We start from the raw sequence: 44,226 nt of genomic DNA, 5'->3' as shown, positions 1-44,226 counted from the left end.
CTCAGTTCAATTTGTTCGTCTTCACTGAGCACGATGTCCTGAGAGTTCATGTGATCACTCCAAGTACTGACTGACCACAGAAGCATAGCTCAGGCTAGAAACTTATTTAAGAGACAGGACACTAGTGCACTGCCAAACGCTTGCTTACAAAAGGGCAGTGCACCCTGAACGGTTTCAGGCGGCTGGGTGTGATCCAGGCTCAATGGTTTACCGTATAAGCCAGCATGGCGGATAACTGACAGAGCGGCCGTCCGCTTTCACTATGCCAGAGGTTGAAAACCTCTTGAACCTTCGCTTGATCCCTCTTGCTGCTTGGAACTTTGTCGATGATGTTCTGGGCGTTCAGCGCAGCAACCACGTCAAATGTCGGAATGAACGTGTCTTTACCGATCATTCGCAGGAACCTCGGCGCCGAGAGACCGCCCAATTGGCTTCCATGCTTGGCAAGGTACTGCCAGAGGCCAACGATGTTGGTCGTGGGCCAGTCGGCGATGAAGGCTCCAAAGCTGCCATGTTCATGGGCAACATCGAGGATCATCTGGGCATTGCGCGGTACGCTTTTGAGCTTGCCTAAATGCCTGATGATGCGTGCGTCCTGCATCAGGCGTTCAAGGTGTTCAGCGCCCATCAGTACTACTTTTTCCGGGTCAAATCCAAAAAAAACCTGCTCGAATGCCGGCCATTTTGCATCCACCAGGCTGTGCTTCAATCCGGCACGGAAAACTCTGAGTGCCAAAGTCGATAAATAGCGATCGGCGCTGATTGTTCTCAATTGTTGTGCAGATTTAGGGGCGGGCAGTTGTGCCTCTAAGGCTGCCACTGAACCGAAGCGATTGAGGCAGTATTCGTTTAACCATTTGTAGTCGTGCATGCCCTCTCCAAACTGGATAGCAATTGCTGGAAACTCTCAGGCTTCGATTAAGTAGGGCTTGAGGGATGAGGTCGGGTCGCCGATGACAGTTTGTCAGGCGACCACCTATCAAGCCACCGCTTGACCTTCCCCCGCCAACTTGCGATTGAGCTGAAACCGCCAGCGCACATACAGCAGCGCGCTGCAGAACACGGCCAGGCTCGCGGCCATTTCCAGCAGGCCAAACATCTGTCGGTTGGGGTCGTAGGCGGCCAGTGCGCCTTTGATGAAATACAGGTTCACCACAAAACACATCCACGAATGCCCGCGCGCGCTGCCGCTGAGCATGCCCGGTGCCAGCAGAAGCAAAGGCACCAGCTCAATCAGCAGGATCACCCACGGTCTCGCCCCATGCAGGTCTGCGACGATCAGGTAGTACGCGCACAGCAGGCCGATCAAGCCGAGAAAGCACAGCAGGCTCAATACTCGAGCTACCCGTACGCGCGGTTCCAGCCACTCGATGGAAGGCAGGATCTTGGGCTTTTTAGCCACGGTTGCTCTCCAGTTGCTGAGCGGTTTTTGCCAGACGCAGGCCCAACGCCCGGCACAGGGCGACTTCGTGTTCGTTCAGCGGGCTTTTGCCATCGGCTCCAGCGTGATGACTGGCGCCGTAAGGCGTACCGCCACCGCGGGTTTCCAGCAGCGCCGATTCGCTGTAGGGCAGGCCAGTGATCAGCATGCCGTGGTGCAGCAGCGGCAGCATCATCGACAGCAAGGTGGTTTCCTGGCCGCCGTGCAAGCTGGCGGTGGAGGTGAAGACTCCGGCCGGTTTGCCAACCAGAGCACCGGTCAGCCACAGGTTGCTGGTGCCGTCGAGGAAATACTTCAACGGCGCGGCCATATTGCCAAAGCGGGTCGGGCTACCGAGGGCCAGGCCCGAGCAGTTTTTCAGGTCATCGAGGCTGGCGTACAAGGCGCCTTCCTCCGGGATGCTCGGGGCCACCGCTTCACATTCAGTGGAGATTGCCGGCACCGTGCGCAGACGTGCTTCCAGACCACCTTGCTCAATACCGCGGGCAATCTGCCGGGCCATCTCATTGGTCGAACCGCTGCGGCTGTAATACAGAACCAGAACGTACGGCGCACTCATGGAAGGATCTCCAGCACTTTCTCCGGTGGACGGCCGATGACGGCTTTGTCGCCGACCTGCAGAATCGGCCGTTCGATGAGTTTTGGATGCGCAGCCATGGCGGCGATCAACTGCGCTTCAGTCAGGCTGCTGTCTGCCAGGTTGAGGGTCTTGTACTCGTCTTCGCCAGTGCGCAGCAGCTGTCGGGCGTTGATGCCCAGTTTGCCCAGCAGGCTCTGCAATTGCGCAGCGTCCAGTGGGGTTTCCAGGTAGCGCACCACGGTCGGGGTCAGGCCGCGGGCTTCCAGCAGTTCCAGCGCACCGCGAGATTTCGAGCAGCGCGGGTTGTGATAAAGCGTCAGATCGGTCATGTGCGGGTCGCATCTTGCGTAAGGTGGCAGCTATTCTACCTGTGTGGCGAGCAGTCCTGAACCTTGGGAGGCGATGGGTCGCAGTCAAAGTGGATTCAGAACCAATTTTTTTAAAGGACCAAGACATGACTAGGCGACTGGTAGCGGCATTGGCAATCATCACAACCTTGCTGCTCGGTGGCTGTGGCAATGACTACGGCGTCGATCAGCAGGGGCAAAAGGTCGCGTCCGAGCGCCTGGACAAGCAATGGCTGGTGCTCAATTACTGGGCCGAATGGTGTAGCCCGTGCCGAACCGAGATTCCCGAGCTGAATGTCTTGGCTGAACAGTTGAAGGGTAAGTCGATCGGTGTGTTCGGGGTCAATTTCGACAATGTACAGGGCGATGAACTGAAGAAAGCCAGTGAAGCGCTGGGGATCAAGTTCACTGTATTGGCCCAGGACCCGGCCGATTATTTCGAGTTGCCGCGCAGTGAGGCATTGCCGGTGACCTACATCATCGATGACAAGGGCAAGATGCGTGAGCAGTTGATGGGTGAGCAAACAGCGGCGGGGGTGATGGCGAAGCTTACGGCGTTGCAGGCGAAAAACTGAAGAGTCTAATGCGAACAACATAGATCTCTGTAGGAGCGAGCTTGCTCGCGATGGTCGTTAACGATAACGCGTACTCATTGAAGAAACGCGTCAAGTTCATCGCGAGCAAGCTCGCTCCTACAGGTACAGGGATTGTTGTATCAGCCTTCTTCCAGCCACCAGCGCAACGGCTTGCCTTCGGCCGGCCAGAAACGTACTTGCTCGATCGGCGAGATGTCCCAGCGTTGCACGGTTTCCAGTGCCTGCAGGAAGCGTTTCTCTTGCTCCATCAGTGCCGGTGCGCACATTTTGCGGGTGCTGCCGACCTTGCCGAAGTTGAGCTTCTCACCGTCCAGCGCGTAAGGCGCGAACCAGTGATTGCAGCCGCCATTGCCATAGGCCCGACCGTCCTCACCGAGGATGATGGTCAGGTGGCTGTTGTCGATCAGCGGGCGTTCGCCGATCCACTCCAGAATGTAGCTGTGTTCTTGTTGCAGCTTCGCCGGTTCAGCGGCGCAACCCAACAGACTGGCACCGACCATCCCCATCATGGCCAGACGTTTCATCAGACGGGCCCCTGGCATTTACGGCACAGGTGCTTTTCGCCTTTGGTTACCCAGCCAAGTTCGGCAATGCGCGCTGTAGCGGCAGGCTTTTGCGCTTTGTTGCCGAGTTTTGCGTCGACCGCGAACTCGAAGTTCAGCTCGGTTGAACAGCTGTCGCAGTTGACCTTCCAGGTGTGAATCGCCAGTTCACCGAACACCGGGCCTCGGGCCACGGCGACCCATTGGCCAATCGGGTTGATCAGGTGACGGACTTTTTCTACGGTCAGGCGCATGGACAAGTCCTTGCTGCCTTTCAGGGTGACCACCAGGACGTCGTCGCTCTGTATCGAGCCGCCGTTACCGGTGACTTGATATCGACCCGGCACCAAGGCGCGGCATTCGATCAGGGTGTGTTGCGGGCTCATCAAGCTGTAGCGGAAATCGTGTTCGACCATGGGTCCTCCAAATATGGGCGGTATGCTAGCACGCGGATGGATCCAGCATGGCCCAGGCTTGTGACCTTCGATCAGGCAGACGCCCCGTGGTTTAGCCTTCTACCTGATTCTGTGGAGTGCCCGCCGCCCAGGCGGCAATGTTTTGCAAGGTGGTTGCGGCAATCGCAGCCAGGGCTTCGCGGGTCAAAAAAGCCTGGTGGGCGGTGACGATGACGTTAGGGAATGTCAGCAGGCGCGCCAGCACATCGTCTTGCAACGGCAGGTCTGAGCGGTCCTCGAAGAACAGTTGCGCTTCTTCCTCATACACATCCAGCCCCAGATAGCCCAATTGACCGCTTTTCAGTGCGTCGATCAGCGCCGGTGTGTCCACCAGGCCACCACGGCCGGTGTTGATCAGCATTGCGCCCGGTTGCATATGGGCCAGTGACTGGCTGTTGATCAGGTGTTTGCTTTCAGTCGTCAGGGGGCAATGCAGACTGATGATCTGCGCTTGCGCCAGCAGTTCTGGCAGGCTCAGGTATCGGGCGCCGAGGGCTTCTACCTGCGGGTTGGGGTGCGGATCGTACGCCAGTAGCTGGCAGCCAAACCCGGCCATGATTCTGGCGAAGGTGGCGCCGATCTGGCCGGTGCCGACCACGCCGACGGATTTGCCCGCCAGGTCGAAGCCGGTCAGGCCGTGCAGGCTGAAATCGCCTTCGCGGGTTCGGTTGTAGGCGCGATGCAGGCGTCGGTTCAGCGCCAGTATCAAGGCCACCGCATGTTCGGCCACCGCGTGGGGTGAGTAGGCTGGAACCCGGACGATGCTCAGCCCGAGGCGTTTGGCAGCAGGCAGGTCGACATGGTTGTAGCCAGCCGAACGCAGAGCGATCAACCGGGTACCGCCGGCCGTCAGTTGTTCGAGCACCGGCGCGCTGAGGTCGTCATTGATGAAGGCACAGACCACTTCGTGGCGATCAGCCAAAGCGACCGTGTCCAGGCTCAGTCGCGCCGATTGAAACTGCAACTCGACACCGGCCGGTAGCTCGGCACTGAGGAAACTGTCGCAATCATAGGTCTGGCTGCTGAAGAGAATCGTGCGCATGGCTTCATCCTTGTTTAGGGGGCGGTGAGCTTGACGCTCATCTGCGTCATCGGTATTGCCGTGGGTCAGGCACCGATGCGAGCTTCTGTGGCCAGGCGGTTAATGGCTCGGTCCAGTTCATCCAGCGCGGCAAAGGCCTTTTGGTCTTCTTGCTTGAGCAACGTTTCACTGCGCTGGCAGGCGGCACGTAGTTGCGGTACGCCGCAGTAGCGGGTGGCGCCGTGCAGGCGATGGACCCGTTCGATCAGCGCATTCTGGTCCTTGGCATCCCGGGCGACACGGATGGCTTCACGGTCAGCCTCCAGAGAGGCGAGCAACATCGCCAGCATATCGGCGGCCAGATCGGCTTTGCCGGCGGCCAGGCGCAGCCCCTCGTCATGATCGAGCACCTGCAACTCGGCGCTGTTGCCATAGGACTCGTTGGCGCGCTCCGGCCCATGGTTGCGCAGCGCAAGGCCGGTCCACTTCAACACCACTTGGGCCAGCTGGCGCTCACTGATGGGTTTGGTCAGGTAGTCGTCCATCCCGCTTTGCAACAGGGCGCGCTTTTCATTGGCCATGGCATGGGCGGTCAAGGCGACGATTGGCAGCGGGGTGCTGTGACGCTCGCTTTCCCACTGGCGAATCACTTCGGTGGTCTGGCGGCCGTCCATCCCGGGCATCTGCACGTCCATCAGGATCAGATCGAAGGCTTCCGTCTGTACAGCCTTGACCGCGGCATAGCCACTCTCGACCGCGAGCACCTTGGCCCCCATGTCCTCAAGCAGGGTTTGCGCCAGCAACAGATTGGCCGGGTTGTCATCAACGCAGAGCACTTTCGGCGCACGGCTGGATATGGGCTCGCCGGGCTCATTGCGCATCGGGCGCGGATTGACCAGGTCGGACAAGGCCCGGCGCAATTTGCGAGTGCAGGCAGGTTTAGCCTGCAATTGACTGTGGGGGTTGGGCACAGAGAGATGAAACAGTGTCTGTTCAGTGGTCGGGCAAAGCACCAGCACCTTGCAACCCAAATGTTCGAGGTCCCAAATGTGCTGGTTGAGGCGTTCGGGCGGCATGTCCTTGGTGGTGATGCCGAGCACCGCCAGGTCGATTGCCTGATCGGTCTGATGGGTGCTGGTGATGCCGTTGGTCAACGCTTCCAGGGTATTGAACGGGGTGACTTCCAGACCGCAGTCTTCCAGTTGATGCTGCAAGGCCTGGCGAGCCAGTTCGTGGTTCTCCAGCACCGCGACGCGGCGACCGAGCAGTGGCGCAGACGGCAGGTCTTCAGCGTCGTCGCGGGTTTTCGGCAGGCTCAGGCTGATCCAGAACTCGGACCCTTCGCCGGGCGTGCTGTCGACGCCGATCTCGCCACCCATTTGTTCGATCAGGCGCTTGGAAATGACCAGGCCCAGACCGGTGCCGCCGGGTTGCCGGGACAGCGAGTTGTCGGCCTGACTGAAGGCTTGAAACAAGGCGCGCACGTCCTGATTCGACAAGCCGATACCGGTGTCTTGAATGCTGATGCGCAGTTGCACGCTGTCTTCATGCTCTTCTTCGAGCATTGCGCGGGCGACGATGGTGCCTTCGCGGGTGAATTTGATCGCGTTGCTCACCAGGTTAGTGAGGATTTGTTTGAGGCGTAGCGGGTCGCCGACCAGAGACAACGGCGTATCGCGATAGACCAGGCTCACCAGTTCAAGCTCTTTGGCGTGGGCCGCCGGGGCGAGGATGGTCAGGGTGTCTTGCAGCAGATCACGCAGGTTGAAGGGAATGCTGTCGAGCACCAGCTTGCCGGCCTCGATTTTCGAGAAGTCGAGAATCTCATTGATAATCCCCAGCAGGCTGTCGGCAGACTTCTCGATGGTGCCCAGGTAATCCAGCTGACGAGGCGTCAGCTCACTTTTCTGCAGCAGATGCGTGAAGCCGAGGATGCCATTGAGGGGCGTGCGGATCTCGTGGCTCATGTTGGCCAGGAACTCGGATTTGATCCGGCTCGCTTCAAGCGCCTCTTTACGCGCCAGGTCCAGTTCGATGTTCTGGATTTCGATGGTCTCCAGGTTCTGCCGAACGTCTTCGGTGGCCTGGTCGATGCTGTGTTGCAACTCTTCCTGGGCGTTTTGCAGGGTGCCAGCCATGCGGTTGATGCCCGACGCCAGTTCATCCAGCTCCTGGCTGCCAAGCGCAGGCAAGCGGGTTTCGAGGTTACCGTCCTTGAGCTGTGCAACGGCGTGTTTGATCAGGCCGAGCGGCGTATTGATGGTGCGGCTTATGCGCAGTGCCAGCAGGGCCGTGCCGGCAAGGCCCGTGGCGATCAATAGCAGGCTGGCGAACAGGCTGCGGTAACCGCGCAACAGCATGCCATTGTGGGACAGTTCGAGCTCCACCCAACCCAACAAACGCTCGGACTCATCAGGGATCAGGTCACCCGCAAGGTTGCGGTGCCGGCCGAACACTGGCAGCAGGTAGCGAGTTGCATCGCTGCCGGTGCGTTGCAGCAGGTGGGTGCTGTTACCGATCGGCGGCTGATTAAGCATGCTCGGGCCGGCATGGGCCAGCAGCGTGCGATCAGGCGCGAGAAAGGACACGGCGCGAACATCCGTCTGTTCTAGGGATTGGGTCGCGATGCGTTCCAGTAAATCCGAATTGTTATGGCTCATGGCAGGAGCCACCAGCGGTGCCAGTTGTTCGGCGATCATCTCGCCACGTTGCAGGAGCTGGGTTTGCAGGTCGGACAGCTGCATCCATGTGAAATAGCCGCCGAGCACCAATGCCATCAAGCTGGTCGGCAACAAGGTCAGCAACAGCACGCGGCCTTTTATCCCCAGTTTTTTAAGCACGCAACTCTCCTGCTACCACACTGTTTTTTTGAATGATTGACGCGCACATCCGGTGCACGGCACCTGCGCAGTGTAGCCATTTGCTTGCAGGCAATCTTTGTAAATTACCGTCGCCGCCAGCCCGCTGATGCAAATGCCATACCTTTAATGAGGGGCTCGGGTTGCTCGACGGGGAGCAATCTTGAATAATCGGCAATTGAGAATTACTTGCAGAAGCTAATGACTCCCGTATCTATTGGTCACCCCCGTATTCTGGCGATTGAAGACGACCTCGTGTTGGGTGCTTATGTATACGAGCACCTGGACCGCTGTGGTTTTCAGGTGACTTGGTGCCAGAACGGCAAGGAGGGGTTGGCGATTGCCCGCAATCAAGCGTTTGACGTGGTGCTGATGGACATTCTTCTGCCAGGCATGGATGGCCTGACGGTACTGACACATCTGCGCCAGAGCCATTCTATTCCGGTGATTCTGATGTCGGCGTTGGGTGCCGAGGCGGATCGCATCAGCGGCTTTCGCTTGGGAGCTGATGATTATCTGCCCAAACCCTTCAGCATGGTCGAGTTGCGGGTGCGCATCGAAGCCATCTTGCGCCGGGTCGCGCTGGACCGCCGTCAAGTCACTGCGCCGCTCAACAGTGATACCCGGAGCCTTCGTTTCGACGATGAGCTGTGCGATGTCCGTCATGCCGGGCAATGGGCCGGTTTGACCCGTAGCGAGTACCGTCTGCTGGAGACGCTGAACCGCAATGCTGAGGAGGTGCTCAGTAAAGCCTTCCTTTATCAACATGCCTTGCAGCGCGGTTATGCCCCCCATGATCGTAGCCTCGACATGCATATCAGCCAGATTCGTCGCAAGCTCAAGGCCATCGGCTACAGCGAATGTGAAGTGCGCACGGTCTGGGGCAAGGGCTACATGCTGAGCGCGATCGATGAAATGGTCTGACCTGCCGGGCAAGCATTCGCTGTTCTGGAAGCTGGCCTTTCTGTTGGTGGCGTTCTGTCTGTTGATGATCTGGCTGAGCTGGTCGTGGGGACGTTTTATGGAGCAGAAGAATCTGTTCCTGTCCGGCGAGGCCCGGTCCACCCTTGTGGGTTACGCCGCCGAGGCGGAGTTGGCCTGGGCTCAAGACCAGCGCGCCGGTCTCGATGCCTGGTTGCAGACAATCGGGGCGCGTGAACGCGGTTGGGTAGGGGTCATCGGTCACGATTTGCAATCGCTCAGCAGCTACCCGCTAAAGGAGTCGGAGAGCCTGCGCCTGACCTTTTTGCGAGGCCTGGATTGGCCGGTCAGCCGTCATACCCATGGCTTGCCTTGGTTGAAAATTCCATTCCCCAACGATCCTGCTATCGGCAGCCTGGTGATCGAATTACCCCAGCGGTTTATGCCTGGGCGTTACCGGGTGTTCTGGCGGGTGGTGACCAATGGGGTGATTCCGGGGTTGTTCACGCTGCTGCTGTGCGTCGGTTTGTATCGCTTGCTGGTCGTGCCGTTGAACAACTTGCGTGAGCAGGCCAATGTCTGGCGCGCCGATCAACTGACGGCGCGCCTGTCCACCCAGACCACCAGCCGACCGGATGAGTTAGGCGAACTGGGGCGGGCTTTCGATCAAATGTCCGAGCGCCTGCAAAGCACGGTGGTGTTGCAGCAGCAATTGCTGCGCGACTTGTCCCATGAACTGCGAACACCTTTGAGTCGCCTGCGCGTGGCCAGTGAAAGCGAGCAGAGCCTGGGACAGTTGCGTGAGCGGCTGGGCAGGGAAGTCGACGGCATGCAGCGGCTGGTGGAGGACACCTTGCAACTGGCCTGGCTCGACACCGAGCGCGCGCCGTTACCTGAAGAGGGCATCCAGATTCAGGCGTTGTGGGAGATGCTGACGGAAAACGCCTGTTTCGAAAGCGGCTGGCCGTCGGAGCAATTGCACTGCGTCGTTGATTCATCGTGCTGGGTTCGTGGTCATCTCAACACACTGGCGCAGGCACTGGAAAACATACTGCGCAACGCCATCCGACATTCTCCGGCGGGCGGCATCGTGCGCCTTTATGGTCGTCGGGAGGGTGCTTACTGGCATCTTTGGCTGGAAGATCAGGGGGGTGGTGTAGCGGAGCAAGAGCTAGAACGAATTTTCGCACCGTTCACCCGTCTCGACGGTTCACGTCCAGGCGACGGTGGATTTGGTCTGGGACTGAGCATCGCCCGCAATGCCGTGCGGCGCCAGGGGGGCAGCTTGTGGGCGGAAAACACCGGGCAGGGGTTGCGGTTGAATATGCGGTTGTTGGCTCATCAGTCTGATAAAACCTGACTCGTCCAGTCCAGTAGTAGCTGAAAGATCGCGCGCGAGCCTCGCTCTTGGAGAATCCTGACTCGATAGAAAGCATTCAAGTGCGAGTTTCAATCAGTTATTGATTAAGGGTGTATTTTATTATCCCCAGCAAAATGATGGGGGTAACATGAAGTAGAAGAAGGGTTGTAAAGAGGCTTTCATATTTTCCCCAGCGCACGTGCAACAACTTGAAGACCAAATAGCCAAAAAATAAGAGAAGTAGCAGTAAAATGGGTAAAAAGTCCGATGCGGTGCCCGCTACAACGTGCACTCCCAAGATTTCCATATTCCATGCTTCGGGCGCGTCTGCAATATTTGAGTTGGTCAAGTAGTCTCTACACTCCATATTTTTTATATCGTCTAGCGGTCGTTTATTGGTTTTTTAATGGGCTAACAGGATCTGAGTTGTCGGTTCGTGTGAGGCGGATATTTCACCAAAGATGGACGTCTTTTTCAGAGTTCCCCTAAGGAAGGTCTGAAGTACCCGCCGATTTTTCATGCCCTCGCTACTTGAGGTTCAAAAAATCATGCGTCGGTCGAAAAACAGACCTTTCCTGCCCTTAATTCATGGTTCTTTCCTTTAATCGCGCTGTTTCAGAGCAATTAGCCCGCATTACAGGCGCACCTCTCCTGCATTCAACAATCGCTTTCGCACCATCCACAGGTTCGACAACGCAAACAACGTCGTCTGCTGAGCGATGTTTTTCGCCAGACCACGAAAGCGCACTTTCATATAGCCAAACTGACGCTTGATCACTCGGAATGGATGCTCAACCTTCGCCCGGACTTGTGCTTTCGCATATTCGATTTTGCGCCGCAGGCGCCCGATCAAACTCTTTTTCACGTGTTTTTTATAGCTGCTGGGCCGCGCAGCAATCGACCAGATCATCGTGCGATTCTGATGCTCAGGACGCTTGTCCACGCCGGTGTAACCGGCATCGCCAGACACGTATGATTCCTCGCCATGCAGCAACTGATCGACCTGCGTCACGTCCGCCACATTGGCCGCCGTGCCCACCAGGCTATGCACCAAACCCGTCTCGGCATCGACACCGATATGCGCTTTCATTCCGAAGAAATATTGATTTCCTTTCTTGGTCTGGTGCATTTCGGGATCGCGTTTGCCGTCCTTGTTCTTGGTCGAACTGGGCGCATGAATGATCGTGGCATCGACCACCGCGCCTTGGCGTAACAGCAAGCCGCGATCGCCGAGATAGCCATTGATGACCTGCAAAATCCCGCCGGCTAGCTCATGTTTTTCCAACAGGCGGCGGAAGTTGAGGATCGTGGTTTCATCGGGAATCCGATCCAGATGCAGCCCCGAAAACTGGCGCAGAATCGTCGTCTCGTAAAGTGCTTCTTCCATCGCCGGATCGCTGTAACCGAACCAGTTCTGCATCAGATGAACCCGCAACATGGCCAGCAACGGATACGCCGGACGACCGCCTTCACCCTTTGGATAATGCGGCTCGATCAAGGCAATCAACCCCTTCCAGGGCACGACCTGATCCATCTCGATCAGGAAACGCTCGCGACGGGTCTGCTTACGTTTGCCGGCATACTCGGCATCGGCGAAGGACATCTGTTTCATCGGGGCTCAATCGTTCGGTTCGTGTGAGGCGGGTATTTCACCAAATCTGGAAGTCTTTTTCAGAGTTTCCCTAAGCGTCTCCGATAGTTTTCAAGGGTTCCTGCATCACGCCACTGAATGTGCAGTGACACCCCCAAGACTATCGATGAAGCCCATCGCGCACCAGTTCATGCAGACCACCACAACTTGCGGAAAATCTCCTATGCCTTCGCCCAGAATTTTAGTCGTCTGACAGACCGCCTTCATCGCGGGCAAGCCTCGCACAAGGGAATGCAATCCAATGTAGGAGCGAGGCTTGCCCGCGATCGAACGCGCAGCGGTCGTAAAATCCGCGAGTACACTCCCGATCCAGTCATTTACCAAGTGGATTGATCTTCGAGACTGGCCTTATAAAGATCGTCCTTCCACTCTTCGCTTGCCAACCTATATATATCCTCAAAAAAACCACGAGGATCGTCTATTTCTGTTTCATCCCATGCAATAGTGCTGCACTCATCGTAATCACTTTCAAACTGTGTCGAAAAATCATAACCGCTATCAGTCAAGGCTTCTTCAAGCACCTTAAATAGAGCAAAACGATGCCTATAACTTAAATAATCCAAACCATGAAGCACGAATTTTTCAATTATTTCGCGCCGCTCCTCAAACACATTGGGATTATATTTTCGAAGAGCTTCACCTATTGTCTCCTCCCGATCATAAATTTCAAGTCCTGCCAAAACATATGAAAGCCGAGGCTCCCACGGTAAATTTACATTCTTAAATGGAGACTTCATGATCACTTATCACTTCTATCTAGTAAATGCCGTAAATGGTCGCTTGATATTTTTCTTATCAAACCTCACCTCTGCCTCATTCATAACTTCAACGTATTTCGGGTTGTTCAAATCCTTATCATTAGGCTTATATCCTCGCCCCACTCCGGGTATTTTTACCCTAACTACAGGGTTACCTTTTTTATCGTATCCGGTAGGCTCGGGTACATGCTTATCCATCTTTGAGATAGCGTAACCTATCGCCTGACATTGCAAAATCCAGCAAGTAAATTGCGAGCTCGAATTAATCCCTTCCTTTTTCCCCTTAATAGTTGGGTGAGAACCATCAATTGATCGCTGCTTCAGAGCCTCGTCCGGGATTTCGGGACCGTGTTTCGCAACACTATGCATGTTGTATTCTTTTTCCCAAGCTAACACTTGGCGTTTCGCCTCTTCTTTGGGCAACGGCTTAGGAAGCGTTGGAGCCCCATCATTGACGGAGGCTTTGCTAATGTCATCCGGTAACGCGCAACCACCCTTCTTGTTCCCCGGTGGGCAATTGGCGTTGAGCCCCAACGGATCCACCCACCCCGTCGGATTCGGGGTGTATTGGTAGCCGTTCAGCCCACCCGCCAGCTTGCTCGGGTCCGGGGTCAGGTAGCGGCCGATGTCCGGATTGTAGTAGCGATGGCGGTTGTAGTGCAGGCCGGTTTCGGCGTCGCAGTATTGGCCCTGGAAGCGCAGCGGTTGCTCGAGTGGTTCTTCGGGGTCCTGGCTGAGGCGGGTGAGTTTGCCGTAGGCGCTGTAGGTCGCCGACCAGACGATGTCGCCGCTGTAGTCGGTGAGTTCCTGGGGGGTGCCGAGGTGGTCGAGTTGGTAGTAGAACGGGCAGGCGTTGCGGGGGCCTTCGCCGTCGAGCAGCGCCAGGGGCCGGAAGCTGCCGGGTTCGTAGAGGTAGCTGCGGTAATGGCGACTGCCGCGTTCGGCGATGAGCTGCTCGCCTTGCCAGAAGAATTCGGTGGTCTGGTCGTCGACGGTTTTGCCGATGCGTCGGCCGAAGGCGTCGTACTTGTAAGTCGCCTGGCTGCCGTCCGGCAGGGTCACGCCGATGAGGCGGTGCAAGCAGTCGTAGCGGTATTCGGTGATCAGGCACTGGGCTTTGCCGCGGCGTTCGCGGATCAGGTTGCCGAAGGCGTCGTAGTCGTAATGGTGATCGCCTTGCATCAACAGGCGGTTGCCTTTGACCGTGGCCGGGCCGGGGCGGTCGTGGATCAGCAGGTTGCCGGCCGGGTCGTGGCTGAAGTGTTCCGGGCGTTCGCCGTGCGGATGGCGGACGCTGGTCAGCCGGTCCAGCGGGTCGTAGTGATAGCGGCGTTGGCCGTGGCGGCTGTCGCTGATGAGGGCCAGGTTGCCGTTGGCGCTGTAGGCGTAGTCGCGGCGGTAAAGCCGGTGTGCCTGCTGGCTCACGGCGTGGGCCTGCAGCCGGCCCTGTTCGTCGTACTGGTACTGGCTGAGCAACCGGCCTTGCTCGCGCTGCTGTTCACGACCGGCACGGAACTGGTGAGTGGTCAGCCGGGCGCCGTTGAGGTCGACGGCGCTGAGGGCGCCGCCCTGGGCGTGGTGATAGTCGAGTTGGCTGTGGTCCGGCAGGCGCAGGTGATTGAGCTGGCCGCAGGCGTCGTAGCGATAGCGCAGGGTGCCCCAGCCTTGGTGCTCGGTGATCAGCCGGTCGTGCAGGTCGTATTCATATTCCAGCGGCCAGTGGCCGTCGTCGACGCTGACCAGCCGACCGAGGCCGTCGTAGCGGTAATGAATCTGGCTGCCGTCGGCCAGGGTCTTGAGCAGCAAGCGGCCCGCCGAGTCGCGCTGGTAGGCGGTGAGCAGTTCACTGCCATCCTCGCCAAACTCGGTTTTCTCCAGCAGCTGGCCGTTGAGGTCATAGGCGTACGCGGTGCGCCGCCCATCGAACCCGGTCTCTTGCCGGATCAGCCCGTTGGGACCGTACTCGAGCTGGTAGCGCTCACCGGCTGCGTTTTCGATTTCGCTGAGCAACAGCCGCGCGTTGTCGTAGCGATAGCGCAGCTGGGTGCCGTCGGGGTTGATCCGGCGACTGACCAGGTGCAGGTCGTCGGCGTATTCGTAGCGGGTGATGCGCCCCAGTTCATCGCGCTCGGCGGTGACTTTGCCGTAGGCGTTGTAGCTGAAGGCGCGGGTGGCGCCACCGGGCAAGGTGGTGTGCAGCAACCGCCCCACGGCATCCCAGTGGTACTGGGTGAGCGCGCCGTGTTCGTCCTGTCGGCTGATCTGCCGGCCCAGCACGTCGTAGGCATAGCGGCGCTGGCCACCGTCCGGCAGCTGTTCTTCGATCAGTTGGCCGAGGCGGTTCCAGCCCAACATGTGGAGGCTGTGGTCCGGATGGCGGATCGACAGCAGCCGACCTTGGTTGTCGTAGTGGTAGTGGGTGACGTGGCCACTGGGATCGGTCTGTCGGGTGATGGCGCCCTGGGCATTACGCTGGTAGGTCCACTGCGCCGGGCCGCGCTGGCGCCGGTGGACGTAACCGTTGCGGTATTCGAACGCCGTCGGCTGGTCCTCGGCGGGCAATACCGCGCTGAGGCGCCCGGCCTCGTCATACCGGTATTCGGTAACGGCGCCGAGTGGGTCCTGCTCGGCCGTCAGCCGGCCTTGGTCGTCGTAGGCCTTGAGGTGTTCGGCGCCGTCCGGCTCGACCTTGCGCACCAGGCGCGCCTGCGGGTCGTGGGTGTAAAGCTCCTCAGTGCCGTCGGCATGCCGGACGCTGACGCGGCCCTGGTCGTCCCAGACGTAACGCGCATCCATCTGCGAAAAGCTCGCCCAGTGCCGGATGCAGCGCGCGGCTTTGCCCACGCGTTCCCACGCCCAGAAAAAACTCGCGCCACCGGCCAGTTGCCGCTGCAGGATGACCTGCTGATCGTCGTAGTCGTAACGTTCACGTTCACCGGCGGCGTTGGTCGCCTCGACCAGCCGCTGACGTTCGTCATAGCGGTAGCGGACCAGCGTCTGCTCGGTGTGCCAGGCCGCTTCGAGGGTGTCCGCCGGGTGCAAGCTCTGGTAGTCGACGGCGATGATATGCACGCGGTCATAGCGCAGGCGCAGGGCGCGGCCGGCGCCGTTGTCGAGACGAAGGATGCGTTCCTGGCGGTCGCGGGTGATCCGCAGCCGGTTGCCGTAGGCATCGCTGATGGCGCTCAGCCGACCCGCGCGAAAATGGTAGAACCGCACCTCGTCACCGGCCTGGGCGAGGATCAGTTCCTGCGGATCGTCGCCGAGATAAATCGCCGCCCGCGACAGGCTGTTGTGGATCGCGGGTCGCTCAAGGTTCGGCAGCGGGAACGTGGTGCGGCGATTCTCGTGATCGGTCCAGATCACCGAGTCGTCGCTGATCGCCAGCCGCTGCGCCAGCGCATGACTCCAGCCAAACCCGAGGCCGCAATCAATTTCCACCGCACTGCTGCGGTACAGCCGGGTCCAGCTAAACGGCAGCACCCCGTCCAGCTCACCGTCGCTGAGGGTCAGCAGTTCTTCGCCGGTGACCATGGATACCGGACAGCCGTGGGTGGCGGTGTTGCGGGCGGTGTCGGCACTGTCGCCGTTGGGGTTTTTCGCCTGGCTGGGGGCGTCGTCGTGGTGTTCCTGTTTCTTCAGTGTGGCGTTGCGGCGCGCGCCCCAGCGCATCTCCAATACGCCCTGTTTCTGGCCGCCGGTCAGCCCCCGGGCGGCGACCTTTTTGTAGCGGTCGACATAGCCGATAAAGCTGTCGATGATCTTGAATAGGGACTCGACGAAGCGCAGGACGGCGCCAAGGAATTGAGCACCATGGTCCGCCAGGCGCAGCGTCAAATAGGCGATGCCGACGCCGGGGCCGACCCCGATGCCTGAACCGGCAACAGTCAGCACAAGGCCAATCAGCAGGTCGATCAGGATCTGCACCACGACCGTGGAAATCACCTCAGCCGACTTGCCAGCGATCAAACTCGGCGGCAAGGCGTCCAGCCAAAGACTCGCGGTGCGCAGCAACAAGCACAGCGCCGCTTCATCGCTGGCCAGCAGCATGGCTTTTTCCATTACTTGCGGTGCGTCCTGCGCCGACTTGACCAGTTGCTGCGCGCTGCCGCCAAGACGTTCGAGGTGATCCCCCGGGTTCTTGAGGATGTCACTGATCAGGCTGATGTTGTCCCACACGCCCTCGATCGCCGCCCAACTGCCGGCCAGCATCCCATTGCCCGCCGCCCGCAACGAAGCTGACGCCGACTGCTGCGACCACTGCGGTTTAAAACCCTGCCACTCGCTACGCAGCCAGCCTTCCAGATCCTGAGTCAGCCCGTCGTAGGCAGCGAACAGCTCATCGACTTGCGCCGGGGTCACTTCACTGTGAACCCGGACCCGATAGAACTTGCCGGCCTCGCCCTTGAACTGCGCCTTGCCCTGTTCATCCAGAGTGATAGGCAAAGCGGGGCCACCACCTGCCGGTATGACTTCGACCTGAATATTGCCAAGCGGAATGTCGTAAACCGACTCGAACTTGCTCTCGATTTCGAGAATTCCGCTGGCCGGGCATTGGGCGACGCTGGAGATGAAATCGTCGTCGCGCATGCTGACCGAGGTGCTGGTGGTTCCGAGCTTGATCACCCGCTCCATGCCCAACAGCGACGGCAGATCGGCGGCGCGACTGCCCTTGTCCAGCGTCCTGCCGAACCAGCTGCTGACTTGTTTGCGATAGAGACCGAGGGTGTCTTTGAAGGTGTCGAGTTGATCTTCGATGTGAGCGATGTGGCCCGGTTGCTTGGCAGGAACGAGCATCCATGAAGTCTCTGCAGAGTGAAGGCGGCCGATTCTGCATGAGCGATGGAGGGCTTGGATGGGTGGCCTGAGAAATCAGATTTGGCCTACGACGTGGCGAAATTGTTCCCTCGAATCCGGACGCCAGAAGGCCACATGGCGGCTCAAAAGCTATCTGTAACCGGAAAGGATTCTGTCGTTACTGTGCGCAACGGCTGAAGTGGGCAGCGGACATTGTGCGTAGTGTTCGCAGGCTTATGCCTTTAAGCCATAAGCACCGCACTTTGCGTGATATGGACTCCAGACGTTTGCCGGTATGATAGGCGCCCCCGCAGTCTGGATTGCGAATACGCCATGACCTTGCAGTACCCAACCATCGCCGATTGCGTCGGCAACACCCCGCTGGTCCGTTTGCAGCGCCTGCCCGGCGCCACCAGCAACACCCTGCTGCTCAAGCTTGAGGGTAATAACCCCGCGGGCTCGGTCAAGGACCGCCCGGCGCTGTCGATGATCACCCGCGCCGAATTGCGCGGGCAGATCCATGTCGGCGATACGTTGATCGAAGCGACTTCGGGTAATACCGGGATCGCCCTGGCGATGGCCGCGGCGATCAAGGGTTACAAGATGATCCTGATCATGCCCGGCAACTCCAGTGCCGAGCGCAAGGCAGCGATGACCGCCTATGGCGCCGAGCTGATTCTGGTCACCCAGGAAGAGGGCATGGAAGGCGCTCGCGATCTCGCCGAACGGATGCAGGCAGAAGGCCGTGGCAAGGTGCTCGACCAGTTTGCCAACGTTGATAACCCTGAGGCGCACTACACCGGCACCGGCCCTGAAATCTGGCGTCAGACTCAAGGCAGCATCACCCACTTCATCAGCTCCATGGGTACCACTGGCACCATCATGGGCGTCTCGCGCTACCTGAAAGAGCAGAACCCGACGGTGCAGATTGTCGGTCTGCAACCGATGGAAGGTTCGGCCATTCCCGGTATCCGCCGCTGGCCTGAAGAGTATCTGCCGAAGATTTATCAAGCCGATCGGGTCGACCGGATCGTCGACATGGCCCAAAGCGAAGCCGAAGACGTGACCCGTCGTCTGGCCCGCGAAGAAGGCATTTTCTGTGGTGTGTCCTCCGGCGGTGCCGTGGCAGCGATGTTGCGCCTGTCCCAAGAAGTCGAAAACGCGGTGATGGTCGCGATCATTTGTGACCGTGGCGACCGTTACTTGTCGACCGGCATTTTCGACGCGCCCAACTGATGGCCAAGCAAGAGAGAGGCCTGCGCTTCCAGCCGAGTGGCGGCACTCGGGCCCCGCAAGTGCCCACCGGTAAAAAGCAGCGGTTGACGATCGAACGACTGGCCAACGACGGCCGTGGCATTGCCTTTATTGAAGGCCGTACCTGGTTCGTCGCCGGTGCTTTGGCCGGTGAGGAAGTCGAAGCGCGGGTCTTGGGTGCCCACGGTAAAGTCGTCGAAGCGCGTACCGAGCGGGTATTGGTGGCCAGTGATTTGCGCCGTCCGGCACCTTGCGCCCACGCCGGGCGCTGTGGCGGTTGCAGCGTTCAGCATTTGCCCCACAACGAACAGCTTGCCCTGAAACAGCGCATGCTCGCCGAGCAGTTGTCGCGGGTTGCGGGTGTCGAGCCTGAAGAGTGGGCAGCTCCCTTGAGTGGGCCAGAATTTGGCTACCGACGTCGCGCCCGGGTGGCGGTACGTTGGGATGCCAAGGCAAAAAAACTCGAAGTGGGTTTCCGTGCGGCAGCCAGCCAGGACATCGTCGGCATTAATGATTGCCCGGTGCTGGTACAGCCCTTGCAACCGATCATGCAGCGCTTGCCGGAGATGCTGCGGCGTTTGAGCAAACCTCAGGCGTTGGGTCATGTGGAGTTGTTCAGCGGTTCGGCCATCGCATTTTTGCTGCGGCACATGGCGCCGCTGTCTGAAGCTGATTTGACGATATTGAAAGAGTTCTGCGCATTCCATGGGGCCCAGTTGTGGCTGCACGGCGAAGGCGAGCCGCAACCGGTCGAGCCGGATCAGCAGCTAGGTTATCGATTGGAACAGTGGGATTTGAATCTGGCTTATCGGCCGGGAGACTTTATCCAGGTCAACGCCGGGGTCAATGAAGTGATGGTCGCTCAGGCTCTGGAATGGCTGGCACCGAAGGCCGATGACCGGGTTCTCGATTTGTTTTGTGGCTTGGGTAACTTTGCTCTGCCGCTGGCTCTTCAGGTTAAAGAAGTCGTCGCGGTGGAAGGCGTAGCGGCCATGGTCGAACGTGCCACCGACAATGCGGTTAGCAACAATGTGCATAACGCGAAGTTTTTTCACGCCGATTTATCCCAGCCTTTGGCTGATGCCAAATGGGCCGGCGAGGGCTTTTCTGCGGTACTCTTGGACCCACCCCGTGACGGTGCTTTCGAAGTGGTGCGCAAGCTCGCTACTCTGGGCGCAGGACGGTTGGTTTATGTGTCGTGCAACCCGGCAACTCTGGCTCGCGACACAGTCGAATTGATCAAGCAGGGCTACCGGTTAAAACGTGCCGGGATCCTCGATATGTTTCCTCAGACGGCACATGTCGAGGCCATGGCGTTATTTGAAGCGAGCTAGGATGCTCGTCTGGTCCGACTGACCCGCCAATGCATGACCCTCGCCAGCCCAGCGAGGGAGTATTGACAACGAAGGTCAGCGATTTTGATGCATTGAATGTGCGTCGTAGGGAAGGTAAGCAAGATGGTACAGGTGAGAGCACACCAGCCGATCAACACCGACGGCAGTATCAATCTCGAGGCATGGCTCGATCATGCGGTCAGTGTCGATCCGGCGCTGGACCGTGAAGCCTTGAAAGAAGCTTGCGAGTTCGCTCGCGAGGCTGAGCAACAAGACAATGCGGCGAAGAATCTCTGGGCCGAAGGGATGTCGAGTTTCCGTGCCGGTCTGGAAATCGCAGAAATTCTTGCTGACCTCAAACTGGATCAGGATTCGCTGGTGGCTGCGGTGCTTTACCGCGGCGTCCGTGAAGGTCAGATCCAGCTACCGATGGTCAGCCAGCGTTTTGGTCCGGTGGTGGCCAAGCTGATCGACGGCGTGCTGCGCATGGCGGCTATCAGCGCCAGTTTGAGTCCGCGGCAGTCGTTGGTGCTTGGCACTCAGGGGCAGGTCGAAAACCTTCGCAAGATGCTGGTGGCCATGGTCGACGACGTTCGCGTCGCGCTGATCAAGCTGGCCGAACGTACCTGCGCGATTCGTGCGGTGAAAACCGCCGATGACGAGAAGCGCAATCGGGTCGCCCGGGAAGTCTTCGACATCTACGCGCCCCTGGCTCACCGTCTCGGTATCGGGCATATCAAGTGGGAGCTGGAGGATTTGTCCTTCCGTTACCTGGAGCCCGATCAGTACAAGCAGATCGCCAAGTTACTGCATGAACGTCGCCTCGATCGCGAACGTTTCATCACCGATGTGATGAATCAATTGCAGACCGAACTGCAGGCTACTGGCGTCGACGCTGACATCAGCGGCCGGGCCAAGCACATCTATTCGATCTGGCGCAAAATGCAGCGCAAGGGTCTGGAATTCAGCCAGATCTACGACGTGCGTGCCGTTCGAGTGCTGGTGCCGGAAATACGCGACTGTTACACCGCACTAGGCATCGTCCATACCTTGTGGCGGCACATCCCGAAAGAGTTCGACGACTACATCGCCAACCCTAAAGAGAACGGCTACCGCTCGTTGCATACGGCGGTTATCGGTCCTGAAGGCAAGGTGCTGGAAGTCCAGATTCGTACCCACGCGATGCACGAAGAGGCCGAGCTGGGCGTTTGCGCTCACTGGCGTTACAAAGGCACCGACGTCAAATCCGGCTCCAATCACTACGAAGAGAAAATCTCCTGGCTGCGTCAGGTGCTCGAGTGGCACGAGGAATTGGGGGATATCGGTGGTCTGGCCGAACAGCTGCGCGTTGATATCGAGCCGGACCGGGTTTACATCTTCACCCCGGACGGCCATGCCATTGACTTGCCCAAAGGCGCGACGCCGCTGGACTTCGCCTACCGTGTGCACACCGAAATCGGTCACAACTGCCGCGGCGCCAAGATCAACGGGCGCATCGTTCCGCTCAACTACAGCCTGCAAACCGGTGAACAGGTCGAGATCATCACCAGTAAGCATGGCACGCCGAGCCGCGACTGGCTGAACCCGAACCTGGGTTACATCACCACCTCTCGAGCCCGGGCGAAGATCGTCCATTGGTTCAAGTTGCAGGCCCGTGATCAAAACGTGGCCGCCGGTAAAGCCTTGCTCGAACGTGAACTGGGTCGTCTTGGCTTGCCGCAGGTGGATTTCGACAAGCTGGCCGACAAGGCCAACATGAAAACCGCCGAGGATATGTTTGCCTCGTTGGGTGCCGGCGATTTGCGCCTGGCGCAGTTGGTCAATCTGGCCCAGCAACTGGTCGAGCCGGAACGCGGCAACGAACAGCTGGAACTGATTCCGCGCAAGGCAACCGGCTACAAGCCCGGCAAGCGCGGCGATATCCAGATTCAGGGTGTTGGCAACCTGATGACTCAGATGGCCGGCTGCTGCCAGCCGCTGCCGGGAGATGCGATCGTCGGCTACATCACCCAGGGCCGGGGCGTCAGCATTCACCGTCAGGACTGTGCGTCGGTGCTGCAGTTGGGTGGCCGTGAGCCGGAACGGATCATTCAGGTCAGTTGGGGGCCGGTGCCGGTGTTGACCTATCCGGTCGACATCGTCATTCGCGCCTATGATCGCTCTGGTTTGCTGCGCGACGTTTCGCAAGTGCTGCTCAATGAGCGGATCAACGTGCTGGCAGTCAATACCCGCTCGAACAAGGAGGACAACACAGCGTTGATGTCCTTGACCATCGAGATTCCGGGGCTGGATGCGTTGGGGCGGTTGCTCGGGAGAATTTCCCAGTTGCCAAACATTATCGAGACGCGCCGTAACAGAACGCCTTGAAATGCGATCCCCTGTAGGAGCCGAGCTTGCTCGCGATAGCGGTGTGTCAGGTAAAACGCTATCTCGAGCAAGCTCGGCTCCTACAGGTTGCGCAGAGAGTTATTGATGTACAACCTTGAAGACCTGTTGCACCTGATGAGTCGTCTGCGGGATCCGCAGTACGGCTGTCCGTGGGATATCAAACAGACTTACGCCACGATCGTGCCCCACACCCTGGAAGAGGCCTATGAGGTCGCTGACGCCATCGAGCGCGGCGACTTCGATCACCTCCAGGGCGAGTTGGGTGACTTGCTGTTCCAGGTGGTCTATTACAGCCAGTTGGCCCGGGAAGAGGGGCGCTTCGAATTCGACGGTGTTGTCGACAGCATTACCCGCAAACTGATTCGGCGTCATCCCCATGTGTTCCCGACCGGCGATCTGTATGCGCCGCTGGATATCCCGCGGCTCGACGAAGAGCAGGTCAAACAGCGCTGGGAAGAGATCAAAGCCGAGGAGCGGGCTGAAAAGTCTCGCGCTCCGGAGCAATTGTCCTTGCTCGATGATGTGCCCGGCACATTGCCTGCGCTGTCCCGGGCGGCGAAATTGCAGAAGCGTGCGGCTCAGGTTGGTTTCGACTGGCCCGATGCCTTGCCAGTGGTCGACAAGGTCCGTGAGGAGCTTGATGAAGTGCTCGAAGCCATGGCCGATAACGACCCTGCGGCCATCGCCGATGAAGTCGGTGATCTGCTGTTTGTCGTGGTGAATCTGGCTCGTCATCTCAAGGTCGATCCGGAAACCGCCTTGCGCGGCGCCAACGCCAAGTTCGAGCGACGTTTCCGATTTATCGAACAGGCATTGCGCGACACCCACCGTCCCATGGAAGATTGCACCCTCGAAGAGTTGGACGCCTTGTGGGGCGAAGCCAAACGTCAGGAAAAGAATTTGCCCAGCTGCGGCTGAGCCGTTGCCTAAGTGAGTAAGTACATGAGCCTTTCCCTTCGCGACCAGTTGCTCAAAGCAGGGCTGGTCAACCAAAAGCAGGCCAAACAGGTCGGCAAAGACAAACAGAAGCAGCAGCGTCTGGCCCATAAAGGTCAGATTGAAGTCGATGACTCGCAGCAGCGTGCAGCCCAGGAAGCGATGGCCGAAAAGGTCAAGCGCGACCAGGAGCTCAATCGTCAGCAGCAGGAAAAGGTCGAGCAGAAAGCCCTCGCCGCGCAGATCAAGCAATTGATCGAAGTCTCGCGCTTGCCGAAGCTGACCACCGAGGACTACTACAACTTCGTCGACGACAAAAAGGTCAAGCGCTTGTCGGTGAACACCTTGATGCGCAACAAGCTCAGCAACGGTTCGCTGGCGATCGTCCACCATGGCGGCGGTTACGAGGTGATCCCCCGTGAGGCGGCGCTGAAGATCCAGGAGCGCGATCCGCAACGTATCGTACAGCTCAACGTTGTGACCGAAGCGCCGGATGAAGATGATCCGTACGCGGCTTATCAGATCCCCGATGATCTGATGTGGTGATTGGCTAGAAACAACAAACCCCGCTGATGGCGGGGTTTGTCGTTGTAAGAGCTGTCGGAGATTGCAGGGTGCCCGAAGGGCATTCGCACTTGGCGGGGGTTCTGCTAAAAATTTTGTTGCTACTAAAAACCTGCTATTTCAGGAAACCTGTGCTTGGCGTTGACTCTCTAGATTTTCCAGCTCTGCCTTATAGCTGTGGGCGTCGATTTCGGAGTGAAACATTCCCACCAGCATGTCTTGTTGATGTACATCCCAGATTCGTATACCGGCGGCTACGCCTTCGTGGGACATATGTGAATCGTCGCGTTCAGTTACTTTTACAGTCATCTGCTAGCTCCAATTTCAATTGATCTGCAGCAAAGCGTGTGCAGGACTTAGTTATATATTTTGTTAGCTTGCTAAGTAAATGATCGGCTTTTGTAATGCACTTTTGTAGAAAATGCAAAAGTCCTGCAGGCCCCGAAATACGTGACATTTGGTCGCAGGTCTCTGACTTTTCTGACAAAAGCTTCATGTTCAAACAGGACTGACGATCTTTTAAGGCGTCATGCAGGTTTTTTCAGGCGAAAAAAAACCCCGCAATTGCGAGGCTTTTCATTTCGATCTGCTTAGCTGCCTTTGACCGCCTTGCCGTTGACCGTACCGTCCTGGAGCATGATGTTGTACTCCTTGCCGTCGGTCTCGACCTGGCGCAGGGCTACTAGGATGTAGCCCCAGTCCTTGGCGAACCACATTTCGGTGATGCGCTTGTTCTGTGTCGGGTCGCGGACACGTTCGACCTTGATTGCATCGACTGAACCAGCCTTGGTCTGGACTTTCTCCTGGCCGATCACGCGGAAGTCGTAGGTGTCCGTATCTTCACCTTCGACCACCTGATAACTCATGCTTTTTTTGCCGGCTGCCACATCACGCTGCAGGGCCAATTGATAGGTGGACTTGTCCAGGATGCCGCTGTTGAGTGGTACGTTGACCGGATCGCCGCGGTCGGTACCGGTGACTTTCTTGGCCGACCAATCGAAATCCAGGTCAATTTTCTTGGCTTTGCCCAGGCCGCCCCGTTCGAAGTGGTAGGTCTGTGGCAGCAGGGTATCCTTGTCGAGGCGCAGGGTGCTTTCCTCGGTCAGGCTAGCGACCAGCATGGAGGCCTTGAAATTCAAGGTCCAGGTGCCGTTGGCATTTTTCGACAGGCTGCGCTCGGCCGAGCCGCTCATGGGGAGCTGTTTCCAGTCGGCGGTATAGCTGGCGGAGAAAGGTTGAAGGTCTGCTGCATGCACAACCGGCAGGGCGAGCAGAGCACAAGCGAAGAGCAGGGCACGACGCATAAAATCTCCTAGGTTCGAATCAAGTGGCCGCTGGCCGCAAGTAACTGACCATCCAATAATGCACTATGCTCACCAAGCGTTAACCGACCTTCGGCAAACCAGCGCACAGCCATCGGGTAAATCTGGTGCTCCTGGACGTGGACTCGTTGCGCCAGACTCTGCGGCGAGTCGTCTAACTCTACCGGGATCACTGCCTGTACGACCAGTGGTCCGCCATCGAGTTCCTCTGTCACGAAGTGCACGCTGCAGCCGTGCTCAGTGTCACCAGCCTCCAGCGCTCGCTGATGAGTGTGTAACCCTTTGTATTTGGGTAGCAGCGATGGATGGATATTCAGCAGGCGGCCCTGGTAATGACGCACGAAATCCGCGCTGAGGATGCGCATGAATCCGGCAAGGACAACAAGCTTGGGTTGAAAGGCGTCGATCAGTTCGATCAAGGCGGCATCGAAGGCCTCACGGCCTTCGAAAGCCTTGTGATCGAGAGCGCGGGTTTCGATACCCGCGTCTCTGGCGCGTTGCAGGCCGTAGGCATCGGCGCGGTTGGAGATCACCGCGCGGATGCGAGCCGGGTTGTCCCCGGCCAGACTGTTGTCGATCAGAGCCTGCAAGTTACTGCCGGTGCCGGAAAGCAGCACCACTACATCACAGGTGGTCGGCGTCTGCTCGTGCATCAGTGAACCTTGAGGTTTTTCAGCTCGACCTGCGGTGCGCCTTCGGCGGCAGTAGCGATCTGGCCGATGACCCAAGGTTGCTCGCCCGCTTCACGCAGAACGTTCAGGGCAGTTTCAACGTGCTCCTGAGCCACGCAGATCACCATGCCAACGCCGCAGTTCAGCACGCGGTGCATTTCTACTTCTTCAACGTTGCCTTTTTCTTGCAGCCAGTCGAATACAGCCGGGCGCTGCCAGCTAGCGACATCAACTACGGCCTGAGCGCCTTTAGGCAGAACGCGCGGGATGTTGTCGAGCAGGCCGCCACCGGTGATGTGGGCCATGGCTTTGACTGCGCCAGTGTCTTTGATCAGCTTGAGCAGCGGCTTCACGTAGATACGAGTCGGGGCCATCAGCAGGTCGGTCAGCGGTTTGCCGTCGAGCTGGATGTTTTCGATGTCGGCACCGGAGACTTCGATGATCTTGCGGATCAGCGAGTAACCGTTGGAGTGCGGACCGGAAGAGGGCAGAGCGAGCAGGGCATCGCCAGCTGCGACTTTCGAACCGTCGATGATTTCGGATTTTTCCACGACGCCGACGCAGAAACCGGCCAGGTCGTAGTCTTCGCCTTCGTACATGCCTGGCATTTCAGCGGTTTCACCGCCGACCAGCGAGCAACCGGACAATTCGCAGCCAGCGCCGATACCGGTCACTACCTGGGTAGCGGTCTCGACGTTCAGTTTGCCGGTGGCGTAGTAGTCGAGGAAGAACAGCGGCTCTGCGCCGCACACCACCAGATCGTTGACGCACATGGCGACCAGGTCGATGCCGATGCTGTCGTGTTTATTCAGGTTCAACGCCAGGCGCAGCTTGGTGCCGACGCCGTCAGTGCCGGAGACCAGGACCGGTTGTTTGTAGCCGGCCGGGATTTCGCAGAGGGCGCCAAAACCGCCCAGTCCGCCCATGACTTCCGGGCGCGCAGTGCGCTTGGCGACGCTCTTGATGCGTTCGACCAATGCTTCACCGGCGTCGATGTCTACACCGGCGTCCTTGTAGCTCAGGGAGGGTTGCTTGCTCATGATCCAGGCCTTTAGGGGGGATTCAGGGGTATCGACCGAGTCCAGTGAGACCGCTGAAATACTAATGCGCGTTTACCGCGCGAGCATTTCAGGGTGCCCAGCTGTTGCCGGTCTGCGAAGGCGCGCGATTTTATCAGGCTTGAGGGGCAGCGGCCATCCTCGGGCCGACGGGTAGGGGCATATCGCGTTAAAAAAACCGTTATTGCTCGTGTTGGTAGCCTCGCCCGTGGCTGTATAAGGTATAGCCTTTAACCGGCTATCGTTATGACAGTACAAAAACTTCCATCGGTCGTGTGAATGTTTTGTCGGGCGTTGTGGTCACAGCCTTGCTCAATCGTGTTCATGCGGTCAGTTCCAGCCGCTTTTTTTGCCGTCGGGAATCTTCCATGCGTCTGTATAAATTTCTATTTGTTGGCTGTTTGTCATTTGTCAGCCTGGCGAGTCATGCCGAAACCCTCAATGGTTTGTATCAAGTGCGCGAACCGGTCAGCGGCCAGACCCCGCAAGAGCGTGATCTAGCCACGCAAAAAGCTTTGGAGACCCTGGTGTTACGCTTGACCGGTGATGCCAAAGCAGCGCAGAGCCCGGGGCTGGCGGCTATTCGCAAGGATCCGCAGCAGATCATTAGCCAATATGGTTATGACGCAGGGCCACCTGAAAGCCTGCAAGTTGATTTCGATCCGGCCAGCACTGATCGTGCGTTGCGTCAGGCGGGGCTGGCCTTATGGGGTAGCAATCGCCCATCGATCCTGGGCTGGTGGCTGAACGATTCGACCGAAGGCTCGAGTCTGGTCGGCGACGGTCAGGCCAGTGCAGTTCCGCTGCGTCGTGCAGCTCAGCACCGCGGCTTGCCGTTGCGTTTGCCGATGGGTGATCTGAATGAGCAGATTGTCGCCACCGCACCGAATCTTGAAGGAAGCGACCCGGCGCCGCTGCGTGCGGCTTCGCAACGTTACGCCGCTGACGCCTTGCTGGCGGTGCACGCCCGTGAGGAAGGTGGGCAGTGGCAGGCCAAATGGCGTCTGTGGCTAGGCGATCAGCGCGAGCAGGGCAGCGTGCAGGGTGCCGATACTGCAGCCCTCGCCGATGCGGTCTTGCTGGCGGTCAGTCAGAAGTTGGCGCCACGCTTCGTCGCCAAGCCTGGAGCGTCCACCGAGCAATTACTGGAGGTTCAAGGCATGACTCTGGAGCGCTACGCGGCACTGGGGCATTTGCTTGAGCCGTTTGGTGCGCAATTGCAGCGCGTTGAGGGTGACCGAATCATTTACCGGGTTAATGGCAGCGCCGAGCAGTTACGTGCGCAGTTGGGCCTGGCGAAGCTGCAAGAGCTTCCCGCGGGTAGCGCAGTGACGCCGGTAGCGTCCGCGCAGCCAGTGGTCGAAGGCACGGCACCGATTGTTGCACCCGCACCGACCGCGCAATTGCGTTTCCGTTGGTAAGTTTTTCTTTCCTTATATAGAAGCTGGAGCGGGTTATGGCTGATACGCGTCGTTGGGTGTGGTTGGGTGGGGTCGCCCTGCTGTGCGCGTTTGTGTACCTGTTGCATCCGATCCTCACGCCGTTCCTGGTGGCGCTGCTGCTGGCCTATCTGTTCGACCCGCTGGTGGATTGGCTGGAAAAGCTCGGACTCTCGCGAACCTGGGGGGTGGTGGCAGTGTTTGCGCTGTTCACCTTGATTGTCATGGCGCTGCTGCTGGTTCTTGTGCCGATGCTGGCCAAGCAGTTTTTCCGTTTGTATGAACTGGCACCGCAAATGCTCGATTGGTTGCAGCACACGGCGATGCCTTGGGCGCAGTCGAAGCTGGGCTTTGCAGAGGGCTTCTGGAAGTTCGACAAGGTCAAGGCTGCTATCAGCGAGCACATGGGCCAGACCACTGACATTGTCGGTGTGGTGCTGAGCCATGCAACGGCTTCCGGCCTCGCGTTGATCGGTTGGCTGGCCAACCTGGTGTTGATCCCGGTGGTGACTTTCTATCTGCTGCGGGACTGGGACCTGATGATGGCGAAGATCCGCAGCCTGCTGCCTCGCGATCGTGAAGAGCGCCTGGTTTCATTGGCTGGCGAGTGCCACGAGGTGCTGGGGGCGTTTGTCCGCGGTCAGTTGCTGGTGATGCTGGCGCTGGGTGTGATCTATGCGGCGGGCTTGATGTTGGTCGGGTTGGAGCTGGGGTTGTTGATCGGTCTCATTGCTGGCCTGGCGGCCATCGTTCCGTACATGGGCTTCGTCATCGGGATTGGCGCGGCCCTCGTGGCTGGCCTGTTCCAGTTTGGTGGCGACCTGTACCCCATGATCGGCATCGTTGTGGTGTTTATGGTCGGCCAGGCGCTGGAAGGTATGGTCTTGACCCCGTTACTGGTGGGGGACCGGATCGGTCTGCACCCGGTGGCGGTGATCTTCGCCATTCTGGCGGGCGGCGAGCTCTTTGGTTTCACCGGGGTTTTGCTGGCCTTGCCTGTGGCGGCGGTAATCATGGTGCTGGTGCGCCATGTGCACGATTTGTATAAAGACTCGGATATCTACAGCGGTGTGCAAGGTCCTGATTTATAAGACCCTCTAATTTGTCGTCGAAGACAGCCCGGCTCAGCGCCGGGTTTGCCTTGGGTGCTCTTCTGACTGTCACAAACGCCGCCAAACAAACCCCGCTGTTTCCTGCAAGTTAACGCAAACCTTTGATTTTGCTTATGGTCTGCTGCATTGTGCGCCCGGCGTCACGGGTATAAACTTTGCAAACTTTACACAGAGGCCACTAACGGTTCGTTTTGGAACTGTTCAGTCAGCATGAAACCGATTCAGCTGCCCCTAGGTGTGCGTCTGCGTGATGACGCCACCTTTATCAACTACTACCCAGGCGCCAATGCCGCTGCACTCGGCTATGTCGAGCGGCTCTGCGAAGCCGACGCCGGCTGGACCGAAAGCCTGATCTATCTCTGGGGCAAGGACGGCGTCGGGCGTACACACTTGCTGCAAGCCGCTTGCTTGCGGTTTGAGCAAATGGGCGAGCCGGCGGTGTACCTGCCGCTGGCAGAGCTGCTGGATCGCGGTATCGAAATCCTCGACAACCTTGAGCAATACGAGCTGGTCTGTCTGGATGATCTGCAGGCGGTAGCGGGGCGGGCGGACTGGGAAGAAGCGTTGTTCCATCTGTTCAACCGTTTGCGTGACAGTGGTCGACGTCTGCTGATCGCCGCTTCAACCTCTCCACGGGAGTTGCCAGTTAAACTGGCCGACTTGAAATCACGCCTGACCCTGGCGTTGATTTTCCAGATGCGTCCGTTGTCCGATGAAGACAAGCTTCGTGCACTGCAGTTGCGTGCTTCGCGTCGCGGTCTGCATCTGACCGATGAAGTCGGGCACTTTATCCTCACTCGCGGCACTCGCAGCATGAGTGCGTTGTTCGAGTTGCTAGAGCGTCTCGATCAGGCTTCGTTACAGGCGCAACGCAAGCTGACTATTCCTTTCCTTAAAGAAACCTTGGGCTGGTAAAACCGCGGCCTGCAGCGCTTTTCAGGCACTTTTCAGGCGCCAGAAAACTTGCCCCGAGGATGCTTCCAGGGTGCGTGAGCGTTTATATTGGGCTTAAGGCCTTAGATGTAAACGAGAAACCGATAAGTCACATTTGCATCGATTGAATTTGCAAATGAGGATGATAGAAGGCATAGTCCGGCTTCTTTACAACTTCAGCCACGGTCGTGCCCATGCTAAATCGCTTCGCACCCCTCGTGCCTCTCGCACTTGTCACCCTATTGTTTGGTTGCGCTGTTCACTCTCCGGTGTCTCAGCAAGAGCAACAACAACAGGTTAAAAACTCTGTTACTGCCCAGTCTTCCGCTATTTACCAGGAAGAACTGGCAACCGAAAAAGAACTGGCTGACTTCTCTGGTAACAAGCCTTATCAGCTGCCTGTTCTGGCCGACAGTATCCTCGAACGTGGCATGTCGCTGATCGGTACCCGCTACCGTTTCGGCGGCACCTCCGAAGCAGGCTTCGATTGCAGCGGTTTCATCGGTTATCTGTTTCGTGAAGAAGCCGGCATGAATTTGCCGCGCTCCACTCGCGAAATGATCAACGTGAACGCTCCGTTGGTCGCTCGTAATAATCTCAAACCCGGTGATCTGCTGTTCTTCAGCACCAATGGCCGTGGCCGCGTCAGCCACGCCGGGATCTACCTGGGTGATGACCAGTTCATCCACTCCAGCAGCCGCCGTAGCGGTGGTGTTCGAGTCGACAGCCTGGGCGACAGCTACTGGAGCAAAACCTTCATCGAAGCCAAGCGCGCACTCGCCATGGCCCCGACGACAGTCACTGCTCGCAAGTAATCAGGCTGTTTGTAAGGTTAAGTTAAAGTCTTACTTGAAGTTTGACGCGTAGACGCTAGAATCTTTGCATATTGTTGATCACCTAACCGCGTAAGCCCTGCTTACGCGGTTTTGTTTTCAGCCTCACGGCAGAGAAAGCCGCATCCAGATCAGGATTGTTCTGCATATGTCGACGTCGGCCCGCCTCGCACTTCTCGTGTTCGCTGCACTGCTCAGTGCTTGCGCCAGCCGTACTCCGCCACCTGCTCCGGTGGTTCGGGCTCCTGTTTTCGCTTCCTCCCAAACCTTTTCGCCTGCGGCTGAAGACGTGCTTATTCGTGCGCTGGGCCTGGTGGGTACGCCTTATCGTTGGGGGGGCAATACGCCGGATTCGGGTTTTGATTGCAGCGGTCTGATCGGCTATGTCTATCGCGATGCCGCTGGTATCACTCTGCCACGTTCGACCCGCGAGATGATTGGCATGCGTGCGCAGGATGTCGACCAAGACGGGCTGCAGACGGGTGATCTGATATTTTTTGCCACCAATGGCGGCTCGCAAGTCAGCCACGCCGGGATCTATGTCGGCGAAGGCCGATTTGTTCACGCGCCGGCCACCGGCGGAACGGTTAAGCTGGACAACCTGTCCAAAGCCTACTGGCAGAAAGCCTATCTCAGCGCCAAGCGGGTATTGCAGCCAGAGCATCTGGCACGTAACCCTTAGGTCGCACGTTCGCAGAGGTTGTCATGACCGCTCGCACTCTCAATCTCGACGATTCCCTCTACAGCTATCTGTTGGATGTTTCCCTGCGCGAAACGCCGTTGTTGCGCCGTTTGCGTGACGAAACCCAGGCCTTGCCCATGGCTCGCTGGCAGGTGGCGCCCGAACAGGGCCAGTTCCTCGCATTGCTGGTCAAGCTAACCGGCGCCAAGCGTTTGCTGGAAGTCGGCACTTTCACCGGCTACAGCGCCTTATGCATGGCCGCAGCCTTGCCCGATGACGGTACCTTGATCTGCTGCGATATCCCCGGTGATTACAATGCCACTGCCCGCCGTTACTGGCAGGAGGCAGGTGTGGCGCAGCGAATTGATTTGCGCCTGGCACCTGCACTGGAAACCCTGGCGCAAATCGAGCAGCAAGGGCGGGGTGGCTGTTTCGACTTGATCTTCATCGATGCCGACAAAGCCAACTATCCAGCCTATCTGGAGAGTGCTTTGCGTCTGCTGCGAAGCGGCGGCCTGGCGATTTTCGATAACACACTGTGGAGCGGGCGGGTGCTTGAGGTGAATCCCGAGAGTGAAGACACCCGAGCCATCCAGGCGCTGAACTGCGCCTTGAAGGATGACCCGCGTGTCGACTTGTCGCTGTTGCCGTTAGGCGATGGGCTGACGTTGTGCCGCAAATTGTAGGAGCAATCGGTCGACGCTCGATTGCTCCTACAAGGTCATTTTTATTTAGCCGACACCCATCAAGCCTTGTTTCCCAGATCATCGGCCTGCCGATTGGTTCAGCCTCTCAGCCGCGCGCCTCTTTGAGCAGCATGGCGACGCCCGGGTGATAGTTGCCCGCTTCGTTGCGCAACTTGCGGTAGGCATAGGGGAAATACCAGGCCACGGCGCAGGTATGTTCCTTTTGCAGATCGTCGAGCATGTCCTGGAGTTCCTCCGGGGTGGCGCTCTGTTGGGTCTTTTGTGGCGCAACAAACAGGCAGCCAAGTTTCAGATCGCTGGCGTAGCTGACTTTCTTCGCGTCGCTCGTGATGTCGAGCAGCGCTTGAGTGAGATTCAGATTGTTGACCCGTGGCCAGCGCTGGGTGGCCTGGATGTAGACCCGTTCTTCTTTGGTGGCGAGGTAGAGGTCGGCACGCCCGTTGCGGTCGCCGTCTTCTTGCTGCTTTTTCGTTGTGGTTTGCTCCAGTGTCACCATTTCCGCCATCCATGCTGCAGCCGACAGCAGGCCAAGGTTGGCGCGTTCATCGAACCAATAAGGGGATTCGTTATCACCGCGCACCTGGTTGTAGCGATCGATACAGTCAAACCAGCGCTCCAGCGCCGGGCGCAGGAATTCCAGCTTCGGATTGCTGATGATCATGCCTTGCATGTTGCTTACCCTTATTCGTGTGATGTTAGAGTTGTGGCTCTTTGATATCACTGCTTTCCGCGTGGCACAAGATTGGCGTCAGTTTTTTGATCGGTGCCGCACAATCGAGGTTGAACGCCCCGGGTTTAATTGACGCTCCACCCCCAACCCTCTAACCTTCGCGACTTGTTTCAGGTGCTCTGTGGCCAACGGTCGACAGAGTGAAACAGGGAAGCCGGTGAGTGTGCGTTCTTTAACAGAGCGGGCAGCGATCCCGGCGCTGCCCCCGCAACGGTAAATGAGTCAAGGCTGCGCTTGTACCACTGTGTCGAGTGTCGACATGGGAAGGTGTGCAGTCCGGGATAACCCCACTCATGAGCCCGGAGACCGGCCTGATTCATCCAACGGCATCACGGTGGGCGATGCCAGGCTTATGCCGTCTATTTTTATTCCTGCCCCCCATTATCCACCCTAGTGGAGAGCTGCCATGACTGAATCCCCCGATCGTGACGAACGCCATCTGGCGCGCATGCTGCGTAAAAAAGCCGTCATCGACGAGCGCATTGCCAACTCACCAAACGAATGCGGATTGCTGTTGGTTCTGACCGGCAACGGCAAAGGTAAAAGCAGTTCCGCCTTCGGCATGCTTGCCCGGGCCATGGGTCACGGTATGCAATGCGGCGTGGTGCAGTTCATCAAGGGTCGCAACAGCACCGGTGAGGAGCTGTTCTTTCGACGCTTCCCCGAGCAAGTACGGTTTCACGTCATGGGCGAAGGCTTCACCTGGGAAACCCAGGATCGCCAGCGTGACATCGCCGCCGCTGAAGCGGCCTGGGAAGTGTCCCGTGAACTGCTGTGCGACCCGGCCATTGGTCTGGTGGTGCTCGACGAGCTGAACATCGCCCTCAAACACGGCTATCTGGACCTGGACCAGGTGCTCAGCGACTTGCAGGCTCGCCCGCCGATGCAGCATGTACTGGTCACCGGTCGCGGCGCCAAACCCGAAATGATCGACCTGGCCGACACGGTCACCGAAATGGGCGTGCTCAAACATGCGTTCCAGGCCGGGATCAAAGCGCAAAAAGGCATCGAGCTGTGAGTAATAAAGCATGAGTGATTCACGTCATTGCCCGGCGGTACTGATCGCCGCGCCGGCTTCCGGTCAGGGCAAGACCACCGTGACCGCCGCATTGGCCCGCTTGCATCGCAATCAGGGGCGTAATGTTCGGGTATTCAAGTGCGGCCCGGACTTTCTCGACCCGATGATTCTCGAACGCGCCAGCGGCGCGCCGGTGTATCAATTGGACATGTGGATGGTCGGCGAGCAAGAAAGCCGTCGATTGTTGTGGGAAGCGGCGGGCGAGGCAGACCTGATCCTGATCGAAGGGGTTATGGGCCTGTTCGACGGCACGCCGTCCAGCGCCGACCTGGCGCGGCACTTCGGTGTGCCGGTGCTCGCAGTGATCGACGGTACGGCCATGGCCCAGACCTTTGGCGCTCTGGCCTTGGGCCTGGCGCGCTATCAGCCGGACTTGCCGTTTGCCGGTGTGCTGGCCAACCGCGTCGGCACTTTGCGTCATGCGCAATTGCTCGAAGGCAGCCTGACCGAAGGTCTGCGCTGGTATGGCGCGTTGTCTCGGGAAACCGGGATCGAATTGCCGAGCCGCCACTTGGGCCTGGTCCAGGCCAGCGAGCTGAATGATCTGGATCTGCGCCTCGACGCGGCGGCCGACGCCTTGGCCGGCAGCTGCGAAGTGGCGTTGCCGCCAGCGATCGAGTTCGCCGCGCCTGAGGTTGTCGTCACCGAGCCATTGCTGGCGGGTGTGCGGATTGCCGTGGCCCGCGATGAAGCGTTCGCGTTCACCTATGGCGCGAGCCTGGACCTGCTCCGGGCGATGGGTGCCGAATTGCTGTTTTTCTCGCCCATCCATGACCGCGAATTGCCCGAGGCTGACAGCGTGTACCTGCCGGGCGGCTACCCGGAGCTGCATCATGTGGCGTTGGCGGAAAACGCCACGATGCTGGCAGCGATCCGCGCGCACCATGCGGCCGGCAAGCCGTTGCTGGCCGAATGTGGTGGCATGTTGTATCTGCTTGATTCCCTGACCGATGTCGAGGGGCAACGCGCCGAGTTGGTAGGGTTGCTGGCGGGGGACGCGGTGATGCAAAAGCGCCTGGCGGCGCTGGCCTTGCAGGCGGTTGATCTGCCAGAAGGTTCGTTGCGCGGTCACACCTATCACCACTCGCTGACCAGCACAGCGCTTGAGCCGATTGCCCGAGGCCTGAGCCCCAACGGTGGACGGGGTGCTGAAGCGGTCTATCGTGATGGTCGAATGACCGCGTCCTACGTGCACTTCTATTTCCCGTCCAATCCATCGGCAGTGGCCGCGTTGTTTGCGCCGGATTCCGAGACCGCTATCGCGAGCAGGCTCGCTCCCACATTAGACCGCGTGCTCCCCGGGAAAGCCGACTTGCTTGCAGAAGAGTCTTACTCAACAGACAAAGCGACGCAATTCACTGTGGGAGCGAGCCTGCTCGCGAAGAGGCCATGACCGACAACGCATTCAGTCCGGCCGAACGTGAAGCTGTTTATCGCGCTATCGGCGAGCGCCGCGACATGCGTCACTTCGCTGGCGGCACCGTCGAGCCCGAACTGCTCAGACGCTTGCTCGAAGCCGCCCATCAAGCCCCTAGTGTGGGCCTGATGCAGCCGTGGCGGTTTATCCGCATTACCGATCGCCCGCTGCGCGGCAAGATCCAGCAACTGGTGGAAGAAGAGCGGGTGCGCACCGCCGAGGCGCTGGGCGAGCGTTCCGACGACTTCATGAAACTGAAAGTCGAAGGCATCAACGACTGCGCCGAAGTGCTGGTCGCCGCGCTAATGGATGATCGCGAGCGGCATATCTTTGGTCGCCGGACCTTGCCGGAAATGGACATGGCGTCGTTGTCTTGCGCGATTCAGAACCTCTGGCTGGCGTCCCGCGCCGAAGGGCTGGGCATGGGCTGGGTGTCGTTATTCGAGCCCAAGGCCCTGGCCGATCTGCTCGGTCTGCCGGCCGGGGCCAAGCCGCTGGCAGTGTTATGTCTGGGACCGGTCACGGCGTTTTATCCGGCCCCCATGCTAGTGCTGGAAGGCTGGGCGCAGCCGCGTCAGCTGAGTGAATTGCTGTATGAAAATTATTGGGGAGTGAGTCAATGAGTGTGGCGTTGTTGAGTGTCGCCGCAGTCGCGCTGGATGCGTTGCTGGGTGAACCCAAGCGCTGGCATCCGCTGGTAGCGTTCGGTCGTTTTGCCGATCGCATCGAGCAACGTTTCAATTCTGGCGGTCGGGGCTGGCGCAGTCACGGCGTCACCGCCTGGGTGTTGGCGGTATTACCGCTGACCCTGCTGGTGACTGCACTTTCCTGGCTGCCCTATGTCGGCTGGCTGGTCGAGATCCTCGCGCTGTATTGCGCCCTTGGTCTACGCAGCCTCGGCGAGCATGTCGAGCCGGTTGCTCAAGCTTTGCGCAGCGATGACCTGGACGAAGCACGGCGCAGAGTGGGTTATCTGGTCAGCCGTCAGACCAGTGAGCTTGATTCAACGGAGGTCGCTCGGGCCGCCACCGAGTCGGTGCTGGAAAACGGCAGCGACGCGGTGTTCGCCGCATTGTTCTGGTTTGCTATCGCCGGTGCGCCAGGCGTGGTGTTGTATCGCCTGAGCAATACCCTGGACGCGATGTGGGGCTATCGAAATGAACGCTTCGAACGCTTCGGCTGGGCTGCGGCGAAGATCGACGATGGTCTTAACTATATTCCTGCTCGCCTGGTTGCCCTGACCTACGCGCTCTTGGGCAAGACTCGTCTGGCACTCAAATGCTGGCGGACTCAAGGGCCCACTTGGGACAGTCCGAACGCAGGTCCGGTGATGGCGGCGGGTGCAGGTGCCTTGGGCGTGGAGTTGGGCGGGGCAGCGATCTACCACGGTGAATTGCATCAGCGTCCGCAACTGGGCGAGGGTGTGCCGGCCGATGCCAATTCCATCGACCGTGGCTGGCAACTGGTGCAGCGCGGCGTGTGGTTATGGTTGCTGCTTCTCTGCGTGGGAGCTGAGTTTTATGCTTGAGCACGGTGGACGCTTACGCAAGGCCGCGCTGCAATACGGTATTGCCGAAGCCGATTGGCTGGACCTGTCCAGCGGTCTTGCGCCTTGGCCGTGGCCAGTGCCGGAGATCCCTCTGCGGGCCTGGGCGCGTTTGCCGGAAACCGATGATGGTCTTGAGCAGGCCGCCTGCGATTATTACGGCGCGGCTCAAGTGCTGCCGGTGCCGGGCTCACAAGCGGCGATCCAGTTACTGCCGCGTTTGCGCCGTGCCGGCAAGGTTGGCGTGCTCTCGCCTTGTTACGCCGAGCATGCCGAGGCTTGGCGCCGTGGCGGTTATATCGTGCGTGAGGTGCTGGAGCAGGAAGTGGATTTCTTTCTCGACAGCCTTGATGTGCTGGTGGTGGTCAACCCGAACAACCCGACCGGCCTGAGCCTGACCCCCGATCGTCTGCTCGACTGGCATGCGCGACTGGCGCAACGCGGTGGCTGGCTGGTGGTCGATGAAGCGTTCATGGACAACACCCCGCATTTGAGTCTGGCCGCTCATGCCAATCAGGTCGGGTTAATCGTTTTGCGTTCATTCGGCAAGTTTTTCGGCTTGGCCGGTGTGCGCCTGGGCTTTGTGTTGGCCGAACGCAAGCTGCTCAAATTGCTCGCCGAACAGGTCGGACCGTGGTCGGTCAGCGGGCCGACGCGGGTGCTGGGACAGGTTTGCCTGCGCGATACGGTGGGGCATGCCCGGCAACGCCTGCGCAGCGAAGAGGCTAGTCAACGCTTGACGCAAGTGCTTGAGCGTCATGGGCTCAAGCCACAGGGCGGCTGCGCCTTATTCCAATGGCTGATCACTGAGCGTGCGGAACACCTGCACGAATTCATGGCTCAACGCGGCATCCTGCTGCGGATATTCACCCATAACAGCAGTCTGCGTTTTGGCTTACCGGCCGATGAAGCCGATTGGCTGCGCCTCGAGCAAGCGTTAGAGGCCTACACCAAGGAAGACGCGCCATGACTACCCTGATGGTGCAAGGCACCACCTCGGACGCAGGCAAAAGTACGCTGGTAACGGCGCTGTGCCGCTGGCTGACCCGGCAGGGCGTCAGCGTCGTGCCGTTCAAACCGCAGAACATGGCGCTCAACAGCGCGGTGACGGCGGACGGCGGTGAAATCGGTCGTGCCCAGGCGGTGCAGGCTCAGGCCGCCAATCTTGAACCGCACACCGACATGAACCCGGTGCTGCTCAAGCCCAACAGCGATACCGGCGCGCAGGTGATCATTCATGGCCGCGCGGTAACCAGCATGAACGCCGTGGCCTATCACGACTACAAAGTTATCGCCATGCAGGCAGTGTTGGCCTCCCATCAACGCCTGAGCGCCGCCTACCCGGTGGTCATGGTCGAGGGCGCGGGCTCGCCAGCCGAGATCAACCTGCGTGCTGGCGATATCGCCAATATGGGGTTTGCCGAAGCGGTGGACTGCCCGGTGTTGCTGATTGCTGACATCAATCGCGGCGGAGTGTTTGCCCATTTGGTGGGCACTTTGGAGTTGTTGTCGGCCAGTGAACAGGCACGGGTCAAAGGCTTCATCATCAACCGCTTTCGTGGCGACATTGCCTTGCTGCAACCGGGCCTCGACTGGCTCGAAGAGCGCACCGGCAAGCCTGTGATTGGCGTGTTGCCGTATGTCATGGACCTGCACCTGGAAGCTGAAGACGGCATCGATCAGCGTCAGACCAACAAGGTCGAGCAGGTACTAAAAGTGGTGGTGCCGGTCTTGCCGCGCATCAGCAACCATACCGATTTCGATCCCCTGCGTTTGCACCCGCAAGTCGATCTGCAATTCGTCGGTCCGGGCCAGCCGATTCCTCCGGCTGACTTGATCATTCTCCCCGGCTCGAAAAGTGTGCGCAGTGACCTCGCGTACCTGCGCACCAATGGCTGGGACACGGCCATCACCCGGCACCTGCGTTACGGCGGCAAGTTGCTGGGGATCTGCGGCGGTCTGCAGATGCTCGGCGAGCAGTTACATGATCCGCTGGGCCTTGAAGGCGCGGCGGGTTCCAGTGCCGGTCTGGGCCTGCTGGCATTTGCCACGGTCCTTGAAGAAGAGAAACAACTGCGCAATGTACGCGGCCATCTGGCCCTGGAAGACGCGCCCGTCAGCGGTTATGAAATTCATGCCGGAGTCACTACCGGCGCCGCGCTGGAACTGGCTGCCGTGTATCTAGACGACGGTCGCAGTGATGGCGCGCAAAGTGCGGATGGGCAAATTTTCGGCACTTATCTGCATGGTGTGTTCGAGTCGCCGGCGGCGTGCAGCGCGCTGTTGCGTTGGGCGGGTTTGCAGGATGTGCAGGAGGTGGATTACCACGCCTTGCGCGAGCGTGACATTGAGCGCTTGGCCGATCTGGTGGAAAAGCATCTTGATACGAGCTATTTGCGCGAACTCTGTGGGATTTAGGGTGAGTGTTATGGCCCTATCGCGAGCAAGCTCGCTCCTACATTTAATCCGGCAGGGCACGCAATTGCGGCACAACGAAAATCCACTGTAGGAGCGAGCTTGCTCGCGATGGGGCCAGTGGCCGCACCGCTAAATTGAAGGGATATGACCATGCTGCAACTGATCCTCGGCGGCGCTCGCTCCGGCAAGAGTCGTCTGGCTGAAAAACTCGCCTCCGACAGCGGCCTGGGCGTGACTTACATCGCTACCAGCCAGCCGTTGGATGGCGAAATGAACGAGCGCATTGCCCATCATCGCCAGCGTCGTCCGGTTGAATGGTCGTTGATCGAAGAGCCACTTGAGCTGGCCCGTGTGCTAGTCGAAACCGCCAGTGCCGAACGTTGCCTGCTGGTGGATTGCCTGACCTTGTGGCTGACCAATCTGCTGATGCTGGAAAACCCCGAACGCCTGGCCCTTGAGCGTGAGGCGCTGCTGGAGTGCCTGGCGTCGTTGCCGGGTGAAATCATTTTTGTCAGCAACGAGACCGGTCTGGGTGTCGTGCCGCTGGGCGAATTGACTCGCCGCTATGTCGATGAAGCCGGTTGGTTGCATCAAGCCCTGGCTGAGCGCTGTCAGCGTGTCGTACTGACCGTCGCCGGCCTGCCCCTGACTTTGAAAGGAACTGCGTTATGAATAACTCCTGGTGGCTGAACCCGTGTAAGCCGATCAATGTGCAGGCTTACGAGCAGGCGGCGGCCCGTCAGCAGCAACTGACCAAACCGGCCGGTTCTCTCGGCCAGCTTGAGTCGATCGCGGTGCAGTTGGCCGGGTTGCAGGGGCGGGTCAAACCGAGCCTGAATCAGCTGTGGATTGCGATCTTTGCAGGTGACCACGGTGTAGTCGCCGAAGGCGTTTCGGCGTTCCCCCAGGAAGTCACCGGGCAGATGTTGCATAACTTCGTCAGCGGCGGTGCGGCGATCAGCGTGTTGGCGCGACAGTTGGGCGCACAACTGGAAGTGGTTGATCTGGGCACCGTCACCCCTTCGTTGAATCTGCCGGGCGTGCGTCACCTGAACATTGGCGCGGGCACACAGAACTTCGTCAACGGCCCGGCCATGACTCAAACCCAGGGCGAATTGGCCCTGGAGGCCGGACGTGACAGCGTGCGCCGCGCCATTGCGGCAGGGGCTGAACTGTTTATTGGTGGCGAGATGGGCATCGGCAACACCACTGCGGCCAGCGCCGTGGCCTGCGCGTTGCTTGATTGCCCGGTGGTGCATCTGGTCGGGCCGGGTACGGGGCTGAATGCCGCGGGCGTCAGCCATAAAGCGCACGTTATCGAGCGAGCCCTGGCAATGCATGCCGCCCAGCGTGGCGATACATTGCAGACGTTGTTCAACCTCGGTGGTTTTGAAATCGCGGCGCTGGTCGGGGCTTATCTGGCCTGCGCTCAGGAAGGCGTGGCAGTGTTGGTGGACGGCTTCATCTGCAGCGTCGCAGCGTTGGTTGCTGTGCGCTTGAATCCTGCGTGTCGCGACTGGCTGCTGTTCGGTCATCGAGGTGCCGAGCCGGGTCATCGTCATGTGCTGGAGGCATTGAAAGCTGAGCCTTTGCTGGATCTCGGCTTGCGCTTGGGGGAGGGCAGCGGTGCTGCGCTGGCTGTGCCCTTGTTGCGACTGGCTTGTGACCTGCACGGGCAGATGGCGACCTTCGCCGAAGCTGCAGTGGCGGATCGCCCGGCATGATGCAATTGGACCTGCTGCGCCACGGCGAAACCGAACTCGGTGGCGGTTTGCGCGGCAGTCTGGATGACGCATTGACGGCCAAGGGCTGGGAGCAAATGCGCGCCGCGGTGCTGGCAATGGGGCCGTGGGATCGGCTGGTCAGCTCGCCGTTGCAGCGTTGCGCACGTTTCGCTGAGGAACTGGGCGCACGTCTTGGGTTGCCGGTGCAGCTGGAAAAAGACCTGCAAGAACTGCATTTCGGGGCCTGGGAAGGGCAGAGCACAGCGGCACTGATGGAAACCGACGCCCAAGCCCTGGGCATGTTCTGGGCGGATCCGTACGGGTTTACCCCACCCGAGGGCGAGCCGGTGACACAGTTTTCGGTGCGGGTGCTGGCGGCGGTTGAGCGGCTGCACCAAGCCTATGCCGGTGAACGGGTGCTGCTGATCAGCCATGGTGGGGTCATGCGGTTGCTGCTGGCTCAGGCTCGGGGTTTACCCCGCGAGCAATTGCTTAATGTTGAAGTCGGTCACGGTGCGCTGTTTTCGCTGCGGGTCGAGGCCAATGCGACCTTGAACGAAGGGACCTGAACGTGCTGCCTTTGTGGATCGCCCTGCAATTTCTCAGCAGCTTGCCGATTCGTCTGCCAGGCATGCCGCAGTCGCAGGAGTTGGGCCGTTCGCTGCTGTTTTATCCGCTGGTCGGGTTGCTGTTCGGCGGGCTGCTGTGGGCGTTGAACGGGTTGCTCGACGGCACACCGTTGATGCTGCATGGGGCATTGCTGCTGAGCGCCTGGGTCTTGCTCAGCGGTGGTTTGCATCTGGATGGTCTGGCTGACAGCGCCGATGCCTGGCTGGGTGGTTTTGGTGATCGTGAACGCACCCTGACCATCATGAAGGACCCGCGCAGCGGGCCGATTGCGGTAGTCACGCTGATGTTGGTGCTGTTGCTCAAATTCACAGCGTTGCTGGCACTGATTGAGCAGCAGCACAGCGTTGTATTGATTCTGGCGCCACTGATCGGCCGCGGCGCGTTGCTGGGGTTATTTCTGACGACACCTTACGTGCGACCCGGTGGGTTGGGGCAGGCCTTGGCGGATCATCTGCCGCGCATGGCCGGTAAACAGGTGTTGTTGCTGAGCGCGGTGGTTTGTGTGCTGATCGCGGGATTCCGCGGTGTGTTTGCCGTGGTGCTGGCGGTCGCGGTGTTCTTCTGGTTGCGGCAAGTGATGATGCGGCGGCTGGGAGGGACTACCGGTGATACGGCGGGGGCGATGCTGGAATTGTTGGAGGTTGCGGTGTTAGTCGGATTGGCGTTGGTCTGATGCGAATGCGCTGATTATCCCGCGATGGCGATTTGTAAGGCGAAGAAGAACGTACCGTAGAACCTCTCCAAAACTTGCTTTCATTCAACCGCGGGTATATACACGCACAATGCTTCCTTCCCAATGTTTATGCACTAACCTGCGTCGCGCCGCTCGAGGTGTCAGCAGGTACTACGACGGTGCTCTTGACGGCTTCGGGATCAACGTTGCTCAGTATTCTTTGCTGTGCAATTTGCAACGTCTGGACCAGCCGAGCATTTCGACCCTGGCGCACGCCATGGGCCTGGACCGCAGTACCTTGGGGCGTAATCTGCGGGTGCTGGAGGGCGAAGGTCTGGTCACGTTGGTCGAAGGTGAAGATCATCGCAATCGTGTCGTGCTGCTCACTGAGACCGGGCGGGAGCGACTGGCGGCGGCCTTGCCGGCGTGGGAAGCGGCGCAGCAGCGTTTGATCGAGAAACTGGGGGCAGAGAAGCGGGAAACCTTGCTGGCCTTGCTGGATGAGCTTGCCTGAAGGCAATAAGTCCGATCATAAGCGGGTATATACCCGCTACCGGAGAACAAGAATGACATCGATGTGGCGTACCAGCGGTTGGGTTCTTCTTGGGAGTGCGCTGATCCTCGCGTTGTCCTTGGGCGTGCGGCATGGATTTGGGCTGTTTCTGGCGCCGATGAGTACGGAGTTTGGTTGGGGGCGTGAGGTATTTGCGTTCGCCATTGCCTTGCAGAACCTGATCTGGGGCCTGGCGCAACCTTTTACCGGTGCACTGGCCGACCGTTTCGGTGCGGCCAAAGTGGTGCTGATCGGCGGTGTGTTGTACGCCCTTGGGTTGGTGTTCATGGGGTTGTCCGACTCGGCCTGGTCGTTGTCGCTGAGTGCGGGCTTGTTGATTGGGATCGGTCTATCGGGTACCTCGTTTTCGGTGATTCTGGGCGTGGTCGGGCGTGCCGTTCCTCTAGAGAAGCGCAGCATGGCCATGGGTATTGCCAGTGCCGCTGGTTCCTTCGGCCAATTCGCCATGTTGCCCGGGACTCTTGGGTTGATCGGCTGGCTTGGCTGGTCGGCGGCGCTGTTGGTGCTGGGTTTGCTGGTGGCGTTGATCGTGCCGCTGGTGAGCATGCTCAAGGACAACCCGTTGCCGGTATTGGGTCATGAACAGACTTTGTCCGAAGCCTTGCATGAGGCGTGCTCGCACTCCGGTTTCTGGTTGTTGGCGTTTGGCTTTTTTGTCTGTGGTTTTCAGGTGGTGTTTATCGGTGTGCACTTGCCGGCCTATCTAGTGGATCAGCATCTGCCAGCAACCACGGGCACCACAGTGTTGGGTAACTGATCCATAAACCCCACCTATCCAAACAGGCGGCGCCTGAGGTGGGGAGGAATCAAATCATGCCGGCGCGGAGGCCGTTCGCGGCGCAGCTACTTCATTTTTTGTGGCTTGATATCCACCAC

The 44,226-nt window shown here is 59.0% G+C and carries 41 protein-coding genes, 1 pseudogene and 1 riboswitch; of the genes and pseudogenes, 26 read left to right on the top strand and 16 right to left on the bottom strand.

All coding sequences use genetic code 11. The features are described 5' to 3' along the window. Positions 1-199 precede the first annotated feature (199 nt). The 4 genes from ACZYSM_RS25575 to arsC form a co-directional block, all read right to left on the bottom strand. Entirely contained in the window at positions 200-871 is a 672-nt protein-coding gene (locus ACZYSM_RS25575) for a DNA-3-methyladenine glycosylase I (RefSeq protein WP_489075864.1), read from the bottom strand. A 108-nt stretch (positions 872-979) separates the two neighbouring features. Next, positions 980-1,402, bottom strand: coding sequence for a DUF2069 domain-containing protein (locus tag ACZYSM_RS25570; RefSeq protein ID WP_489075862.1), 423 nt, complete (start codon positions 1,400-1,402; stop codon positions 980-982). After that, complete coding sequence (gene wrbA / locus ACZYSM_RS25565) at positions 1,395-2,000, bottom strand: NAD(P)H:quinone oxidoreductase (RefSeq protein ID WP_489075860.1); 606 nt, start codon at positions 1,998-2,000, stop codon at positions 1,395-1,397. The genes ACZYSM_RS25570 and wrbA overlap by 8 nt, the downstream gene beginning before the upstream one ends. After that, a complete protein-coding gene (arsC, locus tag ACZYSM_RS25560) occupies positions 1,997-2,350 on the bottom strand; it encodes an arsenate reductase (glutaredoxin) (RefSeq protein ID WP_489075858.1) in 354 nt (117 codons plus the stop codon). Before arsC ends, wrbA begins: the two co-directional genes overlap by 4 nt. 125 nt (positions 2,351-2,475) lie before the next feature. On the opposite strand from arsC, the gene ACZYSM_RS25555 reads away from it, so the two are divergent. Next, a complete protein-coding gene (locus ACZYSM_RS25555; protein WP_489075856.1) occupies positions 2,476-2,943 on the top strand; it encodes a TlpA disulfide reductase family protein in 468 nt (155 codons plus the stop codon). 140 nt (positions 2,944-3,083) lie between these two features. Here ACZYSM_RS25555 and ACZYSM_RS25550 read toward each other — a convergent pair whose 3' ends face one another. The 4 genes from ACZYSM_RS25550 to ACZYSM_RS25535 all read right to left on the bottom strand — a co-directional run bounded on the left by ACZYSM_RS25550 (position 3,084) and on the right by ACZYSM_RS25535 (position 7,822). Beyond that, positions 3,084-3,488, bottom strand: a complete 405-nt coding sequence (locus ACZYSM_RS25550) for an META domain-containing protein (protein WP_489075854.1) — start codon at positions 3,486-3,488, stop codon at positions 3,084-3,086. Further along, the gene (locus ACZYSM_RS25545; protein ID WP_489075853.1) at positions 3,488-3,922 is read right to left on the bottom strand and encodes a hypothetical protein; all 435 of its coding nucleotides are present in this window, start codon (positions 3,920-3,922) and stop codon (positions 3,488-3,490) included. Before ACZYSM_RS25545 ends, ACZYSM_RS25550 begins: the two co-directional genes overlap by 1 nt. Positions 3,923-4,013: 91 nt before the next feature. Next, positions 4,014-5,003, bottom strand: a complete 990-nt coding sequence (locus ACZYSM_RS25540; protein ID WP_489075852.1) for a 2-hydroxyacid dehydrogenase — start codon at positions 5,001-5,003, stop codon at positions 4,014-4,016. 65 nt (positions 5,004-5,068) lie between these two features. After that, a complete protein-coding gene (locus ACZYSM_RS25535; protein WP_489075851.1) occupies positions 5,069-7,822 on the bottom strand; it encodes a response regulator in 2,754 nt (917 codons plus the stop codon). A 219-nt stretch (positions 7,823-8,041) separates the two neighbouring features. On the opposite strand from ACZYSM_RS25535, the gene ACZYSM_RS25530 reads away from it, so the two are divergent. Together ACZYSM_RS25530 and ACZYSM_RS25525 are read left to right on the top strand one after the other, a co-directional pair. Continuing rightward, entirely contained in the window at positions 8,042-8,764 is a 723-nt protein-coding gene (locus ACZYSM_RS25530) for a response regulator transcription factor (protein WP_489075849.1), read from the top strand. Continuing rightward, positions 8,751-10,121, top strand: a complete 1,371-nt coding sequence (locus tag ACZYSM_RS25525) for a HAMP domain-containing sensor histidine kinase (protein ID WP_489075847.1) — start codon at positions 8,751-8,753, stop codon at positions 10,119-10,121. The genes ACZYSM_RS25530 and ACZYSM_RS25525 overlap by 14 nt, the downstream gene beginning before the upstream one ends. Positions 10,122-10,755: 634 nt before the next feature. Here ACZYSM_RS25525 and ACZYSM_RS25520 read toward each other — a convergent pair. From ACZYSM_RS25520 to ACZYSM_RS25510, 3 genes are all read right to left on the bottom strand, one after another. Then, entirely contained in the window at positions 10,756-11,733 is a 978-nt protein-coding gene (locus ACZYSM_RS25520; RefSeq protein ID WP_489075845.1) for an IS5 family transposase, read from the bottom strand. Positions 11,734-12,089: 356 nt separating this feature from the next. Further along, positions 12,090-12,509 carry a hypothetical protein gene (locus ACZYSM_RS25515; RefSeq protein ID WP_489075843.1) on the bottom strand — a complete coding sequence of 140 codons (420 nt, stop codon included), beginning with the start codon at positions 12,507-12,509 and terminating at the stop codon, positions 12,090-12,092. A 15-nt stretch (positions 12,510-12,524) separates the two neighbouring features. Continuing rightward, on the bottom strand, positions 12,525-17,327 hold the full coding sequence (locus ACZYSM_RS25510; protein ID WP_489075841.1) for an RHS repeat-associated core domain-containing protein: 4,803 nt from the start codon (positions 17,325-17,327) through the stop codon (positions 12,525-12,527). A gap of 333 nt (positions 17,328-17,660) precedes the next feature. On the opposite strand from ACZYSM_RS25510, the gene cysM reads away from it, so the two are divergent. The 5 genes from cysM to ACZYSM_RS25485 all read left to right on the top strand — a co-directional run bounded on the left by cysM (position 17,661) and on the right by ACZYSM_RS25485 (position 23,785). Next, the gene (gene cysM, locus ACZYSM_RS25505; RefSeq protein ID WP_489075839.1) at positions 17,661-18,563 is read left to right on the top strand and encodes a cysteine synthase CysM; all 903 of its coding nucleotides are present in this window, start codon (positions 17,661-17,663) and stop codon (positions 18,561-18,563) included. Further along, complete coding sequence (rlmD, locus tag ACZYSM_RS25500; RefSeq protein ID WP_489075837.1) at positions 18,563-19,915, top strand: 23S rRNA (uracil(1939)-C(5))-methyltransferase RlmD; 1,353 nt, start codon at positions 18,563-18,565, stop codon at positions 19,913-19,915. The genes cysM and rlmD overlap by 1 nt, the downstream gene beginning before the upstream one ends. A 123-nt stretch (positions 19,916-20,038) precedes the next feature. Further along, entirely contained in the window at positions 20,039-22,282 is a 2,244-nt protein-coding gene (gene relA / locus ACZYSM_RS25495; RefSeq protein WP_489075835.1) for a GTP diphosphokinase, read from the top strand. Positions 22,283-22,387: 105 nt separating this feature from the next. Next, positions 22,388-23,221: a nucleoside triphosphate pyrophosphohydrolase gene (mazG, locus tag ACZYSM_RS25490; protein ID WP_489075833.1), complete on the top strand. Its 834-nt coding sequence runs from the start codon at positions 22,388-22,390 to the stop codon at positions 23,219-23,221. A 24-nt stretch (positions 23,222-23,245) separates the two neighbouring features. Next, the gene (locus tag ACZYSM_RS25485) at positions 23,246-23,785 is read left to right on the top strand and encodes a DUF2058 domain-containing protein (protein WP_489075831.1); all 540 of its coding nucleotides are present in this window, start codon (positions 23,246-23,248) and stop codon (positions 23,783-23,785) included. 138 nt (positions 23,786-23,923) lie between these two features. Here ACZYSM_RS25485 and ACZYSM_RS25480 read toward each other — a convergent pair whose 3' ends face one another. From ACZYSM_RS25480 to purM, 4 genes are all read right to left on the bottom strand, one after another. Next, positions 23,924-24,112, bottom strand: coding sequence for a hypothetical protein (locus ACZYSM_RS25480; protein ID WP_489075829.1), 189 nt, complete (start codon positions 24,110-24,112; stop codon positions 23,924-23,926). Positions 24,113-24,393: 281 nt separating this feature from the next. Then, complete coding sequence (locus ACZYSM_RS25475; RefSeq protein ID WP_489075827.1) at positions 24,394-25,107, bottom strand: DUF3108 domain-containing protein; 714 nt, start codon at positions 25,105-25,107, stop codon at positions 24,394-24,396. Between the two features lie 8 nt (positions 25,108-25,115). Next, positions 25,116-25,778 (bottom strand): phosphoribosylglycinamide formyltransferase, encoded by a 663-nt coding sequence (gene purN, locus ACZYSM_RS25470; protein WP_489075825.1) that lies wholly within the window; start codon positions 25,776-25,778, stop codon positions 25,116-25,118. Next, positions 25,778-26,836: a phosphoribosylformylglycinamidine cyclo-ligase gene (gene purM, locus ACZYSM_RS25465; RefSeq protein WP_489075823.1), complete on the bottom strand. Its 1,059-nt coding sequence runs from the start codon at positions 26,834-26,836 to the stop codon at positions 25,778-25,780. Before purM ends, purN begins: the two co-directional genes overlap by 1 nt. Before the next feature lie 386 nt (positions 26,837-27,222). Here purM and ACZYSM_RS25460 point away from each other — a divergent pair, with 386 nt between their 5' ends. The 6 genes from ACZYSM_RS25460 (at position 27,223) to ACZYSM_RS25435 (ending at position 32,539) form a co-directional block, all read left to right on the top strand. Then, positions 27,223-28,275 (top strand): DUF2066 domain-containing protein, encoded by a 1,053-nt coding sequence (locus ACZYSM_RS25460; protein ID WP_489075821.1) that lies wholly within the window; start codon positions 27,223-27,225, stop codon positions 28,273-28,275. Positions 28,276-28,310: 35 nt separating this feature from the next. After that, entirely contained in the window at positions 28,311-29,384 is a 1,074-nt protein-coding gene (locus tag ACZYSM_RS25455) for an AI-2E family transporter (protein ID WP_489075819.1), read from the top strand. A 231-nt stretch (positions 29,385-29,615) separates the two neighbouring features. Next, the gene (gene hda, locus ACZYSM_RS25450) at positions 29,616-30,320 is read left to right on the top strand and encodes a DnaA regulatory inactivator Hda (RefSeq protein WP_054049492.1); all 705 of its coding nucleotides are present in this window, start codon (positions 29,616-29,618) and stop codon (positions 30,318-30,320) included. A gap of 212 nt (positions 30,321-30,532) precedes the next feature. Continuing rightward, positions 30,533-31,153: a C40 family peptidase gene (locus tag ACZYSM_RS25445; RefSeq protein WP_489075817.1), complete on the top strand. Its 621-nt coding sequence runs from the start codon at positions 30,533-30,535 to the stop codon at positions 31,151-31,153. Between the two features lie 166 nt (positions 31,154-31,319). Then, positions 31,320-31,853: a C40 family peptidase gene (locus tag ACZYSM_RS25440; RefSeq protein ID WP_489075815.1), complete on the top strand. Its 534-nt coding sequence runs from the start codon at positions 31,320-31,322 to the stop codon at positions 31,851-31,853. Between the two features lie 23 nt (positions 31,854-31,876). Continuing rightward, complete coding sequence (locus tag ACZYSM_RS25435) at positions 31,877-32,539, top strand: class I SAM-dependent methyltransferase (protein ID WP_489075813.1); 663 nt, start codon at positions 31,877-31,879, stop codon at positions 32,537-32,539. Between the two features lie 106 nt (positions 32,540-32,645). Here the strand turns inward: ACZYSM_RS25435 and ACZYSM_RS25430 are convergent, their stop codons facing one another. Next, positions 32,646-33,230 carry a hypothetical protein gene (locus tag ACZYSM_RS25430; RefSeq protein WP_489075811.1) on the bottom strand — a complete coding sequence of 195 codons (585 nt, stop codon included), beginning with the start codon at positions 33,228-33,230 and terminating at the stop codon, positions 32,646-32,648. Positions 33,231-33,385: 155 nt separating this feature from the next. Then, positions 33,386-33,619, top strand: a riboswitch (cobalamin riboswitch). A 77-nt stretch (positions 33,620-33,696) separates the two neighbouring features. Here ACZYSM_RS25430 and cobO point away from each other — a divergent pair. The 12 genes and pseudogenes from cobO to ACZYSM_RS25370 all read left to right on the top strand — a co-directional run. Next, positions 33,697-34,308, top strand: coding sequence for a cob(I)yrinic acid a,c-diamide adenosyltransferase (gene cobO, locus ACZYSM_RS25425; protein WP_489075809.1), 612 nt, complete (start codon positions 33,697-33,699; stop codon positions 34,306-34,308). A 10-nt stretch (positions 34,309-34,318) separates the two neighbouring features. Continuing rightward, entirely contained in the window at positions 34,319-35,761 is a 1,443-nt protein-coding gene (locus tag ACZYSM_RS25420; RefSeq protein ID WP_489075807.1) for a cobyrinic acid a,c-diamide synthase CobB, read from the top strand. Then, positions 35,758-36,408 carry a 5,6-dimethylbenzimidazole synthase gene (gene bluB / locus ACZYSM_RS25415; RefSeq protein ID WP_489075805.1) on the top strand — a complete coding sequence of 217 codons (651 nt, stop codon included), beginning with the start codon at positions 35,758-35,760 and terminating at the stop codon, positions 36,406-36,408. Before ACZYSM_RS25420 ends, bluB begins: the two co-directional genes overlap by 4 nt. Next, a complete protein-coding gene (gene cbiB, locus ACZYSM_RS25410) occupies positions 36,405-37,313 on the top strand; it encodes an adenosylcobinamide-phosphate synthase CbiB (protein ID WP_489075803.1) in 909 nt (302 codons plus the stop codon). Before bluB ends, cbiB begins: the two co-directional genes overlap by 4 nt. Next, positions 37,306-38,301: a threonine-phosphate decarboxylase CobD gene (cobD, locus tag ACZYSM_RS25405; protein WP_489075801.1), complete on the top strand. Its 996-nt coding sequence runs from the start codon at positions 37,306-37,308 to the stop codon at positions 38,299-38,301. The genes cbiB and cobD overlap by 8 nt, the downstream gene beginning before the upstream one ends. Next, positions 38,298-39,749, top strand: coding sequence for a cobyric acid synthase (locus tag ACZYSM_RS25400; protein ID WP_489075799.1), 1,452 nt, complete (start codon positions 38,298-38,300; stop codon positions 39,747-39,749). Before cobD ends, ACZYSM_RS25400 begins: the two co-directional genes overlap by 4 nt. Before the next feature lie 150 nt (positions 39,750-39,899). Further along, complete coding sequence (cobU, locus tag ACZYSM_RS25395; protein WP_489075797.1) at positions 39,900-40,421, top strand: bifunctional adenosylcobinamide kinase/adenosylcobinamide-phosphate guanylyltransferase; 522 nt, start codon at positions 39,900-39,902, stop codon at positions 40,419-40,421. After that, complete coding sequence (gene cobT, locus ACZYSM_RS25390; protein ID WP_489075795.1) at positions 40,418-41,473, top strand: nicotinate-nucleotide--dimethylbenzimidazole phosphoribosyltransferase; 1,056 nt, start codon at positions 40,418-40,420, stop codon at positions 41,471-41,473. Before cobU ends, cobT begins: the two co-directional genes overlap by 4 nt. Then, a complete protein-coding gene (gene cobC / locus ACZYSM_RS25385; RefSeq protein WP_489075793.1) occupies positions 41,470-42,042 on the top strand; it encodes an alpha-ribazole phosphatase family protein in 573 nt (190 codons plus the stop codon). The genes cobT and cobC overlap by 4 nt, the downstream gene beginning before the upstream one ends. Positions 42,043-42,044: 2 nt before the next feature. Next, a complete protein-coding gene (locus tag ACZYSM_RS25380) occupies positions 42,045-42,776 on the top strand; it encodes an adenosylcobinamide-GDP ribazoletransferase (RefSeq protein WP_489075791.1) in 732 nt (243 codons plus the stop codon). Between the two features lie 109 nt (positions 42,777-42,885). After that, complete coding sequence (locus ACZYSM_RS25375) at positions 42,886-43,290, top strand: MarR family winged helix-turn-helix transcriptional regulator (protein WP_489075789.1); 405 nt, start codon at positions 42,886-42,888, stop codon at positions 43,288-43,290. A gap of 52 nt (positions 43,291-43,342) precedes the next feature. Beyond that, positions 43,343-44,098: pseudogene (locus ACZYSM_RS25370) on the top strand (MFS transporter); the annotation flags it as partial. Positions 44,099-44,226: the final 128 nt, after the last annotated feature.

The organism is Pseudomonas sp. F220 (assembly GCF_057813935.1).
This window is presented reverse-complemented; position numbering and strand designations above follow the sequence as displayed.

Excerpts from the sequence above, each read along its gene's own strand:
- ACZYSM_RS25575 (WP_489075864.1), bottom strand. The coding sequence starts at position 871 with ATGCACGACTACAAATGGTTAAACGAATACTGCCTCAATCGCTTCGGT.
- wrbA (WP_489075860.1), bottom strand. The coding sequence starts at position 2,000 with ATGAGTGCGCCGTACGTTCTGGTTCTGTATTACAGCCGCAGCGGTTCG.
- arsC (WP_489075858.1), bottom strand. The coding sequence starts at position 2,350 with ATGACCGATCTGACGCTTTATCACAACCCGCGCTGCTCGAAATCTCGC.
- ACZYSM_RS25555 (WP_489075856.1), top strand. The coding sequence starts at position 2,476 with ATGACTAGGCGACTGGTAGCGGCATTGGCAATCATCACAACCTTGCTG.
- ACZYSM_RS25550 (WP_489075854.1), bottom strand. The coding sequence starts at position 3,488 with ATGAAACGTCTGGCCATGATGGGGATGGTCGGTGCCAGTCTGTTGGGT.
- ACZYSM_RS25545 (WP_489075853.1), bottom strand. The coding sequence starts at position 3,922 with ATGGTCGAACACGATTTCCGCTACAGCTTGATGAGCCCGCAACACACC.
- ACZYSM_RS25540 (WP_489075852.1), bottom strand. The coding sequence starts at position 5,003 with ATGCGCACGATTCTCTTCAGCAGCCAGACCTATGATTGCGACAGTTTC.
- ACZYSM_RS25530 (WP_489075849.1), top strand. The coding sequence starts at position 8,042 with ATGACTCCCGTATCTATTGGTCACCCCCGTATTCTGGCGATTGAAGAC.
- ACZYSM_RS25525 (WP_489075847.1), top strand. The coding sequence starts at position 8,751 with ATGAAATGGTCTGACCTGCCGGGCAAGCATTCGCTGTTCTGGAAGCTG.
- ACZYSM_RS25520 (WP_489075845.1), bottom strand. The coding sequence starts at position 11,733 with ATGAAACAGATGTCCTTCGCCGATGCCGAGTATGCCGGCAAACGTAAG.
- ACZYSM_RS25515 (WP_489075843.1), bottom strand. The coding sequence starts at position 12,509 with ATGAAGTCTCCATTTAAGAATGTAAATTTACCGTGGGAGCCTCGGCTT.
- ACZYSM_RS25510 (WP_489075841.1), bottom strand. The coding sequence starts at position 17,327 with ATGCTCGTTCCTGCCAAGCAACCGGGCCACATCGCTCACATCGAAGAT.
- cysM (WP_489075839.1), top strand. The coding sequence starts at position 17,661 with ATGACCTTGCAGTACCCAACCATCGCCGATTGCGTCGGCAACACCCCG.
- rlmD (WP_489075837.1), top strand. The coding sequence starts at position 18,563 with ATGGCCAAGCAAGAGAGAGGCCTGCGCTTCCAGCCGAGTGGCGGCACT.
- relA (WP_489075835.1), top strand. The coding sequence starts at position 20,039 with ATGGTACAGGTGAGAGCACACCAGCCGATCAACACCGACGGCAGTATC.
- mazG (WP_489075833.1), top strand. The coding sequence starts at position 22,388 with ATGTACAACCTTGAAGACCTGTTGCACCTGATGAGTCGTCTGCGGGAT.
- ACZYSM_RS25485 (WP_489075831.1), top strand. The coding sequence starts at position 23,246 with ATGAGCCTTTCCCTTCGCGACCAGTTGCTCAAAGCAGGGCTGGTCAAC.
- ACZYSM_RS25480 (WP_489075829.1), bottom strand. The coding sequence starts at position 24,112 with ATGACTGTAAAAGTAACTGAACGCGACGATTCACATATGTCCCACGAA.
- ACZYSM_RS25475 (WP_489075827.1), bottom strand. The coding sequence starts at position 25,107 with ATGCGTCGTGCCCTGCTCTTCGCTTGTGCTCTGCTCGCCCTGCCGGTT.
- purN (WP_489075825.1), bottom strand. The coding sequence starts at position 25,778 with ATGCACGAGCAGACGCCGACCACCTGTGATGTAGTGGTGCTGCTTTCC.
- purM (WP_489075823.1), bottom strand. The coding sequence starts at position 26,836 with ATGAGCAAGCAACCCTCCCTGAGCTACAAGGACGCCGGTGTAGACATC.
- ACZYSM_RS25460 (WP_489075821.1), top strand. The coding sequence starts at position 27,223 with ATGCGTCTGTATAAATTTCTATTTGTTGGCTGTTTGTCATTTGTCAGC.
- ACZYSM_RS25455 (WP_489075819.1), top strand. The coding sequence starts at position 28,311 with ATGGCTGATACGCGTCGTTGGGTGTGGTTGGGTGGGGTCGCCCTGCTG.
- hda (WP_054049492.1), top strand. The coding sequence starts at position 29,616 with ATGAAACCGATTCAGCTGCCCCTAGGTGTGCGTCTGCGTGATGACGCC.
- ACZYSM_RS25445 (WP_489075817.1), top strand. The coding sequence starts at position 30,533 with ATGCTAAATCGCTTCGCACCCCTCGTGCCTCTCGCACTTGTCACCCTA.
- ACZYSM_RS25440 (WP_489075815.1), top strand. The coding sequence starts at position 31,320 with ATGTCGACGTCGGCCCGCCTCGCACTTCTCGTGTTCGCTGCACTGCTC.
- ACZYSM_RS25435 (WP_489075813.1), top strand. The coding sequence starts at position 31,877 with ATGACCGCTCGCACTCTCAATCTCGACGATTCCCTCTACAGCTATCTG.
- ACZYSM_RS25430 (WP_489075811.1), bottom strand. The coding sequence starts at position 33,230 with ATGCAAGGCATGATCATCAGCAATCCGAAGCTGGAATTCCTGCGCCCG.
- cobO (WP_489075809.1), top strand. The coding sequence starts at position 33,697 with ATGACTGAATCCCCCGATCGTGACGAACGCCATCTGGCGCGCATGCTG.
- ACZYSM_RS25420 (WP_489075807.1), top strand. The coding sequence starts at position 34,319 with ATGAGTGATTCACGTCATTGCCCGGCGGTACTGATCGCCGCGCCGGCT.
- bluB (WP_489075805.1), top strand. The coding sequence starts at position 35,758 with ATGACCGACAACGCATTCAGTCCGGCCGAACGTGAAGCTGTTTATCGC.
- cbiB (WP_489075803.1), top strand. The coding sequence starts at position 36,405 with ATGAGTGTGGCGTTGTTGAGTGTCGCCGCAGTCGCGCTGGATGCGTTG.
- cobD (WP_489075801.1), top strand. The coding sequence starts at position 37,306 with ATGCTTGAGCACGGTGGACGCTTACGCAAGGCCGCGCTGCAATACGGT.
- ACZYSM_RS25400 (WP_489075799.1), top strand. The coding sequence starts at position 38,298 with ATGACTACCCTGATGGTGCAAGGCACCACCTCGGACGCAGGCAAAAGT.
- cobU (WP_489075797.1), top strand. The coding sequence starts at position 39,900 with ATGCTGCAACTGATCCTCGGCGGCGCTCGCTCCGGCAAGAGTCGTCTG.
- cobT (WP_489075795.1), top strand. The coding sequence starts at position 40,418 with ATGAATAACTCCTGGTGGCTGAACCCGTGTAAGCCGATCAATGTGCAG.
- cobC (WP_489075793.1), top strand. The coding sequence starts at position 41,470 with ATGATGCAATTGGACCTGCTGCGCCACGGCGAAACCGAACTCGGTGGC.
- ACZYSM_RS25375 (WP_489075789.1), top strand. The coding sequence starts at position 42,886 with ATGCTTCCTTCCCAATGTTTATGCACTAACCTGCGTCGCGCCGCTCGA.